Annotated in this window: 53 protein-coding genes (2 of these 53 cut by a window edge); 37 read left to right on the top strand and 16 right to left on the bottom strand. The window is 32.9% G+C overall.

Annotated elements, in window-relative coordinates:
* The 3 genes from DWZ69_RS05010 to cytX form a co-directional block, all read left to right on the top strand.
* Positions 1 to 388, top strand: the 3' portion of a protein-coding gene (locus DWZ69_RS05010; protein ID WP_022164983.1) for an HAD family phosphatase. It extends 269 nt beyond the left edge of the window; only the last 388 of its 657 coding nucleotides appear in the window; the start codon falls outside the window, past its left edge; its stop codon occupies positions 386 to 388.
* 204 nt (positions 389 to 592) lie between these two features.
* Positions 593 to 1,384 carry a bifunctional hydroxymethylpyrimidine kinase/phosphomethylpyrimidine kinase gene (thiD, locus tag DWZ69_RS05005; RefSeq protein ID WP_118436357.1) on the top strand — a complete coding sequence of 264 codons (792 nt, stop codon included), beginning with the start codon at positions 593 to 595 and terminating at the stop codon, positions 1,382 to 1,384.
* A gap of 19 nt (positions 1,385 to 1,403) precedes the next feature.
* Entirely contained in the window at positions 1,404 to 2,579 is a 1,176-nt protein-coding gene (gene cytX / locus DWZ69_RS05000) for a putative hydroxymethylpyrimidine transporter CytX (RefSeq protein WP_117998761.1), read from the top strand.
* Positions 2,580 to 2,648: 69 nt separating this feature from the next.
* Here the strand turns inward: cytX and DWZ69_RS04995 are convergent, their stop codons facing one another.
* The 3 genes from DWZ69_RS04995 to DWZ69_RS04985 are packed head-to-tail and all read right to left on the bottom strand — an operon-like array spanning position 2,649 to position 6,661.
* Positions 2,649 to 3,260, bottom strand: coding sequence for a YesL family protein (locus tag DWZ69_RS04995; RefSeq protein ID WP_117998762.1), 612 nt, complete (start codon positions 3,258 to 3,260; stop codon positions 2,649 to 2,651).
* 49 nt (positions 3,261 to 3,309) lie between these two features.
* Positions 3,310 to 4,836, bottom strand: coding sequence for a response regulator (locus DWZ69_RS04990; protein ID WP_117998763.1), 1,527 nt, complete (start codon positions 4,834 to 4,836; stop codon positions 3,310 to 3,312).
* A gap of 13 nt (positions 4,837 to 4,849) precedes the next feature.
* Positions 4,850 to 6,661, bottom strand: coding sequence for a histidine kinase (locus DWZ69_RS04985; protein ID WP_117998764.1), 1,812 nt, complete (start codon positions 6,659 to 6,661; stop codon positions 4,850 to 4,852).
* Between the two features lie 237 nt (positions 6,662 to 6,898).
* Between DWZ69_RS04985 and DWZ69_RS04980 the strand changes: the two genes are divergently transcribed.
* The 6 genes from DWZ69_RS04980 to nagB all read left to right on the top strand — a co-directional run bounded on the left by DWZ69_RS04980 (position 6,899) and on the right by nagB (position 14,139).
* On the top strand, positions 6,899 to 8,230 hold the full coding sequence (locus DWZ69_RS04980; protein WP_117998765.1) for an extracellular solute-binding protein: 1,332 nt from the start codon (positions 6,899 to 6,901) through the stop codon (positions 8,228 to 8,230).
* A gap of 89 nt (positions 8,231 to 8,319) precedes the next feature.
* A complete protein-coding gene (locus DWZ69_RS04975) occupies positions 8,320 to 9,204 on the top strand; it encodes a sugar ABC transporter permease (protein ID WP_022164975.1) in 885 nt (294 codons plus the stop codon).
* Between the two features lie 2 nt (positions 9,205 to 9,206).
* Positions 9,207 to 10,079: a carbohydrate ABC transporter permease gene (locus DWZ69_RS04970; protein WP_117998766.1), complete on the top strand. Its 873-nt coding sequence runs from the start codon at positions 9,207 to 9,209 to the stop codon at positions 10,077 to 10,079.
* Between the two features lie 28 nt (positions 10,080 to 10,107).
* Positions 10,108 to 12,429 (top strand): glycosyl hydrolase family 65 protein, encoded by a 2,322-nt coding sequence (locus tag DWZ69_RS04965; RefSeq protein WP_117998767.1) that lies wholly within the window; start codon positions 10,108 to 10,110, stop codon positions 12,427 to 12,429.
* Positions 12,413 to 13,279: an HAD hydrolase family protein gene (locus DWZ69_RS04960; protein WP_118436355.1), complete on the top strand. Its 867-nt coding sequence runs from the start codon at positions 12,413 to 12,415 to the stop codon at positions 13,277 to 13,279. Before DWZ69_RS04965 ends, DWZ69_RS04960 begins: the two co-directional genes overlap by 17 nt.
* A 131-nt stretch (positions 13,280 to 13,410) precedes the next feature.
* Complete coding sequence (gene nagB, locus DWZ69_RS04955; RefSeq protein WP_118436353.1) at positions 13,411 to 14,139, top strand: glucosamine-6-phosphate deaminase; 729 nt, start codon at positions 13,411 to 13,413, stop codon at positions 14,137 to 14,139.
* 329 nt (positions 14,140 to 14,468) lie between these two features.
* On the opposite strand, the gene DWZ69_RS04950 is transcribed toward nagB, so the two are convergent.
* Positions 14,469 to 15,797: an MATE family efflux transporter gene (locus DWZ69_RS04950; RefSeq protein WP_117998769.1), complete on the bottom strand. Its 1,329-nt coding sequence runs from the start codon at positions 15,795 to 15,797 to the stop codon at positions 14,469 to 14,471.
* 24 nt (positions 15,798 to 15,821) lie between these two features.
* Positions 15,822 to 16,271 carry a MarR family transcriptional regulator gene (locus DWZ69_RS04945; RefSeq protein WP_118436351.1) on the bottom strand — a complete coding sequence of 150 codons (450 nt, stop codon included), beginning with the start codon at positions 16,269 to 16,271 and terminating at the stop codon, positions 15,822 to 15,824.
* A gap of 274 nt (positions 16,272 to 16,545) precedes the next feature.
* Here DWZ69_RS04945 and DWZ69_RS04940 point away from each other — a divergent pair, with 274 nt between their 5' ends.
* The 3 genes from DWZ69_RS04940 to DWZ69_RS04930 all read left to right on the top strand — a co-directional run bounded on the left by DWZ69_RS04940 (position 16,546) and on the right by DWZ69_RS04930 (position 20,738).
* Positions 16,546 to 16,977, top strand: a complete 432-nt coding sequence (locus DWZ69_RS04940; protein ID WP_118436349.1) for a MarR family transcriptional regulator — start codon at positions 16,546 to 16,548, stop codon at positions 16,975 to 16,977.
* 270 nt (positions 16,978 to 17,247) lie between these two features.
* Positions 17,248 to 18,312 (top strand): FUSC family protein, encoded by a 1,065-nt coding sequence (locus DWZ69_RS04935; RefSeq protein WP_117998771.1) that lies wholly within the window; start codon positions 17,248 to 17,250, stop codon positions 18,310 to 18,312.
* Positions 18,313 to 18,533: 221 nt separating this feature from the next.
* A complete protein-coding gene (locus DWZ69_RS04930) occupies positions 18,534 to 20,738 on the top strand; it encodes a PTS transporter subunit IIABC (RefSeq protein WP_118436347.1) in 2,205 nt (734 codons plus the stop codon).
* A 461-nt stretch (positions 20,739 to 21,199) separates the two neighbouring features.
* Here the strand turns inward: DWZ69_RS04930 and pdxT are convergent, their stop codons facing one another.
* Both pdxT and pdxS read right to left on the bottom strand, forming a co-directional pair.
* The gene (gene pdxT / locus DWZ69_RS04920; protein ID WP_118436345.1) at positions 21,200 to 21,766 is read right to left on the bottom strand and encodes a pyridoxal 5'-phosphate synthase glutaminase subunit PdxT; all 567 of its coding nucleotides are present in this window, start codon (positions 21,764 to 21,766) and stop codon (positions 21,200 to 21,202) included.
* Between the two features lie 9 nt (positions 21,767 to 21,775).
* A complete protein-coding gene (gene pdxS / locus DWZ69_RS04915) occupies positions 21,776 to 22,648 on the bottom strand; it encodes a pyridoxal 5'-phosphate synthase lyase subunit PdxS (protein ID WP_118436343.1) in 873 nt (290 codons plus the stop codon).
* A gap of 413 nt (positions 22,649 to 23,061) precedes the next feature.
* Between pdxS and DWZ69_RS04910 the strand changes: the two genes are divergently transcribed.
* Both DWZ69_RS04910 and DWZ69_RS04905 read left to right on the top strand, forming a co-directional pair.
* Positions 23,062 to 23,778, top strand: coding sequence for an AzlC family ABC transporter permease (locus tag DWZ69_RS04910; protein WP_117998775.1), 717 nt, complete (start codon positions 23,062 to 23,064; stop codon positions 23,776 to 23,778).
* Positions 23,768 to 24,076 (top strand): AzlD domain-containing protein, encoded by a 309-nt coding sequence (locus DWZ69_RS04905; protein ID WP_199521872.1) that lies wholly within the window; start codon positions 23,768 to 23,770, stop codon positions 24,074 to 24,076. The genes DWZ69_RS04910 and DWZ69_RS04905 overlap by 11 nt, the downstream gene beginning before the upstream one ends.
* A 176-nt stretch (positions 24,077 to 24,252) precedes the next feature.
* Here the strand turns inward: DWZ69_RS04905 and DWZ69_RS04900 are convergent, their stop codons facing one another.
* The gene (locus DWZ69_RS04900; RefSeq protein ID WP_158573362.1) at positions 24,253 to 25,116 is read right to left on the bottom strand and encodes a LysR family transcriptional regulator; all 864 of its coding nucleotides are present in this window, start codon (positions 25,114 to 25,116) and stop codon (positions 24,253 to 24,255) included.
* 286 nt (positions 25,117 to 25,402) lie between these two features.
* On the opposite strand from DWZ69_RS04900, the gene DWZ69_RS04895 reads away from it, so the two are divergent.
* The 4 genes from DWZ69_RS04895 to DWZ69_RS04880 all read left to right on the top strand — a co-directional run bounded on the left by DWZ69_RS04895 (position 25,403) and on the right by DWZ69_RS04880 (position 28,989).
* Positions 25,403 to 25,615: a hypothetical protein gene (locus tag DWZ69_RS04895; RefSeq protein WP_118436339.1), complete on the top strand. Its 213-nt coding sequence runs from the start codon at positions 25,403 to 25,405 to the stop codon at positions 25,613 to 25,615.
* Positions 25,616 to 25,663: 48 nt separating this feature from the next.
* Positions 25,664 to 26,812, top strand: coding sequence for a hypothetical protein (locus tag DWZ69_RS04890; protein ID WP_118436337.1), 1,149 nt, complete (start codon positions 25,664 to 25,666; stop codon positions 26,810 to 26,812).
* Between the two features lie 175 nt (positions 26,813 to 26,987).
* Positions 26,988 to 27,722 (top strand): LytTR family transcriptional regulator DNA-binding domain-containing protein, encoded by a 735-nt coding sequence (locus tag DWZ69_RS04885; RefSeq protein WP_118436336.1) that lies wholly within the window; start codon positions 26,988 to 26,990, stop codon positions 27,720 to 27,722.
* Complete coding sequence (locus DWZ69_RS04880; RefSeq protein ID WP_117998780.1) at positions 27,715 to 28,989, top strand: GHKL domain-containing protein; 1,275 nt, start codon at positions 27,715 to 27,717, stop codon at positions 28,987 to 28,989. The genes DWZ69_RS04885 and DWZ69_RS04880 overlap by 8 nt, the downstream gene beginning before the upstream one ends.
* A 129-nt stretch (positions 28,990 to 29,118) precedes the next feature.
* On the opposite strand, the gene DWZ69_RS12325 is transcribed toward DWZ69_RS04880, so the two are convergent.
* Together DWZ69_RS12325 and DWZ69_RS04875 are read right to left on the bottom strand one after the other, a co-directional pair.
* Entirely contained in the window at positions 29,119 to 29,250 is a 132-nt protein-coding gene (locus tag DWZ69_RS12325; RefSeq protein ID WP_278286600.1) for a hypothetical protein, read from the bottom strand.
* On the bottom strand, positions 29,250 to 29,819 hold the full coding sequence (locus tag DWZ69_RS04875; protein ID WP_118436334.1) for an accessory gene regulator B family protein: 570 nt from the start codon (positions 29,817 to 29,819) through the stop codon (positions 29,250 to 29,252). The genes DWZ69_RS12325 and DWZ69_RS04875 overlap by 1 nt, the downstream gene beginning before the upstream one ends.
* A 228-nt stretch (positions 29,820 to 30,047) precedes the next feature.
* On the opposite strand from DWZ69_RS04875, the gene DWZ69_RS04870 reads away from it, so the two are divergent.
* The 6 genes from DWZ69_RS04870 (at position 30,048) to DWZ69_RS04845 (ending at position 39,933) form a co-directional block, all read left to right on the top strand.
* Positions 30,048 to 30,893, top strand: coding sequence for an HAD-IIB family hydrolase (locus DWZ69_RS04870; protein ID WP_118436332.1), 846 nt, complete (start codon positions 30,048 to 30,050; stop codon positions 30,891 to 30,893).
* A gap of 9 nt (positions 30,894 to 30,902) precedes the next feature.
* Positions 30,903 to 31,301, top strand: a complete 399-nt coding sequence (locus tag DWZ69_RS04865; RefSeq protein WP_118436330.1) for a hypothetical protein — start codon at positions 30,903 to 30,905, stop codon at positions 31,299 to 31,301.
* A 21-nt stretch (positions 31,302 to 31,322) separates the two neighbouring features.
* The gene (locus tag DWZ69_RS04860) at positions 31,323 to 32,219 is read left to right on the top strand and encodes a cation diffusion facilitator family transporter (protein WP_117998784.1); all 897 of its coding nucleotides are present in this window, start codon (positions 31,323 to 31,325) and stop codon (positions 32,217 to 32,219) included.
* Positions 32,220 to 32,363: 144 nt separating this feature from the next.
* Positions 32,364 to 33,623: an RNA polymerase sigma factor RpoD gene (rpoD, locus tag DWZ69_RS04855; RefSeq protein WP_117998785.1), complete on the top strand. Its 1,260-nt coding sequence runs from the start codon at positions 32,364 to 32,366 to the stop codon at positions 33,621 to 33,623.
* Between the two features lie 259 nt (positions 33,624 to 33,882).
* Positions 33,883 to 38,430 carry a glutamate synthase large subunit gene (gene gltB, locus DWZ69_RS04850; protein ID WP_118436328.1) on the top strand — a complete coding sequence of 1,516 codons (4,548 nt, stop codon included), beginning with the start codon at positions 33,883 to 33,885 and terminating at the stop codon, positions 38,428 to 38,430.
* Positions 38,431 to 38,442: 12 nt separating this feature from the next.
* Entirely contained in the window at positions 38,443 to 39,933 is a 1,491-nt protein-coding gene (locus DWZ69_RS04845) for a glutamate synthase subunit beta (protein ID WP_118436326.1), read from the top strand.
* A gap of 134 nt (positions 39,934 to 40,067) precedes the next feature.
* Here the strand turns inward: DWZ69_RS04845 and DWZ69_RS04840 are convergent, their stop codons facing one another.
* Both DWZ69_RS04840 and DWZ69_RS04835 read right to left on the bottom strand, forming a co-directional pair.
* Positions 40,068 to 41,393, bottom strand: coding sequence for a nucleobase:cation symporter-2 family protein (locus DWZ69_RS04840; protein ID WP_118436324.1), 1,326 nt, complete (start codon positions 41,391 to 41,393; stop codon positions 40,068 to 40,070).
* A gap of 112 nt (positions 41,394 to 41,505) precedes the next feature.
* Positions 41,506 to 42,087 carry a xanthine phosphoribosyltransferase gene (locus DWZ69_RS04835; RefSeq protein ID WP_118436322.1) on the bottom strand — a complete coding sequence of 194 codons (582 nt, stop codon included), beginning with the start codon at positions 42,085 to 42,087 and terminating at the stop codon, positions 41,506 to 41,508.
* A 182-nt stretch (positions 42,088 to 42,269) separates the two neighbouring features.
* Between DWZ69_RS04835 and DWZ69_RS04830 the strand changes: the two genes are divergently transcribed.
* Positions 42,270 to 42,890 (top strand): flavodoxin family protein, encoded by a 621-nt coding sequence (locus DWZ69_RS04830; protein WP_118436320.1) that lies wholly within the window; start codon positions 42,270 to 42,272, stop codon positions 42,888 to 42,890.
* Positions 42,891 to 42,986: 96 nt separating this feature from the next.
* On the top strand, positions 42,987 to 43,820 hold the full coding sequence (gene lepB / locus DWZ69_RS04825) for a signal peptidase I (protein WP_243081036.1): 834 nt from the start codon (positions 42,987 to 42,989) through the stop codon (positions 43,818 to 43,820).
* A 175-nt stretch (positions 43,821 to 43,995) separates the two neighbouring features.
* Here lepB and DWZ69_RS04820 read toward each other — a convergent pair whose 3' ends face one another.
* Positions 43,996 to 44,754 carry a GNAT family N-acetyltransferase gene (locus DWZ69_RS04820; RefSeq protein WP_118436318.1) on the bottom strand — a complete coding sequence of 253 codons (759 nt, stop codon included), beginning with the start codon at positions 44,752 to 44,754 and terminating at the stop codon, positions 43,996 to 43,998.
* A 173-nt stretch (positions 44,755 to 44,927) separates the two neighbouring features.
* On the opposite strand from DWZ69_RS04820, the gene DWZ69_RS04815 reads away from it, so the two are divergent.
* From DWZ69_RS04815 to DWZ69_RS04800, 4 genes are all read left to right on the top strand, one after another.
* Positions 44,928 to 45,833, top strand: coding sequence for a deoxyribonuclease IV (locus DWZ69_RS04815; protein WP_118436316.1), 906 nt, complete (start codon positions 44,928 to 44,930; stop codon positions 45,831 to 45,833).
* Between the two features lie 16 nt (positions 45,834 to 45,849).
* Positions 45,850 to 46,797, top strand: a complete 948-nt coding sequence (locus tag DWZ69_RS04810) for an AEC family transporter (RefSeq protein WP_118436314.1) — start codon at positions 45,850 to 45,852, stop codon at positions 46,795 to 46,797.
* A gap of 128 nt (positions 46,798 to 46,925) precedes the next feature.
* On the top strand, positions 46,926 to 48,704 hold the full coding sequence (gene pepF, locus DWZ69_RS04805) for an oligoendopeptidase F (RefSeq protein ID WP_118436313.1): 1,779 nt from the start codon (positions 46,926 to 46,928) through the stop codon (positions 48,702 to 48,704).
* 215 nt (positions 48,705 to 48,919) lie between these two features.
* Positions 48,920 to 49,567 (top strand): HAD family phosphatase, encoded by a 648-nt coding sequence (locus tag DWZ69_RS04800; protein ID WP_022165285.1) that lies wholly within the window; start codon positions 48,920 to 48,922, stop codon positions 49,565 to 49,567.
* 84 nt (positions 49,568 to 49,651) lie between these two features.
* Here the strand turns inward: DWZ69_RS04800 and DWZ69_RS04795 are convergent, their stop codons facing one another.
* Both DWZ69_RS04795 and DWZ69_RS12380 read right to left on the bottom strand, forming a co-directional pair.
* Positions 49,652 to 50,287, bottom strand: a complete 636-nt coding sequence (locus DWZ69_RS04795; RefSeq protein ID WP_347497471.1) for a DMT family transporter — start codon at positions 50,285 to 50,287, stop codon at positions 49,652 to 49,654.
* A 68-nt stretch (positions 50,288 to 50,355) separates the two neighbouring features.
* Positions 50,356 to 50,580 (bottom strand): EamA family transporter, encoded by a 225-nt coding sequence (locus tag DWZ69_RS12380; protein WP_347497470.1) that lies wholly within the window; start codon positions 50,578 to 50,580, stop codon positions 50,356 to 50,358.
* 247 nt (positions 50,581 to 50,827) lie between these two features.
* On the opposite strand from DWZ69_RS12380, the gene DWZ69_RS04790 reads away from it, so the two are divergent.
* The 7 genes from DWZ69_RS04790 (at position 50,828) to DWZ69_RS04760 (ending at position 56,411) form a co-directional block, all read left to right on the top strand.
* Positions 50,828 to 51,583 carry an exodeoxyribonuclease III gene (locus tag DWZ69_RS04790; RefSeq protein WP_118436311.1) on the top strand — a complete coding sequence of 252 codons (756 nt, stop codon included), beginning with the start codon at positions 50,828 to 50,830 and terminating at the stop codon, positions 51,581 to 51,583.
* Between the two features lie 150 nt (positions 51,584 to 51,733).
* A complete protein-coding gene (locus tag DWZ69_RS04785) occupies positions 51,734 to 51,928 on the top strand; it encodes a chemotaxis protein (protein ID WP_118436309.1) in 195 nt (64 codons plus the stop codon).
* A gap of 106 nt (positions 51,929 to 52,034) precedes the next feature.
* Entirely contained in the window at positions 52,035 to 52,442 is a 408-nt protein-coding gene (locus DWZ69_RS04780) for a hypothetical protein (protein ID WP_117998799.1), read from the top strand.
* A gap of 119 nt (positions 52,443 to 52,561) precedes the next feature.
* On the top strand, positions 52,562 to 53,785 hold the full coding sequence (locus DWZ69_RS04775; protein WP_118436307.1) for a leucine-rich repeat domain-containing protein: 1,224 nt from the start codon (positions 52,562 to 52,564) through the stop codon (positions 53,783 to 53,785).
* Between the two features lie 187 nt (positions 53,786 to 53,972).
* A complete protein-coding gene (locus DWZ69_RS04770; RefSeq protein ID WP_118436305.1) occupies positions 53,973 to 54,851 on the top strand; it encodes a WYL domain-containing protein in 879 nt (292 codons plus the stop codon).
* A gap of 122 nt (positions 54,852 to 54,973) precedes the next feature.
* Complete coding sequence (locus tag DWZ69_RS04765; protein ID WP_118436303.1) at positions 54,974 to 55,651, top strand: hypothetical protein; 678 nt, start codon at positions 54,974 to 54,976, stop codon at positions 55,649 to 55,651.
* A 238-nt stretch (positions 55,652 to 55,889) separates the two neighbouring features.
* Positions 55,890 to 56,411 (top strand): hypothetical protein, encoded by a 522-nt coding sequence (locus DWZ69_RS04760; protein WP_118436301.1) that lies wholly within the window; start codon positions 55,890 to 55,892, stop codon positions 56,409 to 56,411.
* A 34-nt stretch (positions 56,412 to 56,445) separates the two neighbouring features.
* Here DWZ69_RS04760 and DWZ69_RS04755 read toward each other — a convergent pair whose 3' ends face one another.
* On the bottom strand, positions 56,446 to 57,671 hold the 3' portion of the coding sequence (locus DWZ69_RS04755) for a HAMP domain-containing sensor histidine kinase (RefSeq protein WP_118436299.1). It continues 352 nt past the right edge of the window; 1,226 of the gene's 1,578 nt are visible here — the last part of the coding sequence; its start codon lies beyond the right edge, outside the window; it ends in the stop codon at positions 56,446 to 56,448.

Raw genomic sequence — 57,671 nt, 5'->3', positions numbered from 1 at the left:
AATTGAAATTTTAGAGTATGCTCAAAAGAATAACATACCTATGGTGGTTGCAACATCAACAGACCGTCCTATGATTGAGGCGGCTTTTGAAAGGTTGAATCTTGGAAAATATTTTAAGAAAATATATACAACTACAGAGATTGGTTCAGGAAAAGACAAACCGGAAATTTTTATGAGAGCAATGGAAACATTAGGTACAAAACCTGATGAAACATGGCTGCTCGAAGACGGAGCTTATTCCATGGACACAGCAAAGAAAATGGGTATTCACACAGTTGGTATATATGATAAGTACAGTGATAAGGATCAGGATATGGTTAAGAGCCTTGCAGATGTTTATATAACAAGCTGGGATGAATATGAAAAAGTAATTAAGGCTGTTAAGTAAAACATAAACATATGATGAACCGTTGTTGACACAGGGTAAAAGAATGTTTACCAGCAAAAAGAGTGTTTAATAACAAAAATTAACAGTTGATAAGTTACTAAAAGGATAAGTTAGTAAAGCGGTAAATCGGGGGCACCACTTTTTATCGCTATAAAAAACAGTAGAAATACTGTACCACAATAGAAGACATAAGGAGGAAGCAAAATGAACACAGCATTAACCATTGCGGGAAGTGATTCATGTGGAGGCGCCGGAATACAAGCAGATTTAAAGACAATGACAACTAATGGAGTGTATGGCATGAGTGCCATTACAGCTTTAACTGCTCAAAATACAACCGGCGTATCAGACATTTACGAAGTAACAGCAGATTTTTTAAAGGCACAGCTAAAGGCAATATTTGAGGATATTACACCTGATGCAATTAAGATTGGGATGGTATCTTCAAAAGATTTGATTATAGCAATTGCCGAGAGCCTAAAGAAATACAATGGCAAGAATATTGTGTTAGATCCGGTCATGGTAGCAACAAGTGGAGCAAAATTAATTAGCGATGATGCAATAGAAACACTGAAGGAATATTTAATTCCAATGGCTACTGTAATCACACCGAACATTCCGGAAGCAGAAGTTTTATCAGAAATGAAAATAACTAATGAAGAGGAAATGATTAAGGCAGCAGAAAAAATCAGCAAAAAGTATAATGTTGCAGTTTTGTGCAAAGGTGGTCACAGCATTAATGATGCCAATGATCTATTGTACATAGATGGTGAATACAAATGGTTTAAGGGGAAACGAATTAACAATCCAAATACACATGGAACAGGATGTACACTTTCAAGTGCTATTGCTTCAAATCTTGCCAAGGGAAGAAATCTTGATGAGGCAGTTGAGAAAGCAAAAGCATATATTTCAGGTGCTTTAGGAGCAATGCTTGATTTAGGAAAGGGTAGTGGACCAATGAATCATGCATTTGCAGTAGAAGGCGAATACTAGAATTAATGGGAGGTACAAAATGGATAAAAAAGGAACATCAGTATTTAGCAACAGTTTAATTTGGTTTGGAGCAGGAGTATCAATTGCAGAAATAGTTACAGGTACATATCTTGCATCGCTAGGAATGGCAAAGGGAATCGCAGCAATTATTATAGGACATCTTATAGGGTGTGGCTTGCTTTTTCTTGCAGGATTAATTGGTGCAAAAACAAAGAAAAGTGCCATGGAAACTGTAAAAATCAGTTTCGGTGAAAAAGGCAGTATTATTTTTGCAGTTTTAAATGTAATTCAGTTGGCAGGTTGGACAGCAATTATGATATATGACGGCGCAGTTTCAGCTAATGGAATTTTTGGCACAGGTCGTCTTATTTGGTGTATTGTAATTGGCTGTTTAATTATTGTTTGGATTTTTATTGGAATTAAAAATATTGAAAAAATAAATGTTGTGGCAATGACAGCATTGTTTGTTTTAACAATTATTTTATGTAGAGTTGTATTTTTCACAGGGAAAGGTGCTACAGCAGTGGCAGCAGATGGACTTACATTTGGGGCAGCAGTAGAGCTTGCAGTAGCGATGCCACTTTCATGGTTACCTTTAATCAGTGATTATACAAGAGAAGCAGAGAAGCCTGTTAAGGCAACAGCGGCAAGTGCCATTGTTTACGGTTTGGTAAGTTGCTGGATGTACATAATCGGTATGGGAGCAGCTATTTTTGCAGAAAATGCCGGTATAGACCAGATTATGTTAAAAGCAGGTTTAGGTATTGCCGGACTACTTATTATAGTATTTTCAACAGTTACAACTACATACCTTGATGCCTATTCAGCAGGTATTTCAAGCGAGTCAATTTGGAAAAAAATTAATGGAAAATATATGGCAATAATAATTACAGTTATTGGAACTGTTGGCGCAATAGTCTATCCAATGGACGATATTACAGATTTCTTATATTTAATAGGTTCAGTATTTGCCCCAATGATAGCAATTCAGATTGCAGACTATTTTGTAATTAAAGAATCTAGTGAAGATAAAAGCTTCAATACCGTAAATATTGTTATTTGGGTAATCGGATTTGCGCTATATAGATATTTAATGACAGTAGACATAATTGTAGGAAACACATTACCAGATATGGTAATAACACTTATATTATGTGTTATTGTAAATTTTGTTATGAAAAAATCAAAAGCTTAAATTGATTAAAAAAACACAGGGAGAAGGATAGCAAATATCTAAATTTCCTGTGTTTTTTATCGTCATAAATTAGTTCTTGATTTCTTTAGTAAACATTCTATTTAACAGATAAGCATGTACAAAGCCTGATATTTCAGGTAGAAATACAATAAAAACTGTAAAGCCTTTAATAACTATTACCCACATAACAATATCTACAACTGTCATTATTAAGAATGACCATATATATTTAACTACAAACTGCCAGGATAATTTCAGAACTCTTCTCACACCGTCATAGAACTGGGCAATGTATGCAAAGGCAGCACTTAAAACCATGTAATAGAATAGAAAAATAATCACGTACAAAGGTAGTGCATATTGAAATACACCGCCAATGGTTTTGGTATTTAAAACTATGTAAATGCTTGTAAGTAAAACAGCTCCGATTACTCCAAGTATTAACCAGACAATAGTGGCAATTTTGAAGTTTTCTTTAAAAGCCTTAAAGAAACTTTTTGTAATGTAGGATTCCTCATCTTTTACAAGTTTAAGCATTACAGAGTAATAGGCTGTAGTAGAAGCACCGATGGTTATAATAGGTATTGAGCATACAAGGCAAAGTAAAGTAGCAATTAGAGTGTCTGTAGCTTTGTTTGAAAAGTTAATAAATTTTCCGTCGTAATCTAAAATATGTCCCATTATTTTCACCTCAATCAATGTAATTGAAAGTCCTTTCTTTTAGTTATTGTTAATTGGTTTGATGTATAAACTGATTTCTATATTCTTTTGGACTAAGTCCTGTATTCTTCTTAAAAAGAGAAGAAAAATAAGCCGCATCATGTATACCGATACTATCAGCAATTTCAAAAGTTCTAAGAGTAGAGCCTGCTAACAAATCTTTTGCTAAGGCAATTCTCAAAGTAGTAATGTAATTGATTATTGAAATGCCACATTCTTTCTTAAAAGTTCTGCTAAGGTAAGATTCATTTGAATTTACAATTTTTGCTAAAACTTCCAAAGATAAATCTTCAGCTATATGGTCCTGAATGTAAGAAATAGTTTCCTGTACAAAATCACTGTATTTCTTAGTGGATTGAGTAAGGAGTTGTTTAACGGTATTAAGTAAATCTCCTATGAAAGTTTTTAACTGAAAAATATCTGAACAGTTATTTATCATGCCACTGTAATCTTTTTCAGGCAAAATCAAATGTGACTTCAAAACTACTCTGTAGCAAATATAATAAATTTGGAAACATATATTTACAGCAGTATCTTCATCAGCAAAAGAGCTTTGCAGTTTAATGAAAATGTCAGAGGCAATATCGTTAGATTTCTTAAAGTCAAGTTGTATTATGGCTGTTTCAAAATCATGTAAAAGTAATGTAGTTTCTGCTGAAAGATTGTTATTACCATCAGCGGCTTTGGCAGTGTAAGTTACAATGTGCGAAGAAGAATAAAAGCATAGCGACAAAGCCGAAATAGCCTGTGAAACACCTGCTGCAAATTCTTCAATGCAGTTATGATGTTCGCTTATGCCAACAAACACCGGCTCGTTGTATTCTTTATAAAACTCGTTAATAACAAGGTTACAGTTGTCTACTATCTGCCCTATGTAATTTTCGTTTGTTTCATAATAAATAGTTATAATCAGATTATTATATCTGTAGCAATAGCCGTTGGATTTAAAATCAATAATTGTGTCTTTAAGCAGATTAATTGAATCTGTTGAATCAACTAATTGAAAGGCAGCAACATAGAAGCCATTCAAATTAATATCGTGTTCAGCAGCACGTTTTTTTATATCCTCAGTTACAACAGAAGAGTCTGTCAATTCCTGAAAAACAGTATCTTTTAAATAAGCAAATTCCTTTTCATCAATTGTTTTGTTGCTTCTTGAGGTAATCAGTTTCTGGGCTACATTTTGAACAGATTCAATAATTTTTTCTTTTGCCGCAGGCTTTAATATATATTCGTTTACCTGATATTTAATTGCAGACTGTGCATATTCAAATTCGGAATAACCTGACAAAATAATAACTGCAATATCAGGGTGGTTTTCATAAACATATTCTGCCAGCCCTATACCATCAAGAACAGGCATTTTTATATCAGTTAAAACAATGTCAATATTGTTGTTTTCTATAATTTCGATTGCCTCTTTGCCGTTACTGGCAGCGGCAGTAACCTGACAATCATAAGCATCCCAATTAATATAATCAGATAAGCCTTTTCTAATGACAACTTCGTCATCAACAATTAACAAGTGAAATTTCATAGTGTGTTCCTCCTTACAAAGTTGTATCTTCAAAGTTAAATGGTACCATAAAGGAAATTGTAGTTTTTTCCATTGGTATACTTTCTATATGTAAGCTGGAATTTCCTCCATACATAAGAAATAAACGTCTGTTTAGGTTTTTTAATCCAACATGAGTGTGACCACCAACCTGTACATCCTGTGTTTCGTTGGTATCAAAAGTTGGAATTTTGGTAAAACCAACACCATCATCAACTACAGATATACAAACATTGTCACTAATTTTCTTTATGGAAATAGTTAAAGTACCTGATGTTTCTTTTGGCTCCAAGCCATGTACATAAGCATTTTCAACTAATGTTTGAATTGAGAAAATTGGTATATGACATTTATCAAGATTTGGTTCAATATCAAAAAATACCTGTATTTTATCTTCAAATCTCATTTTCTGTAAATAGTTATAAAATCTAACATAAGACAATTCATCTTCAACAGTAGCTTCAAAATTATCTCTTGAAATAACTGTGGCTTTTAACAGTTCCCCGAGAGCAATTGCCATGGAATAAATTTCATTATTATCTGACATCTGAGCTTTCCAAGCCATTGTATTAAGCACATTAAATAGAAAATGTGGATTAATCTGTGACTGTAAGGCTCTGATTTCTGCATCTTTTAAAAGCATGTTTTGTTCTAAAATATCATCATGATATGAATGGATTTCGCTTAACATATTATTAACTGATAATTGAAGAGAATAGAACTCTTCGTAATCATCAAGGGAAGAAATGTGTTCTGAATAATTTCCATCAGCTATTCTGTCAACATATCCCTTCATAACTGTTATAGGGCGGGTAATAACCCTACTAAATAAGAAAGCAATAATTGTTACGGCAACAATTATTAAAATAATTACAACTATATATGGAAGTAATACATTAAATAATTGTTTTGATATTTGAGCTTTAGGTGCCATAACTACAGTGTTAAGTTCCATTTTTTCTATATTGTTTGATAGGGCAAGATAACTATTATCTTTAAAAGTTGTATCAAAAAATACCCAGTCACTGTTTTTTATAATAGAATTTTTTAATGCATTCATTTCGTGTTTAGTAGTATTTCCATCGGTCCCGGAAATAAGTTCAACATCTTTATTATATAGAAAAATATGCCAACCGTTAGAAATACTTTGAGTTAAGTCAGCAAGCCATTCCTTTTTGTCAATGGAAATAATTACTGTGCCTAGAATTTCACCACTATCTGAACTGTAAATGGATCTGATGAAATACAGGCAATTGGAATTATCCAAAGAACGTATTGTTAAAGTTGGAGTTTCCTCATTATAAGTTCTATATATTGTTGTTGTCTCTGTTGTGGATAAAACAGATTCATCTTTTGAGACGTGAATTTGGCTACCCTGATTATTATAAACGTATATTGAATTAATGTAGGATTTCTCCCATATATTGTTCATAATAAGAACAGAAGTCATTTGTTTTAAAACTACTGATGAATTAGCATCATATTCATAGTTTTTTCCCAGCCATTTATAAACTGAATCATTTAAAGTAAGTATTCTGTATACAGAATCTATTGTATCTATATTATTGGAAATGGCATCAATTGTGGAACGGCCTTCCTGTAACATCTGCTCCTGATAGCTTTTGGTAAATTCCTTTGCAGTTTTGTAAGAAAGAAGAATACCACTTACAAGTAGGGCGACTACGATTGTAATGGTAATAAGAGTAGTAACCTGTGTTTTGATTTTTTTTCTGTGTGTGTGAGCTTTGCCGGCTTTTGTTATTTCGGTAATGTTCACATTATTAGTTTTTTCTTTATTAATAGTCATGTAAACCTCTTCTGTGTAAATGTATAAAATAGAATCCTATTTGTATTGCTTTTTGTTTATGTTAATTATAACATAAGAAAATAATAAAAGTTGCGTTTATGGAAAATAGACAAAAAATTACAAAAAAATGTAAAAATATGTAAAAAAATCACAAGTTTAAGTAAAAATATTCTATTCAGAAACACACAAAAAACAAATATAATGTAATCATCAAACAGAGCGAAGGAGGAATATTTTATGAGAAAGAAGAAATTGTTAAGCTTGTTACTTGTTGGAACAATGGTAGCAGGACTTATAACAGGATGTGGTTCTTCAAGCAAGGACACATCAAAGAGTGATTCAGGAAAATCAAAGGGCGGAAAGGTAGTACTTAACGTAATTAACTATCATGTAGGTACAGATTACGCAGCAGATTACTACAAATACTTATTTGATGCATTTAAGAAAACAGATGAAGGAAAGAACGTTGAATTTAATTTTGAAGAAATTCCTACAACAGATGCATTTAACCAGAAGATTAAATTATTAATTTCAAGTGGTGATTTACCGGACATCGTTTTAAATGGTGGAAACAACATTACAGCATTAGCTGCTAAGTCAGGTAAGGTTCAGGACTTAACACAGTATCTTGAAGATGACAAAAAATGGAAAGCAATGTTTAGTGATACAGACCTTGAGTTTAACTCATACAAAGGTAAGGTTTATGGAATTCCAGTATCAAAAGAAATTTCATACATTTACTATAACAAAGACTTATTTAAGAAAGCAGGAATTGAAGCTCCTGAAACAGGATATGCAACATGGGATGAATTCTTTGCAGCATGTGATAAGTTGAAAGCAAAAGGAATTACACCTGTAAGTATGGACAGCGCAGACCTTGGCTGGTTATCAAATCTTTGGTACAGTGGTTTAATTGGTACAGCAGGAAAAGAAGGAAACGACTTTATGAACAAGCAGTACCCAACAGACTACAATACATCAGTTGTTGAAGATGCAACAGCAACACTTCAGAAAATGCTTCAGAAGTATACAACATCAGATGCACTTGGCGGAAAATATGACACAATGGCTACACACTTCTTTAACGGAGAAGTTGCAATGCTTCCAAATGGACCTTGGATGATTCCTGATTTCAAGAGCACAGACAAAGCTCCTGAAGGTTTCTATGACAAAGTTGGTATTATGCTTCTTCCAGGTTCAGGTATGGAAAGTGTTCCAACACCTGGTGACATGGTAGGTGCAAAGGATCCTGATAAGATTAAAGCAGCAGTAGCATTCTTAAAATTCGAAACATCTGCTGAAAATCAGATTAAAGCATTAGAAATGGCAGGATTGCAGCCAGTATCAAGCAACATTGAAGTACCACAGTCTCTTAAAGATTCAGATCCATTAATGGCAGACGTATTAGAGATTCAGTCAAAAGCTAAGTACACATACGGTCAGAACCAAGCTTACTGGTATCAGAATGTTATTGATGTATTCTCAAATCAGTTGCCTGAATTAGCTTATGGAAACATTACACCAAAAGAATTCTGTAAGAAATTATCAGACGCAGCTAAGAAAAATTAAAGTAAATTAAGGTTGATGACTGTCTCATATAAATAATCACAAAGAAAATTATATGGGACAGTCTTTTTTTGTGAAAGGATAGTGAGAAAATGTCTACAAAAAATAAAAAAGGATGGATATTGGCATTTGCATTACCCTGTGTGATTCTATTTTGCATAGTGTATGCAATACCTTTGATAATGGTTATAGTTACATCATTTTGTAATTATTCAGTGGCACAGTCACCAGTATTTCAGGGATTGGATAATTTTAAAACAATTTTTGCAGATCCGGATTTCAAAGTCGCAATTATTAACACATTAAAATGGGTGTTAATACAGTCAACATTACATGTTTCTATTGGTTTTATTATGGCTCTTATTTTAAGAAGAAAACCAAGAGGCTGGAAATTTACAAGAGTAGCCTATGTAATACCTAACATTATACCTACAGCTGCAACAGCAGTAATGTATTCATTATTATTAAATCCTACATTCGGTGTAGTAAAAATGATATACGAGAAATTAGGAATTGACACAACAATGGTAATTAACCTTTTTGGTAATTCAAAATATGCATTCTGGACAGTAACAGCAACATGGGTATTTTATTCAGGATTTAACATGTTAATTTTCTTAGGTGAAATGCAGGCAATAAGCCCTGACATTTACGAAGCAGCACAGGTAGACGGAGCAACACCGGGACAGGCTGACAGATACATAACAATTCCATTAATGAAGAATGCATTTGGAACATGTGTAATTTTAGCTTCAGTTGCAATGGTATCACAGTTTGACATTATTTATATGACAACCAAGGGCGGACCTGGTAACAGTACGTTGAATCTGCCAATGTATTTGTACAAGATAATTACTTTAGAGAACAATTATGGTAAGGCAAATGCAGTTGGTGTTGTACAGATTATATTAGGTTTAGTTTTAGTAATTTTAATTCAGAAACTATTTAACCAGAAAAAAGATTTAGAGGAGGTATAAAGATGGCAGAAAAAGTAAGCGGACCGAAATCATTAAAAAAACAGCCGGCTGCCTTAAGGGTTGTTCTAGGCATATTTAAATATTTATTCCTTCTTCTAATTGTATTTATATCAATTGGACCAATTATATGGGCAGCATTAAGTTCATTTAAAACTTATGCGGAAATCAATGCCTCAGCATTATCATTACCTAAGGCATTCCATTTCTCAAACTATGTAGATGCATTTAAATATGCACCTATTCAGAAATACTTTTTAAACAGTGTAATTGTAGTAGGTGTCAGCGTTCTTGTAACACTTATTGTAGTAGGAATGTGTGCCTATGTTACTGCAAGATACAACTTTAAATTAAAACCTTTGCTTGTACTTATGATTTCAGCATCATTAATGTTACCTGCACAGGCTATATCACAGCCATTATTCTCAATGTTCAAAACATTGGGTATATATGATACAAAACTTGGACTAATTATAGTCTACGCGGCCATGGGAATTCCAATGTCATTCTTCGTAATGACAAGTTATTATAAAACAATTCCTTTAGCACTTGAAGAATCAGCATATATTGACGGAGCATCATTTATACAGTCTTTTACAAAGGTAATTCTTCCTTTAGCAAAACCTGGATTTGCAACAATAGCAATGCTTCAGTTTATTAATACATGGAACGAGTTCTACTTTGCATTAATGCTCACAAGTGGAGACACAGCAAGAACAGTTCCAATTGCATTAAATTATTATTTAGGAACATTTGCAAACAATTATTCAGCACTGTTTGCGGCGGTAGTTATAACAGTATTACCAACAATTATTTTCTTTATTATATTACAGAAACAGGTTATGGAAAGTTTAACAGCAGGAGCTGTTAAGGGCTAAATTTTAGAGAAAATTATGGAGGCTTATAATGGAAAAAAATACATATCCGGTAGAAAGCTGGAAAGTTACAGAGAAAAAATTTTTAAAAGAATGGAATTATAGAAATGAGACAACATTTGCTCTTTCTAATGGATATATCGGTACAAGAGGAACTTTTGATGAAGGTTATCCTTTTACAGTAGATGAAGGTTTAGAGGGAAACTTTATTAATGGTTTCTATGAAAGTGAGAATATAAGATATGGCGAGTGGAATTTTGGATTCCCTAAAAAAAGCCAATCATTACTTAACCTTCCTAATCTAAAAAAGACAACTCTCATATTTGATGATGAACCATTTGATTTATTTACAGGAGAAATCAAAGAATATGAGAGAAGCCTTTTGATGGAGGACGGTGAAGTTATAAGAAATGTTTACTGGAAATCACCTAAAGGCAAAGAAGTAAAAGTAACTTTTAAAAGATTAGTGTCTTTTAGTGATAAGAATTTAATGGGTATACAGATTAAATTTACACCATTAAATTTCAGTGGAAAAGTTAAGATAAATTCATTCTTTGATGGAGCAGTGGAAAATCACACAAGCACTACAAACCCATTAATTGATTATGGCCCTTATGGAAAACATTTAATTCCAAGAGGACTTGATGTTAAGGGTGACACACTTATATATGAAGCAGAAGTGAAAAATAACAAATTTACAATGGCATGTGGAAGTGTTTGTAAGTGTGGTGGAAAAATTACAGATAAAGATATTCAGGAAGAAACTGCTGTTGTTACATATCAATTAGATGTAACAGAGAATGAAGAATATACTTTTGAAAAAATCATAGCTTATTCATCTGACTTAGATATGGATAAAGACAAGTTATATGGCTTTATTCAGGAAAAATTAGAAAAAGGAAATGAATTAGGTTTTGACGGCTTAGAAAAATTACAAAAAGAATACATGCAGGAGTTCTGGAAGAAGGCTGACATTAAGATTGAAGGCGATGATCAGTTACAGCAGGGTATCAGATTTAATTTGTTCCACATTATGCAGTCAGCAGGTCGTGATGGTAGAACAGGTATGGGCGCCAAAGGTTTAAGTGGTGAAGGTTATGAAGGTCACTACTTTTGGGATACAGAAATGTATGTACTACCTGTTTTCATTTACACTGACGCAGAACTTGCAAAACAGTTATTAACTTACAGATATGATACTTTAGATGCGGCAAGAGATAGAGCTAGAATTCTCGGTCACACAAAGGGAGCATTATATCCATGGAGAACAATTAATGGAGAGGAAGCGTCAACATATTTTCCACTTGGTACAGCACAGTATCATATAAACGGTGATATTGCCTATGCTTACAAATTGTATTTTGATATTACAGGAGACTATGACTTCTTAATTGAAAAAGGAGCAGAAGTTTTAATTGAAACAGCAAGAGTATGGGCAGATGTTGGCTGTTTTGCAGAGTGCAAGGATAATAAATATTGCATTTGTGCAGTAACAGGACCTGACGAATATAACGCAATTGTAGATAACAATTTCTACACTAACTTAATTGCCAGAGAAAATTTAAGAAGTGCAGTTTGGGCTTTAAATAAAGTAAAAGAATTAGATAAGGAAGCTTACAACAAGTTAGTTAAGAAGTTAGATTTCAGTGAAGATGAAGTTGAGTATTGGGAAAGAATTATTGAGAATATGTATTTCCCATACGATGAAAAATTGCAGATTTATCCACAGGATGACGGCTTCCTTATGAGAAAGCCATGGGATGAAAGTAAGATACCTGAAGAAAAGAGACATTTGCTTTATGAAAATTATCATCCACTGTTTGTTTACAGACAGAAGATGGCTAAGCAGGCAGATGCAATTCTTGGTATGTTACTTTACAGCAATTACTTTACTAACGAAGAGTTAAAGAGAAATTATGATTTTTATCAGACAGTTACATTGCATCATTCATCTTTATCAACATGTATTTTTGGAATTTTGGCAAGTCAGATTGGATATGATGATGAAGCATATAAATATTTCTCACAGTCTGCAACAATGGACTTAGAGGATATGCATAACAACTTTTATGCAGGTATCCATGCTGCAAACATGGCAGGTACATGGCAGGGTATTGTATTTGGTTTTGCAGGCGTAAGATCAAACAGAGGTTATTTAGAAATTAATCCAAAGATTCCAAATCAGTGGAACTCTTATGAATTTAATATTCAATATAAGGGAAGTGATTTAAGCATAAAGATTACAAAAGAGGATGTAACTTATCAGTTACTTAATGATGTGGAAATCAGTTTTGAAAGTTTAGGTGAAAGCCTGACATTGAAGAAAGGAGAAAAATATGTACAAAAAATATAAAGCCATATTTTTCGATTGGGACGGAACAGCAGTTATGTCAAGACAGGCACCTGTGGAAGAAACAGTTCAGGCAATGAAACCGCTTCTACAGAAAGGCATAAAATTAATCATTGTTAGTGGAACTACATACGATAAGATTGCCGGTGGAGAAATTCATAAGTATTTTACAAAAGAAGAAAATGAAAATCTTTATTTAGGTTTAGGCAGAGGTGCTTTTAATTACCAAATGGTTGATGGTAAGCCGGAAGTTTTTGCAGACTGTATTCCAAAGGATGAAGATTTGCTAAAAATACATGATATATGTTATCAGGTTCACAGATATCTGTTAAAAGAATATGGCTTGAAAACTGATATAGTTTTTTCAAGACCCAATTACTGCAAAATTGATTTAATGGTAGAAGATTTACGTGGTGATCAGTTATTTATGCAGGCAGATGAAATGTCAAAATTAAAAACACTTCTTAGTGACCATGGTTTAAAAAATGGTTTAAGAGATTTAATTGACATTTCAGAAAAAATCGGAAAAGAAAATAGCATGGAAGTGTCAGCTACATGTGATGCAAAATATTTGGAAGTTGGTATTTCATGTAAAAGCGACAATGTTGATACTATTTTTGAAGAAATTTCTAAGGAAGGCATTTTGCCTGAGGATTGTTCATTTTGGGGTGATGAATATGTTGGCATAGAAGAAGGCTTGTATGGAAGTGACAGTTTTATGCTAACAGAAAAAACAAAGAATGGTGATTTCTTTGACGTATCATTACTTGAAGGAACAAGACCTGAAAAGATTCAGGTAGTAGGCGGTAGCGTTGATACATTTATCAATTTCCTAAAAGAGCAGAATCAGTAGTAATCAAGAGTAAAATTGATAAGAACAAAAGATAAAAAGAACTGATAAAAGTCAGAATACATAAGAAAAATAAACAGGAATAAATGAATTGTAACAATGGTTTAATTGTTAGTTATAAAAGGAGCGAAACGATGAAAATTATCATAGCAGATGATTACAAGGACATGAGTAGAAAAGCAGCTAATTATTTGTCAGCACAGGTGATTTTAAAGCCGGGCTCAGTAATTGGTTTGGCAACAGGTGAGACTCCTATTGGAACATATAATCAGCTTGTAAACTGGTACAAAAAAGGTGATATAGATTTTTCTCAGACAAAAACTGTTAATCTGGATGAATACAAGGGCTTAGAGGGAACTCACGAACAAAGTTACAGATTCTTTATGAATGAAAATCTTTTTGACAGAATTAATATTGATAAGAAAAATACATATTTACCAAACGGTATGGCAGAAGACGAAGAAGCTGAATGTGAACGCTACAACGGCATCATTGAAAAGTTAGGTGGCATTGACATGCAATTATTAGGAATTGGCTTAAATGGTCACATAGGTTTTAATGAACCGGGCGAATCATTTGAGAAGATGACACATTGTGTTGAACTTACTCAAAGTACAAAAGATGCAAATCAGAGACTTTTCAAACTGGGAGAAAAAGTGCCTGAAAAGGCATTTACAATGGGAATCAAGTCAATTATGCAGTCAAAGCATATTTTGCTTATTGCCAGCGGAGCCAACAAGGCTGAGATTGTTAAGGAAGCTTTCTTTGGACCTGTAACTCCAAAGGTACCGGCATCAATTTTACAGTTACATAATCATGTAACAGTTATTGTAGATAAAGATGCTGCTAAGTATATTCAATAATTTACTTATAGAGAAAATTTGTTTAATCAAACAAATAATAATTACATAAGATAAAATAGCATGAAGTGAAATCTACAAGGAAAGTGTATTTCATAAAGTGAAATTCACAAAAGAATATTTCAAAAAAGTGTATTTCATAAAAAGGGATTAGCCACTGCTAGTTTGTGTAACAATGGCTAATCCTTTTTAATATGTAATGGAAATTCTTCGAGAATTTCCGTTATTCCAATAAAGACACATTTAGGTGTGAAAATAAATTAGTTGCGATTAAGTACGCATCCAGTGTGAAGAACATCGCAAGGGATGGTTTGTGTTGTAAAAATTAACTTTTAGTAATGATATACTTTTCGTTTGTTAATAAAGAAGAAGGCTGTAAAGCACAATGTTAAAAGTTCTGCAACAGCAACGGCAATCCAAATACCGTTAATTCCAAATAGGATTGGAAGTGTCATTACAACAATAATCTGAAATACCAGTGTTCTTAAGAAAGAAATAGTAGCTGATATTAGACCGTTGTTTAGTGCTGTAAAGAATGAAGAACCATATATATTAAAGCCGTTAACAAGGAATGTAAGGCAATAAATTCTGAAACCATGAACTGTTAGGGCAAACAAATCCTTGTCATAACCTACAAAAAGTTTAGACAATGGTGATGCTATTGAAAAAGAAAGAATCGTTAAACATACACCACATATGCTAATAAATGACAGACTTTTTTTAAATAGATTTTTTAGCTCAATATGGTTCTTGGCACCGTAATGATAACTTACAATTGGAGCACTACCAATTGAGTAGCCGATAAATATAGCAGCGAATATAAAGTTTACATACATAATAGTTCCGTATGCTGCAATCCCGTCTTCACCTGCAAATTTCATAAGCTGCAAATTGTATAAGGAATTAACAACGGAGCTTGATAAATTAGTCATTAATTCTGATGAACCATTTGTGCACGCTTTAAGCAAAATTCTTCCTGAAAAAACAGGTTTGCCAAGTCTTAGCAAACTTGAGTTTTTTCTTGAAAAATAAATAATAGGAACAAGCCCACCAATAAATTCACCACAAACTGTTGCACAAGCAGCACCGGCAACGCCCATTTGCAAAATGTAAATAAACACAAAATCAAGAATCATGTTAGTAACTCCCGCAGACACGATTACGCACAAGCCAAGCTTTGGCTTAGCAGCAGTTACAAAGAAACTTTGAAATACATTTTGAAGCATAAATGCAGTTAATGAAATAAAAGAAATTCTTCCGTAAATCAAACAGTTGTTAAGCAGGTCACCTGTGGCACCAAGAGCAATGGCGATTGGCTTAACTAAGAAAAATCCTAATATTGAAACAACAATGCCGCCAATTAAAGCTGTATAAACAAGCATTGAAAAGTATTCATTAGCTTTTTTCTTCTGACCTTTACCAAGGGTTGCTGCCACAATGGCACTACCACCTGTACCAATCATAAAGCCCAGCGCAGAAAGTCCCATCATAAGTGGCATAATAAGATTGACAGATGCAAAGGCGGTTTTCCCAACAAAGTTAGATACGAAAAGCCCGTCTACAACACTGTAAATAGATGTAAAAATCATCATAACAATTGATGGTAGTACGAATCTAAATAATTTTTTATAAGTAAAATGATCTGATAATTGTATATTCATGTTTTCTCCTAAATAATAATTTGGTTAAAGCTTAGAGATACTGTCTTTTAAAGCCTGACAGTAGTCGTTAAAAAGTTTCAACATTAAGTTGCATTCATCTTTCTTCATACAGGAAAAAGCTTTATTTTCCATAGCTATGAGAGGAAAGATTTTTTTTTCACAAAACTGTCTGCCCTTTGGGGTAAGGTAAATGTGCATTTGTCGTCCCTTACCGCTGGTTAAGGTTAAAAAATCATCTTTTTCCAATCTACAGATAGATGAATTGATTGTCTGTTTTGACATTGAAAGCATAGTGCTTAGGTCTTTTTGCAGGCAACCGTCACCTGTTTCGCAAATAGTATATAAGATTACAAATCCGCTATCAGATAATCCAAGCTCCAAAGCTATGTCATGATAGATGCCATCAAAAGTCTGATAAATTCTGTTAAATGCCATTAAGTTAGGGCTGATATATGCTTTATTAAATTGTTCCATAACAATACTCCTTTGCAATTGTAACTAAATCTTATTAATAAATAAGTTAGGTAAAATAATTTAAAATATTTGCATTTATAAAAATAAATAGGCTTAATAAGTCCGAAATCATACTTTACACATTCTAGTACGATTTCGGACTTGTGTCAACTATTATGTTTTAGTAAATCACTAATTTTTTCTTGACCAAATATATAAAATAGTATATATTATTTAAATAAATAGTTCACAAAGTGAACTATTTTAAAAAGAAAGAAATAGGAAGTAACAGAAAATGAAAGATAAAAATTGGAAAGACATGATAGAAAAACATGGAGAGCTTAGATTCTTCAGTAGTATGGCAATAAAGAAAGCCCACAAAGGTCAGAGTACATCAGCACAGGAATTGGATGTGCTGTTTAGAGTTGCCTTGTCCAAAGAAAAAGTAACACCTGGTTACTTAAAAGATGCAATGGGCATAAGCAAAACAATCATAAGCAGATTAATAGAGCAACTGGAGAGCAAGCAGCTTATAGAAAAAATCCGCACAAATGAGGATAAAAGAAGTTATACATTGATAATAACTGAAAAAGGAAAAAAAGAAATTGATGATATGTATTACTATTATTTAAATCCACTATATGCATTAAAGGAAAATATGGCGGAGGAAGAATTTGAACAATTATTCAAACTAATAAAACAGGCAAATAGTATATTGGCAAAATAAACCGCCAACAATATAAAATCGAAAATATAAACAAAATCTGCGGTTAATAAAAATTAAAGAAAGTGCTTGGAACCCGTCGGTTCATCAAGGCAGCGTAGTCGGCTTGATAGAACCACTACGAGGTGGAAGCAGCGGGAGCGTGGTTTCGTAATTTTATTAGACGCAGATTTGGAAATAGTTTAATTTTAGCAAATACAGATTGGCAATAGCTAAATTTTATTAGCCGTGGATTAGTTAAAAGTTGTTAAACATAAATGAAAGGAACAGAAGATGACATTTTATCAGGAATTACAGTTAAGCTCAACAGGCTCAAAACAATTAATAAAAAACACAACAGACAAAAAAGAAAAAACACGACACATTTTAATTTATAATTTCAAAGTATATTTGGTTGTAGCATTTTGCTTTTTGGTAGTAACAGCATTTAGCATGATTTTTGGAAATGACAACAGTGTGCCGGGAGTTGTGGTACTTCTTGCAATACTTGTGTTGCGACAGGCAGATTTTGGAATAAAAACAACCCATGGACTAATCTCAATAGCCGGGATATTTGCAATATTAATAGTCGGTCCAAGGTTAAGCAACATGGTTGATCCGTTTACAGCCTTTCTTATTAATATTGTTTGCATATTTTTACTAATGATGTTTGGATGCCATAATGTAATAATGTACAATCATTCAACTTTTGTACTGGGATATTTATTACTTCAAGGTTACGATGTCGCAGGAAAAAGTTATCAGTTACGTGTAGTCAGCCTTGTTGTAGGTATGCTAATTTGTATGGGGGTTTTTTATAAAAATCAGAAAAACAGACCTCATAAAAGAGGTTTTATGGATATTTTTAGAGAATTCAATATACACTCTGCTAGAAATAACTGGTATTTAAAATTAACACTTACAGTTTCAACAGCAATGTTAATTATTAATCTTTTAAATATACCAAGGGCAATGTGGGTAGGAATTGCCTGCATGTCAGTATGTGTTCCGTTTTCCAGTGACATTGCACCAAAGGCAAAGAAAAGAGCACCATTTAACATTGTGGGCAGCCTAATATTTGTTGCCCTTTACTACGCACTTCCTAAATGGGTACATCCATACATTGGAATTATAGGTGGAATTGGTGTTGGTTATTCAGCCGGCTATTCCTGGCAGACAGTTTACAATACATTTGGAGCGTTGTATATTGCCTCTGGAATTTTCGGTGTAAAGACAGCAGTATTGTTAAGAATTTGTGCAAATATTTTTGCTTCATTATATACAGTTTTGTTTGACCATGTATTTAATAATGTATTTTCATATATAAAAAATAGAAAAGAAAATTTAATAACGGAATAACAATGCTTAAAACAAAAAGATATAGATGTATAATTAAGAAATTTAAGAGAAGAAAAATTCGAATTAGAATAATAACAAAGTATAGTTTAATATAAAATAGTTGAAAGTGATAATTACAAAAGTTTCCAAATCGAATATATTTTAGCAGGTATAAACTGACTCCTTTTATTAAGAATAATAATTAGATAAATAAAAGTTATTCTTAGTAAAAGGAGTTTTTTATGAAAGATGAAATTTTTGGTGTGTTGCAACGTATAGGAAGATCATTTATGTTGCCAATTGCAATACTACCTGTGGCTGGGTTATTGCTTGGAATTGGCAGTTCCTTCACAAATGAAACAATGCTTAAAGCCTATGGTTTGTGGAAGTTAATGGGACCGGGAACAATTGCAAATGGGATTTTCAGAGTTCTTAGTGATGCAGGGAATATTGTATTTACCAACCTGCCTATTATTTTTGCAATGGGCGTGGCAATTGGTATGGCAAAAAAAGAAAAAGAAGTTGCAGCACTTTCAGCAGCAATTGCTTTTTTTATAATGCATGCATCAATTGGAGCCATGATTACAATTAACGGTGGAGCGGAAAATATGCTTAGGGGTGCAACAGCCGATGTAGTAGGTATTACCTCTCTTCAAATGGGTGTATTTGGTGGAATTATTGTAGGTTTAGGTGTGGCGGCACTTCACAACAGATTTTACAAAATTCAATTACATCAGGTGTTGTCCTTTTTTGGAGGTACTAGGTTTGTACCCATTATTAGTGCGTTGGTTTACACATTGGTAGGAATTTTAATGTTTTTTGTTTGGCCGGTAATACAAAGCGGTATATATTCTGTGGGGGAATTTGTTCTTAATTCAGGCTATGTTGGCACATGGGTGTACGGATTTATGGAAAGACTTCTTATACCATTTGGTTTGCATCATGTATTTTATTTACCGTTCTGGCAAACAGGAGTGGGTGGAACCATGGAAGTTGGCGGTCAGTTAATTGAAGGGGCTCAGAATATTTTCTTTGCCCAGTTAGCAGATCCAACTGTTTCAAAATTTGCAGTTTCTGCAACCAGATTCATGTCAGGTAAATTCCCTTTAATGATTTTTGGACTGCCGGGGGCAGCACTTGCAATATACAAAACTGCAAAGCCTGAAAAAAGAAAAGCAGTATCAGGTTTGTTATTGTCAGCAGCCTTAACATCTATGATTACAGGGATAACAGAGCCCATCGAATTTACATTTCTTTTTGTAGCACCTGTTCTTTACGGAATACATTGTGTGTTGGCAGGACTTGCATATATGCTTATGCATTTATTTAACGTTGGCGTAGGAATGACTTTTTCAGGTGGACTTATTGATATGTTTCTATTTGGAATAATGCAGGGAAACAGGAAGACAAACTGGATATGGATTGTGGTAGTTGGTGTAGTGTATTTTATCGTGTATTATTTTCTTTTTACACTTCTTATTAAAAAAATGGATTTGAAAACTCCAGGTAGAGATGATAGCGATGAAGTAAAGCTTTATAACAGAAGTGATGTGGAAGCAAAAAAAGGTAAGAACGATTGGCAGAATGATAAATCTGCAAATGAAGAAGCAGTAGACAAAATTTCGCAAATGATTTGCAATGGACTAGGTGGCAAGAAAAATATTTCGGATGTAGATTGCTGTGCAACAAGACTTAGATGTACGGTTTTTAAATCTGAACTTGTAAATGATGATATTTTAAAAGCATCTGGAGCTTCGGGAGTAATTCACAAAGGCAACGGCGTGCAGATTATTTATGGACCGAAAGTTACTGTAATAAAATCTAATTTGGAAGATTATTTAGAAACTGCGGAAAATATAGAATATGTTGGTGAGAAGTCTGGAAACAGCAACGATAGCAGGCATGAAAGAATTAACAGTAGTGAAAATAATAGTGGCATTTTGGAGAATCAAAATAATAGAGATAATATTGGAAAGTTTGCATTAGACACTAAAATTATCTATAGTCCCGTTACAGGTGTGGCAAAAGATTTAAGTGAAGTAAATGACGAGGCTTTTGCAAGCAGAATGATGGGAGACGGAGTAGCAGTTACACCAACGGATAGTGTTATTAAGGCTCCAGCAGATGGTGAGATTTCTTTTGTCTTTGATACAAAACATGCAATAGGTTTTACAACAGATGATGGGGTGAGCCTGATTATCCATGTGGGAATTGATACTGTAAAGCTACAGGGGAAAGGTTTTGAAATTCTAAAACAACAGGGTGAGAAGGTGAAAAAAGGCGAGCCAATAATGAAAATTGATATTGACTATTTGAAGAAAAATGCACCATCTCTTGATACACCGGTTATGTGTACGGAATTAAAAGACAATGAGAAAATCCGAGTAATAAAAGTAAGAGAAGTCAAAGCTGGGGAAGAACTTTTCGCGATTGATATTTATAAGTAGAGAGTAAGGTTTGGAAATTTAAAAAGTTAAAAATAAAATAGCCGTAGATACAAAATAAAAGCAATTGATTCCAAAGTTTCTATTAAGGCACTTAGAGGTTTAGGATGCAGATTGGAGTATATGGATGAATAAATTAAGAAACAAAGTTTTCCTTGTTTTCTTTTTAATATTGTCAGTTTGCCTTTTGGGTTTTATTGGGATTTTTAATGGGGAGAATTATTTTGAGCAAAAGAAATTAAAGGGATGCAGAAAAACATCTTAAGTTCAAATACAAAAACATAATTGCCGATGCCGGATATGAAAGCGAGGAAAATTACATTTTTCCGGAAGAAAACAATTAGACGGCTTTCATAAAACCTGTCAATTACGAGATTTCAAAAACCAGAAAGTATAAGAATGACAATGGTCAAAAAAGGTACTGTGCTCTAACGATTATAAATCGTTAGAGCGACAGCCCCTTTTTATTTTTTGATTAGCTCAATAAAAGCTTTATGTATCTGTAAATCGTCGTCTAGTTCCGGATGAAAAGCAAAAGCCATTTGATTTTTGTATTTTACACCAACGGTTTTGCCATCAACAACAGCCAATGTTTCAACGGCATTTGTAGTGTCTGAAACGTAAGGGGCGCGAATAAAAGTCATTGGAACTTCACCGATATTTTTTACAGTTCCTGTAGTATGAAAGCTTCCAAGCTGTCTGCCGTAGGCGTTACGCTTAACGGTCATTGGAATTGTGCCAAAATGACTTGTAGTGTCATTGTCAATTTGAGAAGCCAAAAGAATCATGCCGGCACAGGTTGCCAAAATAGGCAGCCCATTTTCGATTTTTTCTTTTAAAATATCATACATTCCAAGTTCCCGGAGAAGTTTTCCCTGAACTGTACTTTCTCCACCCGGTAAAATAAGTCCATCAATATGGTTTTCAAGGTCAGAGGCTTTTCGTAATTCAATAGATGAAACGCCAAGTTTTTCTAAAACCTTTGCGTGTTCTATGAAAGCTCCCTGAACTGCCAAAATACCAATAGTCATAAAAGCCTCCTACTTACCACGTTCCGCCATTAAAAGAGCAATTTCCTGTTCATTGATTCCAACCATTGCTTCACCTAAATCTTCAGAAAGTTCTGCGATAAGTTTGGCATCAGTGTAGTTTGTAACTGCCTTAACAATAGCGTTAGCACGTTTTTCAGGATTTCCTGATTTGAAAATACCTGAGCCAACGAATACACCCTCAGCACCAAGTTGCATCATTAACGCAGCATCAGCAGGAGTAGCAACACCACCGGCTGCAAAGTTTACTACAGGTAATTTTCCGTTATCATGTACATACTCAACCAATTCGTAAGGAACCTGAAGCTGTTTAGCTGCTTCAAAAAGTTCATCTTTACGCATGCTTGTAAGTTTTGCAATTTCGCTGTTCATCATTCTCATGTGACGTACTGCCTGAACAATGTCACCTGTTCCGGGCTCTCCCTTAGTTCTAATCATAGAAGCACCTTCGTTAATTCTTCTTAACGCTTCACCTAAATCTTTAGCACCGCAAACAAAAGGTACTTTAAAATCTCTTTTGTTAATGTGATAAACATCATCAGCAGGTGATAATACTTCACTTTCATCTATGTAATCAATTTCAATTGCTTCTAAAACCTGTGCTTCTGCAAAATGACCAATTCTACATTTTGCCATAACAGGAATAGAAACAGCTTCCTGAATACCTTTAATCATTTTGGGATCACTCATTCTTGAAACACCGCCGGCAGCTCTAATGTCTGCAGGGATTCTTTCAAGTGCCATAACTGCACAGGCTCCTGCAGCTTCTGCAATTTTTGCCTGCTCAGGTGTTGTAACGTCCATAATAACGCCACCTTTTAACATTTGTGCCAATTCTTTGTTTAACTGATATCTTTCGCTCATTTTGAACCTCCTATGTCTAATTCCTTTTGTTGTAGAAATCTTATGGCAAAAATCATAATACAGAAAGTGGGTATAGTAAAATAACCAAAAAATACATAAACAATAAGACCAGATTAAGATGCAGAACAAAAATATAAAAGATGTAAGAAAAGTAAAAGAACGAAAAAAAACAGGATAAAGTGAAAATATAGATTAAAATGAACAAAAACGAGAGAAAAAAGAAAATTACCCCAAGGATTAAAAAGGAAGATTAAATATTCCATAAGATAAAATAAAGATTGAATATTTAACATTGATTAAAATATGGTTTAAAGTTATAATCTATTAGGTTGTAAGAAAGATTTTTTTGAAAAAACAAAAAGACCTGTAAACACTTTCATAAGATAAAATAAAGAACGAGAGATTAAGTAAAAATGATAGAGAATCACAAGAGTAATTTTTGTAAAGGATTAAAAGGTGGAATCCCTATTGCATTAGGGTATTTTGCTGTATCTTTTACATTAGGAATTCAGGCAAAAAATGTTGGAATTACAGCATTTCAGGCGGCAGTAACAAGTTTCGGTCTTCATGCATCAGCAGGAGAATACATAGCTTTTACATTAATAGGTGCAAATGCTAACATTTTGGTAATGGTATTGATGGAAATGATAGCAAATGCAAGGTACCTGCTTATGTCATGTTCATTAAGTCAGAAAATTCCCGCAGATACACCAATGTGGAAAAGACTTGTAATGGGATATTTTATAACTGATGAAATATTTGGTGCCTCAATATCTGTTTCAGGAAAGCTGGATCCATATTATATGTTTGGATTAATAGCTGTTGCTTCTCCAGGCTGGGTAGTTGGCACAGCACTGGGAGTGATTATGGGAAATGCCCTACCACTAAGAGCTGTCAGTGCATTAAGTGTAGGCTTGTATGGCATGTTTATTGCCTGTATCATACCGGAAGGCAGGAAAAATAAAATAGTGGCAGGAGTAATTATTGTAAGTTTTGTGTTAAGTTATATTTTTAGTACATTGTCAGTTCTCAAGGGAATATCCTCCGGAATCAAAATAATGATACTAACTGTAATTATTGCAACAGTTGCGGCAATATTATTTCCGGTAAAGGAGGAGAATCATGAATAACATATATGTATATATTTTGGCTATGTCATTAGCAACATATTTAATCAGAGTGCTTCCTTTAACCTTGATTAGAAAAGAAATTAATAACAAATTCATTAAATCTTTTTTGTATTATGTGCCTTATGTTACATTGGCTGTAATGACTTTCCCGGCAATACTAACATCCACACAGACTATGTGGTCAGGTTTAATTGCTTTAATAGGAGCAGTGATTTTAGCTTGGAAAGGCGGTAATTTGTTTCAGGTTGCAGTTATAAGCTGTGTACTTGTATTTGTTGTAGAACTAATAATTTATTAAATTATAATAGATTAAGTTATGAAAATTAATTTATAAAGCGTTAAGCCATAAGAAAGTAAATTAGAGAACATTAAACTATAAAACATTAAAAAGCTATGGATTAGCAATAAGTTTGTACAAGTTAAACTTAACAGTTAATCTATAGCTTTTTATGTAATGAAAAAATCCATTATATATTATAAGTTCTTAAACCATGTTTTTGAAAAATCTAGAAATTCCTTTTCCCAAGGAGTTAAAATCTTATCTTTAGGCCAGGCAAGAAGTAATTTGCTGGCATCTTTTTCTTTAATGGATAGCATCTTAACGTTATTATCAGGATGCATCATATAATATTTTTTTGTCAAAATAGCAACGCCATCGTTTTGTGAAACTCTGTGTATAGTGGCAAAGTCTTCATGGAATTTGAATACATAGTTAGGAGTAAAGCCTGCTGTATTCATACAGTAGTTGTCTACCATTACACGAATCGGAATTGTGTCATATAACCCTACAAAGTTTTCGTTTTTTAGCTCAGAAAGTGAAATTTCATCTTTTTTGCTTAATGGGTGATTTGCCGGCACAATGGCAACAAATTCATCTTCTAATAAAACTTCATAATTAAAGTCATCCAAATCACATATTGGTTGCATAAATGTAAAATCATAAGGCACTTTTTCAGAATGCATTACTTCTTCAACTGTTGCATACTTAAAATGTGTGTGGGTATATTTAAAGCAAAAATCTGCTGTAAGGGGAGAAATGAAAAAATCTCCGTCTTGAATATATATGGTTATTTCGTTTTGTGTAACATTAGAAAAATGAATTTTACATTCATCAATTGTATTTAAAATAGTAGATACCTGTTTATAAAAATATGTACCGTTTTCATTTAAAATAATATTTCTACCGGTTCTGTCAAAAAGTCGTACACCAAGTTCTTCTTCAAGTTTTTTGATTGCATAGCTGATTGAAGGCTGTGGCACCATATTTTTCTTTGCAGCATTAGAAAAATTCTCTAATTCTGCGGCATCTTTAAAGTATTTAAGCTGAAGTAATTCCATATCGAACCTCCTGTAAAACGATTCTAATATATAGGTTAATAAAATGCAAATATAATTCATAAAGTATTCTTTATAATTATATATAGAAAAAAGTATTTTTTATATTTGCAAAAGTAATATACAATAATAACGTGCGATTGTTGATTCCTATAGCAACAAAGAAAGGCAGGCCTCCGGGTCTGCCAATTTTCTTTTGTAGGATAAAAACGTTTTAACTACATCTAATATCAACAATATTTGATGCAAAAGTCAAAAAAATTAAAAAATAAAAGGGCGAGGAATAAAAGTGGAAATTATATTGAATATAATTTGTGTACTGCAGTTTGTATTATTTGCGATGCTAAGTTGTGCAGAGATTTATTTGCTAAAAACAAAGTTAAAAAAAGAAAAAAGAATAAAACAAGGTGAAAAACAGGAAAGAAAAATAATAAACAATAAAACAATAGGAAAAATAGCATATTTTAGTAAAAAAAATGTAAAATCAGTTGAAATTAAATAAATTTATAAAGTATAATAGTCTCCGAATAAAAAATATCAGGAGGTAATTATGAAAAAGATTACAAAACTATTAACAGTTGCTTCATCTATGCTTGTTATGATGTTAGCAATGACATTTACAACCATGGCAGCAACTACAGTAACACCAACACGAGCAATGACAGGTAGTGAGAAGGCAGTAACACAGTCATATACTTTTAATCAGGACACTGTTTTAGAGAAAAAACTTTTATATAACACAGCAGGAGTTGTAATTCCTGTTAAGGTCAGCGAAAGTGGTGCATTAGAAATAAATGTAAAGGCAAACAAAGTAGAAAAGACTTTTCACATGACACTGTACACAGATGCAGCTTGTACAAACAAGGTATCAGGCTTGTATGATAGTTTTAATGTGGGAGATTCAAATAGCACAAAATATGTAGCTTTAGGTTCAAAGAATACATATTATTTACGTTTGGAAACAAACTTATTCTATACACCTAATAATGAGCAGTTTACTGACTCAATTACAGTATCATATAGATTTTTCCCAAGAGCAGAAAGAACTATTAAGTCTGGTCAGACAATTAAGTATTATAGAGATCAGGGCTCAGATATTTATACATTTAAGTATAAGGCAGAAGCAACAGGAAAAGTTACAGTATCATTACCATATTATTGGGGAAGTTATTTAACATTTAAAAATCAGAAGAAGAGTGATATTCTTACTGAACAGTGGGTATCATCAATTTATAGTTACAAATATAATGTTTATGTAAAGAAGGGGGCAGTTTACTATTTTGTAACAAAATCAAATGGTATTAATGCCAATACTTTACAGTCTATTAGTATTAAGAATACAGCCGTAAAAGTAAAAATGGCTACAAATAGAAAAAAAGCAATTACTATTAAGAATAAAAAGTCAGCAAAATGTTTAATTACACCGGGAGATAAGTCGGCAAAATGGTATAAGATTTCCTTAAAGAAGAATCGCCATCCTTATTTTGACTTGAGGGGTGATGTAACAGGAGTTTGGAAACTTCAGATTTGCAATAAAAAAGGAAAAGCAATAAAGAACATGACATTTAGATGGTATGGTAGCAAGAGCAAGATAACAACATGGGGTGGCTGGAAGAAAGGTACATACTATTTCAAGGTTACACCAGCTGATTCAAAATCATATGGTCTTGCAACATTTAAATATAAACAGGCAAAATAATTTCATAAATAGACAAAATAACTTTGAGGGGCATACAGCCCCTCATTTTTTGTAATAAGAAATTCCTTCAGAATGTCGCAAGTAACATTCTTTGTTTAAATTTCAGATTTTCGTTGCATAAAAATATTTTTAAAATTATACTGATTGTAAATTACGAAAGAAAAGTGGGGCAGATATGAAAAACATAAAGAAGAAGATACTTATTGTTGAGGACAGTGAGTATTATATGAATTTGGTAACAGATAGTTTGATTAACATAGAAAATACTATTCTTTATAAGGCAGAAAATATTTCTGAAGCTTATAGAATCGCAATGGAAAAGAACATTGATGTGTTCATTGTTGATGTGGTTTTAGACACGAAAGTTTTAGGAGATGTATCAGGGATTGTTTTTGTAGATCGTATTCGAACAGTTCCAAGATATAGATTTTCGCCTATTATCATTACTTCATCTTTGGAAGATCCCAAGTATCACGCATATAATTATCTGCATTGTTTTAGATATTTTGAAAAAACGTATGACGTTTCAGAATTGGCGGAAACTGTAAAAGAAGCTCTAGAATTTAAGCAAAGTGAAGACATAGAAAAAATAATATATTATAAAAGGCAGGGAATTCTTTTCTCTTTAAGAACAAAGGATATTGTGTATGTTGAAAATCATAATAAATATATTGTTTATTGTTGTAGGGATGGTAAATATAAAGCACCATACAAGTCCTGTAAGAAAATAGTGGAAGATATAGCATCAAAGGATTTTATACAGTGTAACAAAAATACAGTTGTAAACCGGCAGTATATTCATAATATCGATGGAACAAACCGTTATATTACACTTGTTGAAAATCGGGGAAAACTGGAAATTGGACCACGTTTGAAAAAAGAGTTTTTAAGGAGATTAGAGAATGATTGAGTTCTTATTTTTACTGGTAGAAATACTGGCTATTGTTTATTTAATACATAATATAGTAGGTGTTTCAGTTAAAGTTGATGTGTATTTAATTATGTTGTTAGCAATTGGCTTAGGAATAACAATAGCTATTATTAATGATTTAATATGGGATAAAGGGGTTTGCATAGTGTATGGACTTCTTGGACTATACGTGGTTGTAGAATTGAAGAAAAGAATGGTGGATGCAATATGTATTTGTGGTGTGGCATTGTGTCTGGTTACAGTTTTGCAGACAGTTTTGTTCTTGCCAATGGGGTTGCTTTACTATTTGGTGCCTTATGAAGATTTGCTGGTTCTAATAACTAATGGCGGAGTTTTTATTATTTTAAAATTACTAAAGAAAACTAACATATACAGTAAGACTAAGGAATTTCTTGAAAATAGCGGGATAAAAATAATTATATCTATGTTTGTTCTAATATACATTTATTTTTATTTTGCCCATATTTTCAAAATTACAGGTAAAATTCCTATTGAAATATATGCCATGATGTTGGCGTTCATGTTGGTTACTGCGTATATAATTTACAGTTTGCAAAAGTCCAATTACATGCTGAAACTTAAGGAAGATGAAATAAATATTTCAAGAATGTGCAGTGAATCTTTTGAACAGCTGATTAATCATGCAAGGAAAAATCAACATGATTTTCATAATCATCTTTTAGCAATCAAAGGGATGCAACATTCAATAAAAGATTTTGATGAATTAGTAAAAAAACAAGAAAAATATATTCAGAAAATAAAAGAAAATAACAGATACGACAGTATATTGTATACAATACAGGAACCTATTTTGGCAGGCTACGTTTTTAACAAAGTTTCAGAAATAGAAAATGAAAAAATCAGAGTTCATTATAATTTTGCTGTTACCACAAAAAGAATCGAATACATATCAATATTTCATTTAAATGAAATAATTGGAATACTTTTAGATAATGCTAAAGAAGCAGTTGAACAAATGGAAGAAGCTAGGCGAAATATTAATTTTCATATAATGGAAACAGTGGATAAGCTGACCATTAAGGTTACAAACATTAGTGAAAAAATAGAACAGAATAAAATTATAGAACTGTTTAAGGAAGGGTACAGTTCAAAAGAAAATCATGGTGGACTTGGTCTTAGAAAAATTAAAGAACTAGCAGACAAGTACAGCTATGATATTATGCCTTATAATCAAATGATTAATAATGAAAATCATATTGTATTTGAAATTGTAATTTACAAGTAGAACATATTAAGTTGGAATTATAAACCAAATACAAACAATATTGTATATAAAATTTCAAGATATAACTAGAATGAAAATAAAAGATGAAGTGCTTTTGTTAAACAGAAACACTTCATCTTTTTCTTTTAATTATTCTTCAAAATCAGGATATTCTGGCTCGCCTAAAAGACATAAACTGAATTTTGAAAATCTAATCCAAATAGTTAATGCAAGACAAAAATTGCAAATTGTATGCATTGTAGATAATTTGATTTTTCTCATTAATACAGACCTCTCTTTCGTAAAATTTTGGCAACTACAAGTTGAAAAACATGAAGCAGAATAGTTTGGTAAATAACCTGTATATATAAATTCCCAATTTCCATCAAATTGAAAATGCCAGCTAAAATAATAAAAAATATAATTACACTAACAGAAATAATCTTGCATTGGATAATTGTTTTCTCGTTTGCCTTAGGTCTGAGAGGTGAGGCTATAGGACCGACTTTTAACAATGCATGTATAAAAATAAAAGAGGAAACAACCATAGAACCATACGAAACCGTAACTAAGTCAGGCAAAATCATAGTAGTCATCAGGAACAGAAAAAGTGTTGAAATAAAGCACATAAAGTAATTATTAAAATGTAGACCACCGCCATTAGTTCTAAGAATAAATAGAAAAATAAATGAAATTGCAAATACATCTAGTCTATGTAAAAAATAAAATATTATTGTAAGTAAAAAAATTTTACTGGCTTCATAAACAATACATGTAAGAACATACTTTGCCATTAGCAGTTCATTATGAGTGTAGTTGTATTCAGTTTCAAGTTCACTAAATATATTCATTTAAAACTCCCATACTTTTATTAGCCCAAAAGCCATTTAAGTATAGAAGCAATTACAGGAAGTAAACGAAAATTATGAAAAAGTATGTTAAATGGCAAAAAAACGCACAATAAAAATAATAGAACAAGGGAACAGAGCCGCTAGGCAGGAAAAATATAATCACCTTAATTTTAAAATTATGGTATAATACAATGGTTACATATTTATTAATTATAAGATGGAGAATATATGAACTTAGATAACGAAAAAAGTAGTAAAGGAAAGTTCTTTGGATATTTAATATGTACAGACTGTGATGGAACACTTACCTATGATATTGGAAAGGTTTCAGAAAAGAACGTTAGGGCAATTAAATATTTCCAAAGTGAAGGTGGACTGTTTACACTTGCAACAGGTCGTTTTCCTAATCATTTGGAAATGTTTAAAGGACAATTTGAAATCAATGCCCCTATGGCTTCTTTAAATGGAACATTATTATATGATACAAAAAATAATAAGCCCATAGAAACATGGACGGTTTCATCGAAAAAGTGTCTTAATATGATTAAGTACATATTAGAAAAATATGATATATGGGAACTTTGGATTAATGGTGTTACAAGTGAAGGCAAATTCACCGGTGTGGGTTATAAGCCTTCTGAACATAAAAAAGGTGATGGCAGTATAGATGAAACATTTAATGAGATGCCTTTTGAAATATTTAAGATAGTAGTAATGCAACCGGAGAATTTAACATATATTATTCAAAAGGATTTAAAAGAAAAGTTCGGTCAGGAATTTAGATTTGATACAAGCTGGGCTAACGGGCTTGAAATACAAAGTATTGACAGCGGAAAAGGTGTTGCTGTTAAGTACATGAAGGAAAATGTATGCAAAAATGTTCATACTACTATTGGCATAGGTGATTATGAAAATGATTTGTCATTACTTGAAAGCTCTGACATTGGCTATGCTGTAGATAATGCTATAGACAGTGTGAAAGAAGCAGCAGACAGAATAACAGTTGCAAATACAAATGATGCAATAGCTGCCATAATTGAGGAACTGGAAAATAACATAGATGCAAAACAATAGGAGAAAAGAATGAATAAGAAAGTTAAAATAACAGCTATAGCGTTAGTGGTTATAGTGCTTTTAGTAATACTTGTAACTTGCTTTAGTAATAAAGAAGATACGAATAATATAAATGAAACAACTGTTGAAACAACATCAGCTAAAGAAAAAATAAAAACAAATTTTACCACAGAGAGAGAAGAAGAAGAAGAAGAAACAGACACAAAAGAGTATGCAACTTTACCTGAAGTAACTGAAACAGAGAATAATGAAACAACTGATTATTTTCAGAATGTAAGTGTGTATGAGGAAACAACAAAGAAAAGTAAAAAATCAAAAAAGAAGAACACAGATAAAAAAGAGTCAGAAGCATATCCTGGTGAAAATGATGGTTGGTCACCAATTGTATCTCCTGATGATTTAGATTAAAAACAGGAATAGAGGTATAAAATGGATGACAAATTAGTTGTAAAAACCGCTGTAAAAGTATCAACAGTGAGTATTGTACTTAACATTGTTTTAAGTATGTTAAAATTATTGGCAGGAATATTTGGAAAATCAATGGCAATGCTTTCTGATGCCATACATTCCCTTTCAGATGTGTTTGGCTCCATAATTGTAATAATTGGGGTGAAAGTTTCAAAAAAGAAGGAAGATGCAGACCATCCTTTCGGTCATGACAGATTAGAATGTCTTGCAAGCCTTGCCCTTGGTGCAATATTGTTTTTTACCGGTGCAATGCTAGCCTACGAAGGAATTAATAAAATATACACTAAGGCACCAATAAGCACACCTGGAAAAATAGCATTATTTGCAGCCATTGTATCAATTATTGCAAAGGAAGGAATGTTTTGGTATACAAAGATTAATGCTAACAGAATTAATTCCGATGCATTAAGGGCAGAAGCATGGCACCACAGATCCGATGCACTTTCATCTGTAGGAAGTTTGATTGGTGTAGCAGGTGCAATGTTAGGACTAAAGATTTTAGATCCTATTATGGGTTGCGTTATTGGCTTGGTAATCATAAAAGTTGCCTTTGATATTGCAAAAGAAGCCATTGATAAAATGGTTGATAAAGCCTGTGATGATGAAACAATAGAAAAAATGAAAAAAGAAGTGCATAATGTTGACGGAGTAAAAGGGCTTGACTTAATAAAGACAAGAATGTTTGGAACAAAAATTTACGTTGAAATCGAAATAAGTGTTGACGGAAATTTAATTTTAAAGGATGCACATGCTATTGCAGAGCAGGTTCATGACAACATTGAAAAGAATTTTGAATATGTAAAACATTGTGTTGTACATGTGAATCCGTATGGTTATAAGCATAAAAAGAAGCAATAGTTATCAATAAGGTACTTTATTCAACAAAAAAGCAGTTTTTTTGAAATAGTCGGTTTACACCGGCTATTTTTTGTGTATAATATATGTTGGACCGACAGATACTTAAAAAAGAAACAAAGTTTCGATTTTAGAAAGGACATTGCATTGAAACAACAAGATTTTAATCAGAAAATTGAGGAATTAGTTGCAATTGGTCAGAACAAAGCTGGCAAATTAACAACAGAAGAAATCAGAGAATTTTTTAGTAAGGACAAGCTTACTGCTAAGCAGGAAAGTACAGTTCTTACAAAAATTAAAGAACATAATGTTGCTGTTGTTATAGCCAAGAAGGATACAAGTTCTGATAATACAGCTCCTCAGAAAGAAGAAACGGAAGTAAAGGATATGTCAGACAGTGATGAAATGGTAGAAATTAATGTTGATTTAATTACTGATGTTACAGAACCAACTGACGAAGATATTGCTTCGGTAGCTGAGGACGAAGAGGATTTATTGGATTCTACAGACGAGAATTTTGAAGACGATAAGGAAAGTTCAGCAGAGTTAGATGCTATTGATTTGCTCGAGGGTGTAGGAACAGAAGATCCTGTTAGAATGTATTTAAAGGAAATTGGTACTGTTGCTTTGTTAACAGCAGAGGAAGAGTTAGAACTTGCAAAACGCAAGACTGAGGGAGATCCTATTGCAAAAGAAAAATTAATAGAGGCAAACCTACGTCTGGTTGTAAGTATCGCAAAGAGATACACAGGACGTGGAATGAGTTTTCTTGACTTAGTTCAGGAAGGTAATTTAGGTCTTATAAAGGGCGTTGAAAAATTTGATTACACTAAAGGTTATAAGTTAAGTACATATGCTACATGGTGGATTAGACAGTCGGTTACAAGAGCATTGGCGGATCATGCCAGAACAATCCGTGTACCTGTTCATATGGTAGAAACTATTAACAGAATGTCAAAGATGCAAAGAAAGCTTACTTTAGAGTTAGGTTATGAACCATCAACTAAGGAATTAGCAGATGCACTTGAAATGACAGAAGAAAAAGTATTAGAAATTATGCAGATTGCAAGAGAACCTGCATCACTTGAAACTCCTATAGGAGAGGAAGATGATTCAAACCTTGGCGATTTCGTAGCAGATAATAATACTGTTACTCCTGAGGCAAACATTGAATCAGTAATGCTTCGTGATCATATAGATGTTTTATTACAGGATTTAAAAGATAGAGAGCGTGAGGTTATTATTCTTCGATTTGGTTTAAGAGACGGTCATCCTAGAACACTTGAAGAAGTTGGTAAGATTTTTAGTGTTACAAGAGAACGTATCAGACAGATTGAAGCAAAAGCCTTAAGAAAGTTAAGAAATCCCGTTAGAAGTAAGAAAATTAAAGACTTTTTAGGCGAGTAAACTTAACTAAAAAAGAAAAAATGCATATTAAACTTAATTTTGTTTGACAAACGTGTCGAAATAGTTTATAAAATTAAGTAGAGATTAATGAGGGTACAAGGAAGTACATAGGTAAAATAGCTTATGGTTCTTTGTGCCCTTTTTCGTTTATTATAAAGAATATTTGTTGAAGATGATAAACAAAGAAAACAAACCATAAGAGCTATTGGTAATGTCTTTATAATAAACTCATTGATAGATAAATTAAGGAGGAAAAATCATGGATCAGAATGTACTATTCAAAGAAGCTGAAGAAAATGGACTATATGATTCTCGTTTTGAACACGATAACTGCGGTATTGGAGCTGTAGTAAACATTAAGGGAAAAAAGAGTCATGAGACAGTTGAAAATGCACTTAAAATTGTTGAAAACCTAGAGCATCGTGCTGGTAAAGATGCTGAAGGTAAAACAGGTGATGGTGTTGGTATTATGCTTCAGATTTCCCACAAGTTTTTTAAGAAGGTAACAAAGCCATTAGGTTTTGATATTGGAGAAGAAAGAGAATATGGTGTGGGAATGTTTTTCATGCCACAGGATGACTTAAAGCGTCATAGAGAAATGAAGATGCTTGAAATCATTACTGAAAAAGAAGGCCTTGAATTTTTAGGTTGGAGAGAAGTTCCTGTTCATCCTGAAGTATTAGGTTCAAAAGCTTTAGAATGTATGCCTTATATTATGCAGTGTTTTATTAAGAAACCTGAAGATGTTGAAAAAGGATTAGCATTTGACAGAAAACTTTACATTGTAAGAAGAGTTTTCTCACATAGTAATGCCGGAACTTATACAGTGTCAATGTCAAGCAGAACAATTGTATATAAGGGGATGTTTTTAGTTGACCAGTTAGGACCTTTCTTTGCAGACTTAATGGACAAAAATTATGAGTCAGCAATTGCTTTGGTACATTCAAGATTCTCAACAAATACACAGCCAAGCTGGAGAAGAGCTCATCCTAACAGATTTATTGTTCACAACGGTGAAATCAATACAATTAGAGGAAATGCTGATAATATGTTAGCCAGAGAAGAATCAATGACTAGCGAATACATGGAAAGTTCATTACAGAAGGTCATGCCTGTAGTTGATGTAAACGGTTCAGACTCAGCAATGCTTGATAATACATTAGAATTTTTAGTAATGAATGGTGTTGAGCTTCCTTTAGCAGTAATGATGTGTATACCTGAACCATGGGAAAAGAATGATACAATCAGCCAGTCAAAGAGAGATTTTTATCAGTATTATGCAACAATGATGGAACCATGGGATGGACCTGCATCAATACTTTTCTCTGATGGTGATTACATGGGAGCAATCCTTGATAGAAACGGACTTCGCCCTTCAAGATATTACATTACAAGTGATGACCAGTTGATTCTTTCATCAGAAGTAGGGGTACTTGATATACCTGCTGAAAAAATAGTTGTAAAAGAACGTCTCCGTCCGGGCCGTATGTTACTGGTAGATACAGTTAAAGGAAAATTAATTGACGATGACGAATTAAAAGAAAGCTATGCAGCAAGAAAACCATATGGTGAATGGTTAAACAACAACTTAGTTTATTTAAAAGACATTAATATACCAAATGTAAAAGTAGAAACTTATGACAAAGAAGAACGCCAGAGATTACAGAAAAACTTTGGTTATACATTTGAAGATTTAAAGAGAATTATTCCAATGGCAAATAATGGAATTGAAGCTACAAAGGCAATGGGTAAGGATACACCACTTGCAGTTTTAAGTGAGAGAACTCATCCATTATTCAACTACTTTAAACAGTTATTTGCACAGGTTACAAATCCGCCAATTGATGCAATTAGAGAAGAGATTGTAACATCAACATCTGTTTACATTGGAAAAGACGGAAATATATTAGAAGAGCAGCCTGAAAACTGTAAGGTTCTCAAGATTAAACATCCAATCCTTACAAATACGGATATTTTAAAATTAAAGAACATTAACAAGCCGGGATTTAAGGCAGCAGTTGTACCAATTGTTTATTACAAAGGTATAGATATTGAAAAAGCTATTGAACAGGTATTTGTGGAAGTTGATAAGGCTCATAAAGATGGAGCAAATATTATTATTCTTTCAGATAGAGGAGTAGATGAATATCATGTACAGATTCCATCACTTCTAGCAGTTTCAGCTGTTCATCAGCATTTAGTAAAAACAAAGAAGAGAACAACATTATCATTAGTTCTTGAAAGTGGTGAACCAAGAGAGGTACATCATTTTGCAACATTGTTAGGCTATGGTGCCAGTGCAATTAATCCATATCTTGCACACGAAACAATCAAGCAGATGGTTGATGAAGATATGATTCAAAAAGATCCATATGCAGCAATTGATGATTACAACAAAGCTATTTTAGGTGGTATTGTAAAAATTGCATCTAAGATGGGTATTTCAACAATTCAGTCATATCAGGGTTCACAGATTTTTGAAGCTATTGGTATTAGCAAAGAAGTAATTGATAAATACTTTACAGGTACAGTTAGTAGAGTTGAAGGAATTACAATGAAAGATATTGAAGATGGAGTTGAGGAACTTCATTCAAAGGCATTTGATCCATTAGGATTAGATGTAGATTTAACATTGGAAAGTAATGGCGAGCATAAGCTTAGAAGTGGTAAGGAAGAACATAAGTATAATCCGGCTACAATCCATACTTTACAGCAGGCTACATGGACAGACAATTATCAGTTATTTAAACAGTATACACACATGATTGATGAAGAAATGGCACCATTCCATTTACGTGGATTAATGGATTTCAATTATCCTGAAAATGGTGGCATTCCACTTGATGAAGTAGAAAGTGTTGAATCAATTATGAAGAGATTCAAAACAGGTGCAATGTCATACGGTTCTATTTCACAGGAAGCACATGAAACAATGGCAATTGCAATGAATATGATTGGCGGCCGTTCAAACTCAGGTGAAGGTGGAGAATCAATTGAACGTTTAACAATTGGAGAAGACGGTCTTAACAAATGTTCAAAAATTAAGCAGGTTGCTTCAGGACGTTTTGGTGTAACATCAAGATATCTTGTAAGTGCCGAAGAAATACAGATTAAGATGGCTCAGGGTGCAAAGCCTGGTGAAGGTGGACATTTACCTGGTAAGAAAGTTTATCCATGGGTTGCTAAAACAAGATATTCAACACCGGGTGTAAGTTTAATTTCACCACCACCACATCATGATATTTACTCAATTGAAGATTTAGCACAGCTTATTTATGATTTAAAGAACTCAAACAGAGATGCAAGAATTTCAGTTAAGTTAGTATCAGAGGCAGGTGTTGGTACAGTTGCAGCAGGTGTTGCAAAAGCAGGTGCTCAGGTAATTTTAATTTCAGGTTTTGATGGTGGTACAGGTGCCGCTCCTGAAAACTCAATTTACAATGCAGGACTTCCTTGGGAATTAGGTTTGGCAGAAGCGCATCAGACATTAATTGCAAATGGTCTTAGAAATAAGGTAGTTGTGGAAACTGATGGTAAATTAATGAGTGGTAGAGACGTGGCAATTGCAGCTATGCTTGGTGCAGAAGAATATGGTTTTGCAACAGCTCCACTTGTAACTATGGGTTGTGTAATGATGAGAGTTTGTAACTTAGATACATGTCCTGTGGGTGTTGCCACACAGAACCCTGAACTTCGTAAGAGATTTAAAGGAAAACCAGAATATGTTGTAAACTTTATGAAGTTTATTGCAGAAGAACTTCGTGAATATATGGCAAAACTTGGTGTTAGAACATTAGATGAGTTAATTGGCAGATCAGACTTACTGAAGGTTAAAGACGGAGTAGAACAGAAGAAAGCAGCAGAAGTTGATTTAAGCAAGATTTTAAGCACTGACTTTGCACAGGAAAGGGTTAACTACAGTAAGAAGAATGTATATGACTTTAAGCTTGAAAGCACAAAGGATATGACAGTGCTTCTTCCAAAAATGAAGAAAGCTCTTGATGAAAAGAAAGCAGCTTCAGTTGAAGTTAATGTAACAAATATTGACAGAGCATTAGGAACAATTTTTGGTTCTGAAATTACAAAGAGATACAATGACACATTACCTGATGACATGTACACAGTTAAGTGTTATGGTGCCGGAGGTCAGAGTTTTGGTGCATTTATTCCAAACGGTATGACAATGGAACTTACAGGTGATAGCAATGACTACTTAGGTAAAGGTTTATCAGGTGGTAAGATTATTGTTAAACCACCAAAGGAATCTACATTTAAGCAGGATGAAAATATCATTATCGGTAACGTTGCATTCTATGGGGCAACAAGTGGTAAGGCTTATATTAATGGTGTTGCAGGTGAAAGATTCTGTGTAAGAAACTCAGGTGCAACAACAGTTGTTGAAGGTGTAGGAGATCATGGATGCGAATACATGACAGGTGGTCGTGTAGTCGTAATCGGTAAAGTTGGAAAGAACTTTGCAGCAGGTATGAGTGGCGGTGTTGCTTATGTACTTGATGAAAATAATGATCTTTACAGAAAGACAAATAAGTCACTTGTTTCAACAGAAGAATTATCAAACAAGTATGATGTATTAGAACTTAAGGGAATGATTGAAGATCATGTTAAGTATACTAATTCAGTAAAAGGTAAAGAAATTCTTGATAACTTTGAAGAATACTTACCTAAGTTTAAGAAGATAATTCCATATGACTATAAGAAGATGCTAGAAACAATTGCAAAAATGGAACAGAAGGGATTAAACCCTGAACAGGCACAGATAGAAGCGTTTTACGCAGCAACAAGATAGGAGGATAAAATAATGGGAAAGCCAACAGGATTTTTAGATTATGAAAGAGAAGAAGCTAAAGCAATTTCTCCGAAAGAAAGAATAAAAAACTTTAATGAATTCCATGAACCTCTATCTGCTGAAAAACAGAAATGTCAGGCTGCAAGATGTATGGATTGTGGCGTGCCATTTTGTCAGAACGGACAGGTTATTGCAGGTATGGTATCAGGTTGTCCTCTAAACAACCTGGTTCCTGAATGGAATGATTTATTATATATGGGAAATATGGAGCAGGCATATAACAGACTTCATAAAACAAATAATTTTCCAGAATTTACATCACGTGTTTGTCCTGCACTTTGCGAAAAAGCATGTACATGTGGACTAAACGGTGATCCGGTTTCAGTAAGGGCAAATGAACATTTAATTATTGAAAATGCTTATGAAAAAGGATATGCAAAAGCAAAGGCACCGGCAGTCAGAACAGGAAAAACAGTAGCTGTTGTTGGTTCCGGACCATCAGGACTTGCAGTTGCAGATCAGTTAAATAAAAGAGGTCATAGTGTTACTGTTTTTGAAAGAGATGACAGAATCGGCGGTCTTTTAATGTATGGTATTCCAAACATGAAATTAGAAAAGCATGTTATTGATAGAAAAATTGCCATTATGAAAGAAGAAGGCGTTGAGTTTAAAACAGGTGTAAACGTAGGAAAAGATGTTAAAGCAAATGAGTTATTAAAGAAATACGACAAGGTTGTATTAGCTTGTGGTTCAAGACATGCAAGAGACATTAAGGCACCGGGAAGAGATGCTAACGGAATTTATTTCGCAGTAGATTTCTTAACATCTACAACAAAGAGTCTTTTAAATAACAACGGCAAGTTGGTTGATGGAACTTATGTATCAGCAAAAGGAAAAGACGTTGTTGTTATCGGCGGTGGTGATACAGGTAATGACTGTGTAGGTACAAGTATTCGTCATGGAGCAAAGAGTGTACTTCAGTTAGAAATGATGCCAAAAGCACCAGATGAAAGATTAGAAAGTAATCCATGGCCTGAATGGCCACGTATCTGCAAAACAGATTACGGTCAGGAAGAAGCTATTGCAATGTTTGGACATGATCCTAGAGTTTATCAGACAACTGTAAAAGAGTTTGTTAAGGATAAAGCAGGCAATCTTAAGAAGCTTGTATTAGTCAAGTTAGAAGCTAAGAAGGACGCAAAAACAGGTCGTTTGAACATGGTTGAAATAAAAGGCTCAGAATATGAGGTTGATTGCCAGTTAGTTCTTATTGCGGCAGGATTTCTTGGCAGCGAAGACTATGTTACTAAAGCATTTAAGGTTGAAACTGATGGAAGAACAAATGTAAAAACAGAACCTGGTAAATATGCTACAAGTGCAGAAAATGTATTTACAGCAGGAGATGTTCATAGAGGACAGTCATTAGTAGTTTGGGCAATTAGAGAAGGAAGAGATTGTGCAAAAGAAGTTGACCAGGCACTGATGGGTTATAGTAATTTATAATTAAAAGGATTGGAAACTTACAGTAAATGACATAATATTGGTAATATTAAAACTCCAAGGTATTTTGGTACTTTGGGGTTTTTATATTAAAACAAAAAAATATGGGTTGTCATTGACAACCCATGTTTTTTTGTTTATCTATCTACTTCCATATTTTTTGGAAGAATTAAGTTAAGTACAATTGCCATTATAAATACAACGGCTACACAGTTTTCTGCAAATACTGTTTTAACAATTTGTGGGAAAATATTGAAAATCTCAGGAACCTGTGTAAATCCAAGTCCAACACTGAGAGACAAAGCTACAATAGTGATATTTCTTTGAGAGTATCCACATTTACCAAGCATCTGCATACCACTGATTACAATATTACCAAACATCATAATAGTACAGCCACCAAGAACTGCATCAGGAAGTGTGGCAAGTATTGCACCGATAACAGGGAAGAATCCTGCTAAAATCATAATAATTGCACCTGCGGCAATAGCAAAACGGTTTACAACTTTTGTCATTGCTACAAGACCAACGTTCTGACTAAATGATGTAATTGGAAGACATCCGAATAAAGATGAAATGGCACTGACAAAGCCGTCACAGCCAATAGAACCTGAAGTTTCTTTTGTAGTTGCATTTCTATCTAATGCTGATGATGCAAGAGCACTTGTATCACCAATAGTTTCAGTTGCCGAAACCAAGAAAATAAGTGTTACTGAAATAATGGCATTCCAGTTAAATTCCATTTTAAAAGGCATAAAATGTGGTAGGGCAATAAATGAGCTTTCAGTAATAGCTGTAAAATCAACCATCCCCATACATGTTGCAACAATGTAACCAACAATTAATCCAAATAAAACAGATAACTGTTTCCAAAAGCCTTTTGCAAATATGTTAAATAAGATACAAGCAAGTAAAGTAATGCATCCTAGAATCCAATGTTGTGCAGAACCAAAAGTTTCACTTCCACTTCCTCCACCAAATGATGAAGCACCAACAGATAAAAGTGAAAAACCAATGGCAGTAACTACACTGGCAGCCACAACCGGAGTAATAAGTTTAATCCAGTATTTTGCAAAAAGTCCAAGAGTCCCTTCAATGATACCACCAACTAAAACAGCACCCATTATGGCACCGTAGCCGTACTTAGGACCAATAAAGCAAAAAACAGATACGAATGTAAAACTAATTCCCATTACAATAGGAAGTCCTGAACCGATTTTCCAAACAGGGAAAAGCTGTATTAAAGTTCCAATACCTGCAATAATCATAGCACATTGAATAAGCATAGCTGTTTGTGAAGCTTTAAGTCCACAGGCACCTGCTACAATTGAGATAGGTGCAATATTAGCTACAAACATTGCAAGAATGTGCTGAAGTCCAAAAGGAATCGCTGTTTTTACAGGAATCTTTCCATCAAGCTGGTAAAGATTTTCTGTGTTTCCAGATTGTTTTGTTTTGTTCATAATAAATATCTCTCCTGTATTTTATAGAAATTTCATAGTTTGTAACACTAATTTATACTAAAAATCAATGGAGTTTTTCATATGATTATTTGCGTTATTATTTGCAAATAAATTATTGTTCGCGAAATTCAATAGTTCCATTTTCTGCATCCATGCTGTCTACAATGGCAAGAGATTCTAAACGATAACCAAGATTTCTAATCATACGGCCACCAGCCTGGAAACCTTTTTCGATGGCAATGCCAATACCTTCAACAGTTCCACCGGCTTCACTGACAATAGAAATTAATCCCTGAAGAGCACAACCATTAGCAAGAAAGTCATCAATAATAAGAACATGGTCATCTTCATTTAAAAATTTCTTTGAAACAATAACCTGATTCTTGCACTTATGTGTAAATGATTCGACTTCGGCTACATACATATCACCGTCAATATTAATGCTCTTTGATTTTTTTGCAAAAACAACAGGCACATTAAAATATCTTGCAACAATACATGCAATACCAATACCAGATGATTCAATAGTTACGATTTTTGTAATGTTTGCATCAGCAAAACGACGTTTAAATTCAGCACCCATTTCTTCAAATAAATCAATGTCCATCTGATGATTTAGGAAGCTGTCAACTTTTAATACATTGCCTTCTTTAACAATGCCGTCTTTTACAATTCTTTCTTCTAAAAAGTTCATTGTGAAATCCTCCAATTGTATATTTTTAATCCTTAAAAAGTTTTCATAAAGAATAGGGTATCAAATTTATGAATATATTACAATAGAAGAAAACATATAAATATAAAGAAAATTGTGTTATAATACCAAAGGTTAAAAGATTAAGATTTAAAATTGGTATATTTATTTTTTGGAGGAAATATATGAAGGTATTAATGTTTAACGGTAGTCCGAAAGCAAAAGGATGTACATATACAGCTTTGGAAGAAATGGCAAAGGTTTTAAATGAAGAAGGCGTAGAAACAGAAATAATGCATGTGGGTGCTCATCCACAGGGAAGCTGCATGGGCTGTGGTGGATGTAGTAAGACCGGTGAGTGCGTGTACGGCGGCGAAGTTGTAGAGGCAGCAAAGAAATTAAAGGATGCTAACGCAGTAGTGTTTGGAAGCCCTGTGCATTATGCTTCAATTAGTGGAAACATGATGGGATTTATGCATAGACTTTCATGGAGTGCAGGAAAGGATTTGAAATATAAACCAGCTGCAATGGTTGTAAGTGCAAGAAGAGCAGGTACAACAACAGCACTTGATGAGATGGTAAAGATACCTGAATTTTTCCATATGCCTTTAATCAATGGAAATTACTGGCCAATGGTTCATGGAAGTAATCCTGATGAAGTAAAACAGGATTTAGAAGGTCTTCAGATAGTTAGAAATATAGGCAGAAACATGGCTTGGATACTTAAATGTATTGAACTTGGAAAAGAAAACGGAATTGTTCATCCTGAACCTGAAGCACCGGTAAAAACTAACTTTATCAGATAAAACACAGAATATTCACATTATTCTTACAAATCATTTATTGCATAACGGAGTTGCTTCTATTATACTAGAACGAGTGGTGACAACCAAAAGAAAGGTATGAATATGAATAAAGACAATATTAACAACAATGAAATTACAGAAGAAAACAATTCTGTATACGATTCAGAAAACAATACAACTGAAAACAGTTCAGAAAATAATTTTGAAGAAGGTGAAGCTTTAGACAATACAGAAACATCTGGTGAAGAAACAGCCAAGTCCGAAGATTCAAGTAATCAAAATAAAGAGACCAAAAAGAAGGGTAAAAAAAATAAAAAGGATCAGCAGGAGTTTAGTCTTGTAAGAGAAATTTTAAGCTGGGTTAAAATTTTTGTAATTGCAGTGGTAATTGCTTTTGTTGTAAACAACGTAATTATTATGAATGCAAATGTTCCATCAGGTTCCATGCTTAACACTATCCAGATTGGAGATAGAATGATAGGACTTAGAACTGCATATTGGTTCTCAGATCCACAGCGTGGTGACATTGTTATTTTTGAAAATCCTGATTTTAACGAAAACAGCCCAAGCGATGAAAAATACTATGTTAAACGAGTTATTGGTTTACCTGGTGATAAAGTGGTTATAAAGAATGCAAAGATTTATATAAACGACAGTAAAACACCTTTAGAGGAACCTTACTTACCTGAAGAGTGGACAGAAGTTAATGGATCAGACGAGCCATTAACATATAATGTTCCTGAAGACAGTTATTTTATGTTAGGTGATAACCGAAACAGATCAAGTGATGCAAGATATTGGACTAATACTTTTGTAAAGCGAGATGGCATAATTGCAAAAGCAGAGTTTAAATATTGGTCACAGGGAAAAGTTGATGTTGAAAAGTTTGAGCATGAAACATACTCAATTGATAATAAAAGCAGCAAATAAGAATTAAAAAGTTAATAACTGACAGTAAAAACAAATAACAGTGAAATAAAGATTATAGTAAAAATTCAGAACAGAAATTATAAAATAAAAAGCCTATAAAGTATGTGGCATGAACTGATATCCGAAAGGTTGGATTATAAAATCTAACTTATAGGAGGGTCACAAGCCGGTTACTTTATAGGCTTTTACTATAGGTTACAGATGTTTCCTTTTCTACAAATCCCATTTTTGTATAAAGTCTGTAAGCGGGTATGTTTCCTTTTTCCACATGTAAAACTACAAAGTGATAGTCTTTTGAAATTTTCCTGAAAACAAATGCGAGAAACTTGTAGCCATAGCCTTTGTTTTGAAAATTGTCATCAATGGCAACTTCCGATATGCAGGCACAATCAGGAAGAATTGAAGTAACAAGACAGCTTCCAATAGGAATATTATCATTATATAAATAAAAATATCCATCCTCATATTCGTAATCTATATTTTCAATAGTGTTGTGATTTACAAAATCTTCTAAATCCAATTCCATTAATACATTAGAATTATTATATTGAAAATCTAAAGTATTAATGTAATTTTTTCCAAAAATATTGTTTGGATGAATGCTTGTTTCCACATAGAAGTTTATGTAATCTTCCTGAAATTCCATAAAAAGATTTCTACCAAGATGCCCACCACGATATTTAGGCATAACAAACATACAGATTTCACAATGGGAATCATCTATTACAAAAACAGAAAGAAAGCCAACAATTTTTTCGTTAAAAGTTCCATAGTATAATCGTGGAAGATTTTTACATATTGAAAAGTCGTCTTCCAAAAAGAATTCATATTGAAGATTATCCTCAGTGGAACAGATTTTGTGAATGTTTTTGCAGTTTTTTATTAATCCTAATGTAAAAGCACTGGTTCTGTTTATAACATAATCAGGGTTCATTGTTTCACCTCATTTCTAACAGAAAAAAGTTATTTAAAATAATTTAATCACTGTTGCCATAAAGAAACTGTTCGTTTTTTATTATAACAAACCTAATAGAAAAAATACACTATCTGTGCTATATTAAAAAAGCGTCTGTATGTAAAAAATGTACGGCGGGAAAGGATAGAAATATGTTAAAAATAGGTTCTCATGTAAAAATGAGTGGAAAAGACATGCTTTTAGGTTCAGCAAAAGAAGCTAAGTCTTACGGTGCGAATGTATTTATGGCATACACAGGAGCACCACAGAACACAAGAAGAAAAGACATAAGCGAATTAAATATAGATAAGGCATGGGAGTACATGAAGGAAAATGATATAGAAGAAATCATAATTCATGCACCATATATTATTAATTTAGGAAATACGGTAAAACCTGAAACTTTTGAGATAGCAGAAACTTTTCTTGGCACAGAATTAGAAAGAAGCAGTGCAATGGGAAGTAAAGTTATGGTTTTACATCCGGGCTCTCATGTTGGTGCAGGCGTGGATGTAGGCATCAACCAGATTATAAAAGGATTAAATAATGTGTTAACAAAGGACACAGATGTATATGTGGCACTTGAAACAATGGCTGGAAAAGGCAATGAGATTGGAAGAAATTTTGAGGAACTTGCAAGAATTTACGATGGAGTAAAATACAATGACAAGTTGAGAGTTTGTTTTGACACATGCCATGTAAATGACAGCGGGTATGACTTAGTTAATGATTTAAGCGGTACTTTTACAAAGTTTGACAAAATAATAGGTGCTGACCAAATTGCTGTTTTCCACATTAATGACAGTAAAAATCCATGTGGTGCCGGAAAAGACAGACACGAAAATATTGGTTTTGGAAACATTGGCTATGATATTTTAAGAGAAATTATATATATGAAGGATTTTGAAAATGTGCCTAAAATATTAGAAACACCTTACGTCAAAGATCCTGAAAACTCAAAGAAATCATACGCCCCTTACGGTTATGAGATTGCCATGATTAAAGAAGGAAAATTCAATCCCAACTTACAAAATATTATTTTGGAAAACAACAGGTAGAAAAGAGATGACATAAATGGATAATTTAATTTATAGTTTAAACGCAACAGTTCCTGTTTTTGTAGTTATTGTTGCAGGTTACATATTTAAGAAAATAGGTTGGATAAATGATGGCTTCATTAAAGCATCAAACAAATTAACATTTACGGTAACATTACCACTTTTGTTGATTCAGGACATGATGAATAATGATTTCCTAAAAAAGTTTGATTTAACATACGTTTTGTTTTGCTTTTTTGTTACGTTGCTATGTTGTATAGGAACAACTATTGTTACCAAGATAGTAATGAAGGACAAAAGCATAATTGCAGAATTTGTACAGGCATCTTATAGAAGTAGTGCAGCAGTTTTAGGAGCAGCTTTTATTTTAAATATTTATGGAGACACAGGAATGTTACCGTTAATGATAATCGGAGCAGTGCCTCTTTATAATGTGTATGCGGTTATAATTCTTACTGTTGAGTGTCCTGAAAAGGGAGCAAAGCAGGAGAAAACATTAGCAAAAACATTAAAGGGAATAGCTACAAATCCAATTATTTTAGGTATTGTAATAGGTGTTATTTTTTCAGCGTTAAAAATAAAATTCCCACCAATGCTTGACAACACAGTAAACAACTTTGCAAAAATCACAACACCTTTGGCACTTTTAGCCATCGGTGGTAGTTTCGAATTTGGAAAAGCAATAGAGAGAATGAAACCGGCAGTAATTGCCACAGCTTTAAAATTAGTTGGCTGGCCATTAATATTCCTTCCAATTGCCATAAAAATGGGCTTTAGAAACGATGAATTAATGGCACTTGTAATTATGCTTGGCTCACCAACAACACCAAGTTGCTATGTAATGGCTAAGAGCATGAAGTCAGAAGGAACATTAACAAGTAGCGTAATTGTTCTTACAACTTTATTCTCAGCATTTTCAATAACAGGCATAATTTTTGTTTTAAGAAGTTTGGGATATTTGTAGAAGTTAGTGATATTAATGAAAGATTAGAATGTTTGTAGAAGTTTGTACATTAACGGAAGTTTGGGATATTTGTAGAAGTTTATGACATTAATGAAAAATTGGGATATTTATAAAGGAAAGAGTGTAATATGAAAAGATCAGAACAAAAAATTAACGACACATGGAACATGGAAGATATGTTCCGAAGTGATAAAGTTTGGGAAGAAGATTTTGAAAAGGCTACAAAAGAAGTAGCTAAGTACAAAGAGTTTTCAGGAAAAATAAAAGACAGCAAAGATAAACTAATAGAGTTTTTGAAATTTAATGATGAAATAAGTTTGCTTGCTGAAAGACTTTATGTTTATGCAAATCAAAAATATCATGAAGACATGGGTAATGGAAAGTATCAGGCATATTCAGGAAAAGCACAGAAACTTGTTGTAGATATTGGCAGTGCAAGTGCATTTTTTGAACCAGAGGTTCTTGAAATAGATGAAGCCACAATTAACCAGTGGTTAGAAGATGAAAAATTAAACAACTATAAAAGATATATTGAAGAAATATTAAGAAGTAAAAAGCACACTTTAGATAAGAAAACAGAAGAAATATTGGCAAAAAGTAAAAAGATGGCAAATGCCGCTGATAATATTTATGCCATGTATAATGGAGCGGACATTGATTTTCCTACAGTTAAGGATAGTGAAGGAAAAGAAATAAAAATTACTCATGGAAATTTTGTCCCGATTTTATCAGGAGAAGATAGAGAATTAAGAAAGAATGCTTTTACAGGACTTTACAATACTTATGGTGCAATGAAAAATACAATTGCGGCTACTTATAATGCAAACGTGGAACAGGCAAATTTTTATGCTGACGTAAGAAAGTATCCATCTTCAAGAGCAATGTATCTGGATGGCAGTAATATTCCTGAAAGCGTGTACGATAATCTTATAAAAGTTGTTCACGAAAACATGGATTTAATGTATAGATATGTAAGGCTTCGCAAGAAATCTTTAGGTGTAGAAGAGCTTCATATGTATGATATTTACGCACCAATTGCAAAGGCTCCAAGCAAAAAATATTCCTTTGAGGAAGCTAAGGCAATAGTAAAAGAAGGTCTTGCACCTATGGGAGAAGAATATTTAAGTAAACTTCAGGAAGGTTTTGATAACCGTTGGATTGATGTGTACGAGAATGAAGGAAAAAGAAGCGGTGCATATTCATGGGGCGCATACGGAACACATCCTTATGTACTTCTAAATTTTCAGGGAACTTTGGACCATGTATTTACTTTGGCACACGAGATGGGACATGCTCTGCACTCATATTATTCAGATGCAAACCAGACCTACATTAATGCAGGTTACAAAATCTTTGTGGCAGAAGTGGCATCTACATGCAATGAATCACTTTTAATTCACGATTTATTAAAGAAAACAAAAGACAAAGAAACAAGAGCGTATTTAATTAATCACTTTTTGGAACAGTTTAAAGGAACATTGTATCGTCAGACAATGTTTGCTGAATTTGAAAAAATAACACACGAAATGGTTCAAAAAGGAGAAACACTAACAGCAGATGTTTTGTGTGAAACATATTATGATTTGAACAAATTGTATTTTGGTGAGGATATTGTACTTGATAAGGAAATCGCTTTAGAGTGGGCAAGAATACCACACTTTTACAATCCTTTTTATGTATATCAGTATGCAACGGGAATTTCAGCTGCAATAACTCTTTCAAGAAAAATAATGAAAGAAGGAGAAGCAGGAGTAAAAGATTATATGAAATTCTTAACAGGTGGTGGTTCAAAAGCTCCAATTGATTTGCTTAAATTAGCAGGTGTGGACATGACAAAAGAAGAACCTGTAAGAGAGGCATTGCAATTGTTCAGGGAACTTCTTGATGAAATGGAAGCATTGATTTAGAATTTACAGATTATTTCCAATCTCACTACAGAAACAAATGAATATTACGAAAGCACGCTCCCGCTGCTCTTCGCTCGTAGCGGTTCTACAAAGCCGACTACGCTGCCTTTGTGAACCGACGGCTCCGCAGCACTTTCTTAAATATTCATTTGTTCCATTAGTAGGTTTGACATTACTGTATATGGTTTATAAGAAATATTACGAAAGGAAAAGTGATGATTGAGAAAGCACAGGGATTGATTTTTGATTTAGATGGGACTATAATTGACAGTTCCTGGGTATGGGATATGGTTGATATAAAGTTTTTGGGAGACAGAGGTTTTCAGGTTCCTGAAGATTATGTTGAGACAATCTCTCCAATGGGAGCAGAAAATGCAGCAGTTTATACAATTGAAAGATTTGGACTTTATAAGGAAAGACCGGAAGATTTAGTTCGCGAATGGTTTGATATGGCAAAAAAAGAATACAAGGACAAGGTTCAATGTAAGCCCTATGCAAAAACTTTTATTAAGAAAATGAAAGAGCAGGGTAAGAAGCTCTCAATTGCCACATCTTCCGACAAGGAACTATTTATTCCAACACTTGAACGAGAAGGAATAATTGACTCCTTTGATGAAATTATTACTGTTAATCAGGTGCCAAGAGGAAAGAATCATCCTGACATATACATAGAAGCAGCTAAAAGAATGGAAATAGAAAAAAATAGCTGCGTGGTATTTGAAGATATCATAACAGCAATAGAATCGGCAAAAAGAGGCGGTTTTGGAGTTGTAGCTGTAGAAGATGAAAAGTCATTAATTAATAAAAGGGCAATTATGGAAATTGCTGATAAATATATAACAACGTTTAAACAATTATTGTAATTAAAGTTGCTTCTACCATTGTTACAAGGGGAAAAGCAGTAGGCTTAATTGGAGAATGGATGGATAAAAGGTATTCATTTGTATCTAAATACTTTTGCCGGTTTTTGTAGGTAATTGGGCTAAAACAATTGCTATAAAAATAAGTCCGCAGCCGCAGAGTTGTTTAAGTCCCATGGTCTCACCGAGAATAATCCAACCTGCCAGAACTGAAAAAACTGATTCTAAACTTAAAAGTAATGAGGCGACAGTAGGATTCATGCCTTTTTGTCCGATAATCTGACCTGTATAGCCTACACCACAAGACATAATTCCGGCATATAGAATAGGAATCCATGCATTAGGGGATGTAAAAACTTTTGCCCATGTGCCGATGTTTGCAAAAGAGCGTCCCATTTCAGAAAAAAACATTGGTACCAAACCTAAAATTCCGCAAACAAAGAATTGTATGCATGATAATTTTATTCCATCTACCAACGGCGAAAAATAATTAATAACTAAAATATGTATGGCAAAAAATAAAGCACAAAGTAATAAAAGTAAATCCGCTACTTTAAAAGAAAAAGAACCGTCAAAACACAACATATATAATCCAATTAAAGTAAGTACAACACCTATCCAAATATTTATGCTGCATTTATTTTTGAAAAACAAACCGATAATTGGCACTAACAGAATATAGCAGGCTGTTAAAAATCCGGCTTTTCCGGCAGAAGCCCCCATATATAAGCCAAGCTGTTGAAGTGTACTTCCTAAGAAAAGGCATGCACCACAACATAAGCCACCTAAAATTAAAAACTTTCGTTGTTTTTTTTTGAAGTGAAAGGTGATTGACTGTTTTTTGAAAAAATAAAAATAACAGGTATTAAAACTAATGCACCTATAAAAGAACGGATGCAGTTAAAAGTATAAGGCCCCAGGCTGTCGCCACCAACACTTTGAGCTACAAATGCCACACCCCATATTAATGCCGTTAAAATTAAAATAAGTGAATTTCTGATTTTTAATGAATTCATTGCGTGTCTCCTTTGTAATAATCGCAGTTATCAGTATAAATGGAAGAGAGAAAATTTGCAAATTTTGGAAAGTAGCCGGGAACTGTTTGGAGTACAATACCTGTTAGAATTGGAGTTGGTACGGTTATTGCGGTGCTTGGTGTGGGAAGAGTTATTGCATTATTTAACTACATATTTATGAGAAAATTTGTTAAACTGGAAATTAAGTAAATTGATTAATGCTAGTAGAAAAATGAGGAGAAGAAAAATGAAATTAATATCATGGAATGTAAATGGAATAAGAGCTTGTGTAACAAAAGGGTTTATGGATTTTTTTAACGAAATTGATGCAGATATTTTTTGTATACAGGAATCAAAAATGCAGGCTGGGCAGTTAGAAATTGATATGCCCGGATATTATCAGTATTGGAATTATGCAGAAAAGAAAGGCTATTCAGGAACTGCTATTTTTACAAAAAAAGAACCTATGTCAGTAAGTTATGGTATTGGGATAGAGAAACATGACAAGGAAGGGCGAGTAATAACTTTAGAGTTTGAAAAGTTTTATATGGTTACCTGTTACACACCAAACTCACAAAATGAACTAAAACGTTTGGATTACAGAATGGAATGGGAAGATGATTTCAGAGCCTATCTCAAGAAATTGGAAGAAACAAAGCCGGTTATTATATGTGGAGACTTGAATGTTGCTCATAAAGAAATCGATTTAAAAAATCCAAAAACTAACAGAAAAAATGCCGGTTTTACAGATGAAGAGCGAGAAAAAATGACAACGCTTTTGGAAGCCGGTTTCATTGACACATTCAGATATTTTTACCCGAAAGATGAAGGCCGCTACAGTTGGTGGTCATACAGGTTCAAGGCAAGAGAAAAGAACGCAGGCTGGCGCATAGACTATTTTCTTGTTTCAAAAGCACTGGAGAAGAATATAAAGGGCGCAGATATTCACAAAGATGTAATGGGTTCGGATCATTGTCCTATAGAGTTGGAAGTGGAGATGTAAAAAGGCTATATTAAGAAAATGGAAAAATAATTAGTCCATCAGAAATATATGATATAGATGTTTCAAAGGTGTTACAAGAAGCATTAATGGCAAGATTGGGAGTTACAATATAAATTATTGTTATATAGAAGTATAAAGGAGAACAGAAAAATGCCGAAGGGAAAACCAAATAGTCAGACACTTGCATCGCAGAAGTGGAATGCAAAAGCAGGATACGTTGCAAAAACATACAAATTGAAAAAAGATGTGGCAGATGCGTTTGCAGAAACATGTGATAAGTTAGGAGTAAGTAAAGCAAGTCAGCTTACAAGAATGATGACAGAATTTATTGAAGAGAATAAGTAATTTAATGCTATCAGACCATCAACCTATATAGACTGATGGTCTGATAGTATTATTTAGAATAAAAGATGAGTAAAAAAATATTGGTAAGATAATCGGAGGTTTAGTGATGAAAAAAATTATTTTAATGGGTGTAATCTGTGGTTTGATGTTATCTGTTTCAGGTTGCAATACAAGTGATAATAAAGAAAAAGCTGTAAGGTATATAACTGAAAAGAAATCTGTAGAAAAAACAGAAACAACTACTGAAACTAAAGACTACAAAAAGCTTATAAATACTGTGTATGCACAGTTAGGTAATAATGATAAAAAAAGTGTAGTGAACATTAATGAGGCGAAAGTTAAAAAAATTAACATTAAGTCTGAAAAGAACATTGCGTTAGTTGATAAAAATAAAAAATTGCCAGAGGAAAGTTTTAAAATTATATATCAAACAGATGATGCAATATTAGGAGATTTAGTTGTATATGTTGATGCTTCAAATAATAAAATAATTGCTTATGGGTTAAGGGATTAAATATTGATAGGAAAATTGTAATAGTTTACGTTAGCGAGTTACTTGATATGGAAAGTAATTTAATAAAAGAACTTAATATGTAGTACATACTAATATTTAATAAAGGAGGAATACTAATTATGAACAAATTAAAAAAAATAACATCAATAGCTCTTGCGGTTTTGCTAGTATTTGCTAGTATACCTACAATAAATGTAAGTGCGGCAAAAATTAAACTTAACAAAACCAAAATAACTATTTATGTTGGAAAAACAGTTACTTTAAAGGTGCAAAATAATAAAAAGAAAGTAAAATGGACAACATCAAATAAGAAGATTGCAACAGTCACAAAAAAAGGAAAAGTAAAGGGTAAAAAAAGTGGAAAGGCTACAATTACTGCCACTGTAGGAAAAAAGAAATATAAGTGTAAAATTACAGTAAAAAAAGCAAAAAAAGTTAGCAAACTAACAAAGAAACCTATAAAAGAAAATATTCCTACAACTACAAAGCAGGAGGAACAAACCTCAAAGAATAACCAACAGGAATCTACAATTGTACCAGAGACAACAACAAGGGCAACAGAAGAGACAACAACGAAGGCTCCTGAAACGGAAAATACAAAATTAAATGAAAATGATGTAAACGCATTACAAGAAATAATTAAAAATCAAAGGAATAGTGGTGCAACAGTAAACACAGATGTTTCAAACAAAGAAGAATATACATGGTCAGATGGTAGACTTATTAGTATTAATTGGACATACAAAAAACTAGCAGGCACATTGGATATTACAGGATTAAGTGAACTTAGAACATTAAATGTAAGTGGCAACAGTTTGACTGGCCTAAATGTGGAGAACAGTAGTGAACTTGAAGTACTAGAATGTTTCGAAAATCAATTAACAAGTCTTGATATAACAAATAATCAGAAGTTAAAAGCTCTTAGTTGTGCGAATAATAAACTGAAATCATTGAATGTAACAAACAATAAAGAATTATCTTCATTGAATTGTTGTTATTGTAATATTGAAAACATTGATGTAGCTGGCAATGAACAGTTAGTTTCACTTTATTGCAATAATAATGAATTAGTTCAAATAAATGTTTCAAACAATGAACATTTGGTAATTTTATATTGTGGAAATAATAAATTAAAAGATTTAGATACTATACATAATCCACGCTTGAAAAAATTAGATTGTGGATATAATGAAATATCCAATTTGGATACATCAAAAAATTTAGCTTTAGAAGAACTTAATTGTGCTAATAATAAAATTACAAAGCTGGACTTATCCAATAATGTTCTGTTAGAAACTTTACATTGTGATGATAATGTAAATGTTGTGAGAATGGAGAAATAATACTGTAAAAAATGTTGTAATTTATCATTGAAAAAATAATGTAAAAAATATTGTAATCTAATAGAGAAATTTAAAATAGATGAGGCAAAAATGTCGCATCTATTTTTAATGCTTTATAAAGACAACAGAAATATTAAAGAACGAATATAACACTACTGTTGAACGAAAAACTATCAAAAGAAACATTATGAATCTTATTGATTTTGGATATGAAATTGAATACACAAAGACAGTTCGTTATGTAAAAAACAGAGAGGGAGTTAAGGAAGAGAGCTCGATACTATCTGACTTTTATTTAAAAAGAGAATTTACGGACAGTGAGCTACGACTTCTAATTGACAGTTTATTGTTTAACAGATATTTACCGGCTAGACAATGCAAAGACATGATTGCAAAGATTGAGGGATTGTCTAATGAATTTTTTAAATCACGTGTTAAACATATTCAGAATTTGCCGGACAATATGCCACGCAGTAATCAGCTATTTTTTACATTGGACATATTGGATGAAGCAATAACAAAACACAGGAAAGTTGCTTTTACATACAATGAATACGGAATGGACAAGAAACTTCATCCAAGAAAAAGTGAACCTTATATAATTAATCCGTATCAAATGGTGGCTGTCAATGACAAATACTATTTAATTTGTAATGTGGATAAATATGATAACGTGGCTCATTTTAGAGTTGACCGAATAACAGATATAAAAATTTTAAAAGAAAAAGTTAAACCACAAAAACAGGTTAAAGGTTTGGAAAACGGAATTGATCTTCCAAAACATGTTATGGAACACATATATATGTTTAGCGGCGAAAGCATACGTGTGAAGTTTAAAGCTAAAAAATACATATTGAGTGAAATTTTTGACTGGTTTGGAAAAGAGGTTCAGTTCATGGACGAAACAGACGATGAAGTAACATGCTCGGTGTACGTGAATGAAATGTCAATGAGAAAATGGGCGTTACAGTATGCATTGCATGTAAAGGTATTAAGTCCACAAAATCTGGTCGATAACATTAAGGAAGATTTAAAAGCAGCAATGGATAAGTACGAGGAAAATTAGAAGAAATAAAAAAGACTGACTGAAATAATAGATAGTTTTTATGGACAAAAAAATAAAGCTTACGTGGGACTATTAGGCATGGTTAAGCAGGCAGGAAAAATTAGAGACAAAGGAGAATGATTATGAGCAAAACAGAACAATTAGATAATTTATTTGATGAATGGAGAAGGAAGCAGGCAGATGAATGGCAACAATGGAATGAAGGGAAGAAGGACAAGAGTAGCTATTTAAAAAGGTATATGGAACATGAGAATCTGAAAAAAATCAATCCGGCTAAATCATTTACTCCAGATGGAATAATAGATAAAGAGGCTTGGAATAATGGAAAGAAAATACTGTTCATATTGAAAGAGGCAAATGGTCAATGGATGCTTGACGAAAACTTAGAAGATAATACTGTAGAAATAGATAATGGTGAGTTTTGGTTTAGAAAAATTGTTATAGATAATATAAATCATAATATTAAAAGAAAGTTAACCAAATTATCATTTGAAAAATTTGGTGAGAGTGAATTGAAAGCGGTTGCATACATGAATATAAATAAAAGAGGAGGTGCAAAATCAGAGTTAAAGAGTGTTTTAAATGAGTACATTAATGAGTATAAGGAGTATATAAAAAGGGAAATAGAAATAATTTCACCCGAAAAAATATGTATTTGTTGTGGAAAAAATAAAGCTTATGTAAATACTCTTGAGGAAATAATTCAGGAGTTGGAGTGTAAGCCGAAAGTAAACAAATATTATCATCCTGCCGCAAGAATAAAATGGGAAAAATATAAAGAAGGTGTTGATAATATATAATCACAAATCATAAAAGCACAAACAAAAACAAAGAACAAAGGAGATTATTTAAATGATGAAAGATGAAAAAGAAAATATTTTTGAATTAGAATGTCATTGGGATACTTTATTGGAAGATTTATATGAATGTGAAGAGTTTGATTACGAATTTTTTTAAAAGTTAGCGGTTAAAACTTTTGCTATATTATTTCCTTATCATTAGAAAGAGAAAATCCCGGAGGACATTATACAGATAATATTGAAAATTAATCAATTTGCAAACTTTCCGGTTGGTGGAATATCGACAGAGTATGAGGCAACTCAAATGGTTGCTATGGAATTTTGCAATCAAATATCAAATGCGTGGGTTATGATTGATGATAAGTATGATGAAAACTACTTTGCAGTATTGTGTGAAAATGGAGATGCTAATCCTGACAAATCTATAATAGAAGAAATGTATTTGCCAAACAGAATGAAACTTTTAGGATTTTCGGATGCAGCTATTAGAAAAATAGAAAATTTTATGTTTTCAAAAAATGGGAAAGGTGAAGATATTGAGTCGGGGGCTATAGTGAATGTTATCATAGAAGAATTCTACGATAATGAAACACCTGTATTGGAAAGATATTATAAGTTGTTAATGATTTTAGATGACGATTTTCTTTGTGCTGAAGATATAGCAGGAATTGAAGATGAAGTGCTTGCTTGGTTAAGACAGGATGGAAAATTATCAGCCAATCAATTATCGATGTCAATTAAAACCAATGCCTATAGGTGAAAAAACTATAGACATTGGAATTGTGTGTTTTCGTTTATTTAGTTTTAAACCAAAATGTAGTAAGCTCTTTATTGCTGTTACATCCATATTCAAAATGGTGTAGCATTAATATGTTTTTGGCAATTGACAGACCAATACCGGAGCTACCAAGGCGGTTATGTTTTTTGAGTTCTGTTTTGTAGAAAACATCCCATATTTTTTCGATTTGAGTTTTATTAATCATTTCACCATTATTAGAGACGGAAAGGCTAACACCTTTGCTTGATTTTTCAACGTTAATAATGATTTGATTTGTTGCGTGTTTAATAGCATTCGTAACAAAGTTTTGAATCACTGTTTTTATCATTTCAAGATCAGCATCAATTAATATTTCTGATTCATTATGTTTAAAATTAATATCTAAATTTGACTCAGCTATAATTGGACGTAACGAATTGATAACAGCATTAGTAAGACTGACTAAATCGATAGTCTCAAAATTAAGTGGGCGTTTGTTGGCTTCCAGTCTTGATAATTCAAGAAAATCGGTTACCAAATCACTTAGTTTATCTACTTCATTATTGATTTTTGTGCTGTATAGTGGTTTGTCTTCATCTTCTATATAGTCCCAGTTTTCTGTGTATGATTTAATTAATGCAAGTGGTGTCTTAAATTCGTGTGCAACACCGCTGGTAAAATTATTACGCATTTGGTCATATTTTTCCTGTTGTTTAATAGTCTTGTTAATTAGTATGTTGATTATAATAATTAGTACAATAGCTGCGAAAACAATCAGAACAATTCCTAACATTAATTCTTTTACAGCCATTTCAAATGGGTGGATAACCGTAGCACTGTACACATTGTAGTACCCCATGCCATTGTTGTGATTGTCTTTTAAAATTATTGTTGTTTTAAAGATGTTTTTGTTTTCATATTCTACATTATCATCACTGGCAGGATTTTTTATAACGTTGTAAACAAGAGTTTTGGCTTCGTTATTAACTACATTTTTATTAGAAAATCTGTCATTGGCTAGGAGATAGTACCCATTTATTTTATAATCAATCTTTTTTGCATCAGATGGCACATTGTTATTTGATAAAGTTAGAGTATGTTTTTTTTCATGACTCAAACATTCAAATGTGATTTTTTCCGGATAAATAAAAGATTCATCTTCATATCCTTTGATGTGAACTTTTTCGGTAGAGTTGATGTAGTGTAATAAATCGTATTTGATAGAATGTTCATCAACTTGTCCACCTAAAAGAATATATTTTT

The organism is Eubacterium sp. AF34-35BH, assembly GCF_003477765.1.
GTDB lineage: Bacteria > Bacillota > Clostridia > Lachnospirales > Lachnospiraceae > Eubacterium_G.
The sequence above is the reverse complement of the archived record's forward strand: the minus strand, read 5'-3'. Positions and strand labels throughout refer to the sequence as shown.

Coding starts and splice junctions, on each gene's coding strand:
- DWZ69_RS04875 (WP_118436334.1), bottom strand. CDS start 29,819: ATGAATATATTTAGTGAACTTGAAACTGAATACAACTACACTCATAAT.
- DWZ69_RS04780 (WP_117998799.1), top strand. CDS start 52,035: ATGAAAAAAATTATTTTAATGGGTGTAATCTGTGGTTTGATGTTATCT.
- DWZ69_RS04835 (WP_118436322.1), bottom strand. CDS start 42,087: ATGAACTTTTTAGAAGAAAGAATTGTAAAAGACGGCATTGTTAAAGAA.
- DWZ69_RS04950 (WP_117998769.1), bottom strand. CDS start 15,797: ATGAATATACAATTATCAGATCATTTTACTTATAAAAAATTATTTAGA.
- pdxS (WP_118436343.1), bottom strand. CDS start 22,648: ATGAGCGAAAGATATCAGTTAAACAAAGAATTGGCACAAATGTTAAAA.
- DWZ69_RS04865 (WP_118436330.1), top strand. CDS start 30,903: ATGAATAAGAAAGTTAAAATAACAGCTATAGCGTTAGTGGTTATAGTG.
- DWZ69_RS04870 (WP_118436332.1), top strand. CDS start 30,048: ATGAACTTAGATAACGAAAAAAGTAGTAAAGGAAAGTTCTTTGGATAT.
- lepB (WP_243081036.1), top strand. CDS start 42,987: ATGAATATGAATAAAGACAATATTAACAACAATGAAATTACAGAAGAA.
- DWZ69_RS04960 (WP_118436355.1), top strand. CDS start 12,413: ATGTACAAAAAATATAAAGCCATATTTTTCGATTGGGACGGAACAGCA.
- DWZ69_RS12325 (WP_278286600.1), bottom strand. CDS start 29,250: ATGAGAAAAATCAAATTATCTACAATGCATACAATTTGCAATTTTTGT.
- DWZ69_RS04840 (WP_118436324.1), bottom strand. CDS start 41,393: ATGAACAAAACAAAACAATCTGGAAACACAGAAAATCTTTACCAGCTT.
- DWZ69_RS04820 (WP_118436318.1), bottom strand. CDS start 44,754: ATGAACCCTGATTATGTTATAAACAGAACCAGTGCTTTTACATTAGGA.
- DWZ69_RS04965 (WP_117998767.1), top strand. CDS start 10,108: ATGGAAAAAAATACATATCCGGTAGAAAGCTGGAAAGTTACAGAGAAA.
- DWZ69_RS04910 (WP_117998775.1), top strand. CDS start 23,062: ATGATAGAGAATCACAAGAGTAATTTTTGTAAAGGATTAAAAGGTGGA.
- DWZ69_RS04990 (WP_117998763.1), bottom strand. CDS start 4,836: ATGAAATTTCACTTGTTAATTGTTGATGACGAAGTTGTCATTAGAAAA.
- DWZ69_RS04930 (WP_118436347.1), top strand. CDS start 18,534: ATGAAAGATGAAATTTTTGGTGTGTTGCAACGTATAGGAAGATCATTT.
- DWZ69_RS04785 (WP_118436309.1), top strand. CDS start 51,734: ATGCCGAAGGGAAAACCAAATAGTCAGACACTTGCATCGCAGAAGTGG.
- DWZ69_RS04845 (WP_118436326.1), top strand. CDS start 38,443: ATGGGAAAGCCAACAGGATTTTTAGATTATGAAAGAGAAGAAGCTAAA.
- DWZ69_RS04770 (WP_118436305.1), top strand. CDS start 53,973: ATGAATCTTATTGATTTTGGATATGAAATTGAATACACAAAGACAGTT.
- DWZ69_RS04940 (WP_118436349.1), top strand. CDS start 16,546: ATGAAAGATAAAAATTGGAAAGACATGATAGAAAAACATGGAGAGCTT.
- DWZ69_RS12380 (WP_347497470.1), bottom strand. CDS start 50,580: ATGAATTCATTAAAAATCAGAAATTCACTTATTTTAATTTTAACGGCA.
- pepF (WP_118436313.1), top strand. CDS start 46,926: ATGAAAAGATCAGAACAAAAAATTAACGACACATGGAACATGGAAGAT.
- DWZ69_RS04860 (WP_117998784.1), top strand. CDS start 31,323: ATGGATGACAAATTAGTTGTAAAAACCGCTGTAAAAGTATCAACAGTG.
- cytX (WP_117998761.1), top strand. CDS start 1,404: ATGGATAAAAAAGGAACATCAGTATTTAGCAACAGTTTAATTTGGTTT.
- pdxT (WP_118436345.1), bottom strand. CDS start 21,766: ATGACTATTGGTATTTTGGCAGTTCAGGGAGCTTTCATAGAACACGCA.
- DWZ69_RS04885 (WP_118436336.1), top strand. CDS start 26,988: ATGAAAAACATAAAGAAGAAGATACTTATTGTTGAGGACAGTGAGTAT.
- thiD (WP_118436357.1), top strand. CDS start 593: ATGAACACAGCATTAACCATTGCGGGAAGTGATTCATGTGGAGGCGCC.
- DWZ69_RS04880 (WP_117998780.1), top strand. CDS start 27,715: ATGATTGAGTTCTTATTTTTACTGGTAGAAATACTGGCTATTGTTTAT.
- DWZ69_RS04790 (WP_118436311.1), top strand. CDS start 50,828: ATGAAATTAATATCATGGAATGTAAATGGAATAAGAGCTTGTGTAACA.
- DWZ69_RS04765 (WP_118436303.1), top strand. CDS start 54,974: ATGAGCAAAACAGAACAATTAGATAATTTATTTGATGAATGGAGAAGG.
- DWZ69_RS04815 (WP_118436316.1), top strand. CDS start 44,928: ATGTTAAAAATAGGTTCTCATGTAAAAATGAGTGGAAAAGACATGCTT.
- DWZ69_RS04935 (WP_117998771.1), top strand. CDS start 17,248: ATGACATTTTATCAGGAATTACAGTTAAGCTCAACAGGCTCAAAACAA.
- DWZ69_RS04985 (WP_117998764.1), bottom strand. CDS start 6,661: ATGACTATTAATAAAGAAAAAACTAATAATGTGAACATTACCGAAATA.
- DWZ69_RS04775 (WP_118436307.1), top strand. CDS start 52,562: ATGAACAAATTAAAAAAAATAACATCAATAGCTCTTGCGGTTTTGCTA.
- DWZ69_RS04810 (WP_118436314.1), top strand. CDS start 45,850: ATGGATAATTTAATTTATAGTTTAAACGCAACAGTTCCTGTTTTTGTA.
- DWZ69_RS04970 (WP_117998766.1), top strand. CDS start 9,207: ATGGCAGAAAAAGTAAGCGGACCGAAATCATTAAAAAAACAGCCGGCT.
- DWZ69_RS04830 (WP_118436320.1), top strand. CDS start 42,270: ATGAAGGTATTAATGTTTAACGGTAGTCCGAAAGCAAAAGGATGTACA.
- DWZ69_RS04795 (WP_347497471.1), bottom strand. CDS start 50,287: ATGGGGGCTTCTGCCGGAAAAGCCGGATTTTTAACAGCCTGCTATATT.
- gltB (WP_118436328.1), top strand. CDS start 33,883: ATGGATCAGAATGTACTATTCAAAGAAGCTGAAGAAAATGGACTATAT.
- DWZ69_RS04975 (WP_022164975.1), top strand. CDS start 8,320: ATGTCTACAAAAAATAAAAAAGGATGGATATTGGCATTTGCATTACCC.
- DWZ69_RS04980 (WP_117998765.1), top strand. CDS start 6,899: ATGAGAAAGAAGAAATTGTTAAGCTTGTTACTTGTTGGAACAATGGTA.
- DWZ69_RS04890 (WP_118436337.1), top strand. CDS start 25,664: ATGAAAAAGATTACAAAACTATTAACAGTTGCTTCATCTATGCTTGTT.
- nagB (WP_118436353.1), top strand. CDS start 13,411: ATGAAAATTATCATAGCAGATGATTACAAGGACATGAGTAGAAAAGCA.
- DWZ69_RS04995 (WP_117998762.1), bottom strand. CDS start 3,260: ATGGGACATATTTTAGATTACGACGGAAAATTTATTAACTTTTCAAAC.
- DWZ69_RS04900 (WP_158573362.1), bottom strand. CDS start 25,116: ATGGAATTACTTCAGCTTAAATACTTTAAAGATGCCGCAGAATTAGAG.
- DWZ69_RS04800 (WP_022165285.1), top strand. CDS start 48,920: ATGATTGAGAAAGCACAGGGATTGATTTTTGATTTAGATGGGACTATA.
- DWZ69_RS04945 (WP_118436351.1), bottom strand. CDS start 16,271: ATGGAACAATTTAATAAAGCATATATCAGCCCTAACTTAATGGCATTT.